50 protein-coding genes and 1 tRNA gene (2 of these 51 only partly in view) are annotated in these 57188 nt (G+C 69.0%); 12 read left to right on the forward strand and 39 right to left on the reverse strand.

Translation table 11 applies throughout. The features are described from left to right. Positions 1-687, forward strand: partial view of a hypothetical protein gene (locus ACFY2X_RS00510; protein ID WP_389930224.1) — the 3' portion only. The gene continues 327 nt to the left of window position 1, outside the view; the window shows 687 of its 1014 coding nt (coding positions 328-1014); its start codon lies off the left edge, out of view; it ends in the stop codon at positions 685-687. Between the two features lie 83 nt (positions 688-770). On the opposite strand, the gene coaE is transcribed toward ACFY2X_RS00510, so the two are convergent. The 5 genes from coaE to polA form a co-directional block, all read right to left on the reverse strand. Continuing rightward, on the reverse strand, positions 771-1370 hold the full coding sequence (gene coaE / locus ACFY2X_RS00515; RefSeq protein ID WP_389930226.1) for a dephospho-CoA kinase: 600 nt from the start codon (positions 1368-1370) through the stop codon (positions 771-773). Positions 1371-1537: 167 nt separating this feature from the next. Continuing rightward, positions 1538-1993, reverse strand: a complete 456-nt coding sequence (locus tag ACFY2X_RS00520; RefSeq protein ID WP_389930228.1) for a GNAT family N-acetyltransferase — start codon at positions 1991-1993, stop codon at positions 1538-1540. Between the two features lie 90 nt (positions 1994-2083). Then, positions 2084-3568: a 30S ribosomal protein S1 gene (rpsA, locus tag ACFY2X_RS00525; RefSeq protein WP_389930230.1), complete on the reverse strand. Its 1485-nt coding sequence runs from the start codon at positions 3566-3568 to the stop codon at positions 2084-2086. A gap of 221 nt (positions 3569-3789) precedes the next feature. Continuing rightward, positions 3790-4881 carry a polysaccharide deacetylase family protein gene (locus tag ACFY2X_RS00530; RefSeq protein ID WP_389930233.1) on the reverse strand — a complete coding sequence of 364 codons (1092 nt, stop codon included), beginning with the start codon at positions 4879-4881 and terminating at the stop codon, positions 3790-3792. A 106-nt stretch (positions 4882-4987) separates the two neighbouring features. Next, positions 4988-7678 (reverse strand): DNA polymerase I, encoded by a 2691-nt coding sequence (gene polA, locus ACFY2X_RS00535; protein ID WP_389930236.1) that lies wholly within the window; start codon positions 7676-7678, stop codon positions 4988-4990. Positions 7679-7776: 98 nt separating this feature from the next. Here polA and ACFY2X_RS00540 point away from each other — a divergent pair, with 98 nt between their 5' ends. Then, positions 7777-8172 carry a PaaI family thioesterase gene (locus tag ACFY2X_RS00540; protein ID WP_389931258.1) on the forward strand — a complete coding sequence of 132 codons (396 nt, stop codon included), beginning with the start codon at positions 7777-7779 and terminating at the stop codon, positions 8170-8172. Positions 8173-8445: 273 nt separating this feature from the next. On the opposite strand, the gene ACFY2X_RS00545 is transcribed toward ACFY2X_RS00540, so the two are convergent. From ACFY2X_RS00545 to ACFY2X_RS00555, 3 genes are read right to left on the reverse strand one after another with little or no spacing between them, the layout of a single operon-like run. Then, positions 8446-9246 (reverse strand): amino acid ABC transporter ATP-binding protein, encoded by an 801-nt coding sequence (locus ACFY2X_RS00545; protein ID WP_389930238.1) that lies wholly within the window; start codon positions 9244-9246, stop codon positions 8446-8448. Further along, positions 9243-10094, reverse strand: a complete 852-nt coding sequence (locus ACFY2X_RS00550; protein ID WP_389930241.1) for an amino acid ABC transporter permease — start codon at positions 10092-10094, stop codon at positions 9243-9245. The genes ACFY2X_RS00545 and ACFY2X_RS00550 overlap by 4 nt, the downstream gene beginning before the upstream one ends. Before the next feature lie 3 nt (positions 10095-10097). After that, positions 10098-10961, reverse strand: coding sequence for an ABC transporter substrate-binding protein (locus ACFY2X_RS00555; protein WP_389930244.1), 864 nt, complete (start codon positions 10959-10961; stop codon positions 10098-10100). Between the two features lie 510 nt (positions 10962-11471). Here ACFY2X_RS00555 and ACFY2X_RS00560 point away from each other — a divergent pair. Then, positions 11472-12026, forward strand: a complete 555-nt coding sequence (locus ACFY2X_RS00560) for a DUF4352 domain-containing protein (protein WP_389930247.1) — start codon at positions 11472-11474, stop codon at positions 12024-12026. Positions 12027-12082: 56 nt separating this feature from the next. Here the strand turns inward: ACFY2X_RS00560 and ACFY2X_RS00565 are convergent, their stop codons facing one another. The 6 genes from ACFY2X_RS00565 to ACFY2X_RS00590 all read right to left on the reverse strand — a co-directional run bounded on the left by ACFY2X_RS00565 (position 12083) and on the right by ACFY2X_RS00590 (position 18012). Further along, positions 12083-12823 (reverse strand): ABC transporter ATP-binding protein, encoded by a 741-nt coding sequence (locus ACFY2X_RS00565; protein WP_389930250.1) that lies wholly within the window; start codon positions 12821-12823, stop codon positions 12083-12085. Beyond that, positions 12813-13628 carry an ABC transporter ATP-binding protein gene (locus ACFY2X_RS00570; protein ID WP_389930253.1) on the reverse strand — a complete coding sequence of 272 codons (816 nt, stop codon included), beginning with the start codon at positions 13626-13628 and terminating at the stop codon, positions 12813-12815. Before ACFY2X_RS00570 ends, ACFY2X_RS00565 begins: the two co-directional genes overlap by 11 nt. Beyond that, positions 13625-14770, reverse strand: a complete 1146-nt coding sequence (locus tag ACFY2X_RS00575; RefSeq protein WP_389930256.1) for a branched-chain amino acid ABC transporter permease — start codon at positions 14768-14770, stop codon at positions 13625-13627. Before ACFY2X_RS00575 ends, ACFY2X_RS00570 begins: the two co-directional genes overlap by 4 nt. Then, complete coding sequence (locus tag ACFY2X_RS00580) at positions 14767-15735, reverse strand: branched-chain amino acid ABC transporter permease (RefSeq protein ID WP_389930259.1); 969 nt, start codon at positions 15733-15735, stop codon at positions 14767-14769. The genes ACFY2X_RS00575 and ACFY2X_RS00580 overlap by 4 nt, the downstream gene beginning before the upstream one ends. Before the next feature lie 163 nt (positions 15736-15898). Then, positions 15899-17065 carry a branched-chain amino acid ABC transporter substrate-binding protein gene (locus ACFY2X_RS00585; RefSeq protein ID WP_389931260.1) on the reverse strand — a complete coding sequence of 389 codons (1167 nt, stop codon included), beginning with the start codon at positions 17063-17065 and terminating at the stop codon, positions 15899-15901. Between the two features lie 365 nt (positions 17066-17430). Next, positions 17431-18012 (reverse strand): ANTAR domain-containing response regulator, encoded by a 582-nt coding sequence (locus tag ACFY2X_RS00590; RefSeq protein ID WP_389930261.1) that lies wholly within the window; start codon positions 18010-18012, stop codon positions 17431-17433. 114 nt (positions 18013-18126) lie between these two features. Here ACFY2X_RS00590 and ACFY2X_RS00595 point away from each other — a divergent pair. From ACFY2X_RS00595 to ACFY2X_RS00610, 4 genes are all read left to right on the forward strand, one after another. Beyond that, a tRNA-Leu gene (locus ACFY2X_RS00595) sits at positions 18127-18199 on the forward strand. 66 nt (positions 18200-18265) lie between these two features. Next, positions 18266-19036, forward strand: a complete 771-nt coding sequence (locus ACFY2X_RS00600) for a transcriptional regulator (protein ID WP_389930264.1) — start codon at positions 18266-18268, stop codon at positions 19034-19036. 545 nt (positions 19037-19581) lie between these two features. Further along, positions 19582-20571, forward strand: a complete 990-nt coding sequence (locus tag ACFY2X_RS00605) for a helix-turn-helix domain-containing protein (RefSeq protein WP_389930267.1) — start codon at positions 19582-19584, stop codon at positions 20569-20571. Positions 20572-20622: 51 nt separating this feature from the next. Further along, complete coding sequence (locus ACFY2X_RS00610; protein ID WP_389930270.1) at positions 20623-21714, forward strand: hypothetical protein; 1092 nt, start codon at positions 20623-20625, stop codon at positions 21712-21714. On the opposite strand, the gene ACFY2X_RS00615 is transcribed toward ACFY2X_RS00610, so the two are convergent. The 3 genes from ACFY2X_RS00615 to ACFY2X_RS00625 form a co-directional block, all read right to left on the reverse strand. Beyond that, positions 21694-22716 (reverse strand): TolB family protein, encoded by a 1023-nt coding sequence (locus ACFY2X_RS00615; protein ID WP_389930273.1) that lies wholly within the window; start codon positions 22714-22716, stop codon positions 21694-21696. The genes ACFY2X_RS00610 and ACFY2X_RS00615 overlap by 21 nt on opposite strands. Then, a complete protein-coding gene (locus ACFY2X_RS00620; RefSeq protein ID WP_389930276.1) occupies positions 22713-23993 on the reverse strand; it encodes an MFS transporter in 1281 nt (426 codons plus the stop codon). The genes ACFY2X_RS00615 and ACFY2X_RS00620 overlap by 4 nt, the downstream gene beginning before the upstream one ends. 468 nt (positions 23994-24461) lie before the next feature. After that, positions 24462-26981: a proprotein convertase P-domain-containing protein gene (locus ACFY2X_RS00625; RefSeq protein WP_389930280.1), complete on the reverse strand. Its 2520-nt coding sequence runs from the start codon at positions 26979-26981 to the stop codon at positions 24462-24464. 428 nt (positions 26982-27409) lie between these two features. On the opposite strand from ACFY2X_RS00625, the gene ACFY2X_RS00630 reads away from it, so the two are divergent. Beyond that, on the forward strand, positions 27410-28960 hold the full coding sequence (locus tag ACFY2X_RS00630) for a S8 family serine peptidase (protein WP_389930283.1): 1551 nt from the start codon (positions 27410-27412) through the stop codon (positions 28958-28960). A gap of 226 nt (positions 28961-29186) precedes the next feature. Here the strand turns inward: ACFY2X_RS00630 and ACFY2X_RS00635 are convergent, their stop codons facing one another. The 5 genes from ACFY2X_RS00635 to ACFY2X_RS00655 all read right to left on the reverse strand — a co-directional run bounded on the left by ACFY2X_RS00635 (position 29187) and on the right by ACFY2X_RS00655 (position 34334). After that, positions 29187-29810: a hemerythrin domain-containing protein gene (locus ACFY2X_RS00635; protein ID WP_389930287.1), complete on the reverse strand. Its 624-nt coding sequence runs from the start codon at positions 29808-29810 to the stop codon at positions 29187-29189. A 130-nt stretch (positions 29811-29940) separates the two neighbouring features. Continuing rightward, positions 29941-31371: a pyruvate kinase gene (pyk, locus tag ACFY2X_RS00640; RefSeq protein ID WP_389930291.1), complete on the reverse strand. Its 1431-nt coding sequence runs from the start codon at positions 31369-31371 to the stop codon at positions 29941-29943. Positions 31372-31449: 78 nt separating this feature from the next. Beyond that, the gene (locus ACFY2X_RS00645; protein WP_389930296.1) at positions 31450-31833 is read right to left on the reverse strand and encodes a DUF2784 domain-containing protein; all 384 of its coding nucleotides are present in this window, start codon (positions 31831-31833) and stop codon (positions 31450-31452) included. 130 nt (positions 31834-31963) lie between these two features. Beyond that, on the reverse strand, positions 31964-33637 hold the full coding sequence (locus ACFY2X_RS00650; RefSeq protein WP_389930301.1) for a S8 family serine peptidase: 1674 nt from the start codon (positions 33635-33637) through the stop codon (positions 31964-31966). A 127-nt stretch (positions 33638-33764) separates the two neighbouring features. Next, complete coding sequence (locus ACFY2X_RS00655; protein ID WP_389930306.1) at positions 33765-34334, reverse strand: ArsR/SmtB family transcription factor; 570 nt, start codon at positions 34332-34334, stop codon at positions 33765-33767. A gap of 209 nt (positions 34335-34543) precedes the next feature. Here ACFY2X_RS00655 and ACFY2X_RS00660 point away from each other — a divergent pair, with 209 nt between their 5' ends. After that, positions 34544-35191, forward strand: a complete 648-nt coding sequence (locus ACFY2X_RS00660; RefSeq protein ID WP_389930311.1) for an O-methyltransferase — start codon at positions 34544-34546, stop codon at positions 35189-35191. Between the two features lie 139 nt (positions 35192-35330). Here the strand turns inward: ACFY2X_RS00660 and ACFY2X_RS00665 are convergent, their stop codons facing one another. Beyond that, positions 35331-36809, reverse strand: coding sequence for a glutamate synthase subunit beta (locus tag ACFY2X_RS00665; RefSeq protein WP_389930316.1), 1479 nt, complete (start codon positions 36807-36809; stop codon positions 35331-35333). Between the two features lie 12 nt (positions 36810-36821). Beyond that, entirely contained in the window at positions 36822-41327 is a 4506-nt protein-coding gene (gltB, locus tag ACFY2X_RS00670) for a glutamate synthase large subunit (protein ID WP_389930320.1), read from the reverse strand. A 200-nt stretch (positions 41328-41527) separates the two neighbouring features. Between gltB and ACFY2X_RS00675 the strand changes: the two genes are divergently transcribed. Then, positions 41528-43090, forward strand: coding sequence for a bis-aminopropyl spermidine synthase family protein (locus ACFY2X_RS00675; RefSeq protein WP_389930325.1), 1563 nt, complete (start codon positions 41528-41530; stop codon positions 43088-43090). Here the strand turns inward: ACFY2X_RS00675 and ACFY2X_RS00680 are convergent. The 15 genes from ACFY2X_RS00680 to ACFY2X_RS00750 all read right to left on the reverse strand — a co-directional run bounded on the left by ACFY2X_RS00680 (position 43056) and on the right by ACFY2X_RS00750 (position 54795). Further along, positions 43056-43679 (reverse strand): hypothetical protein, encoded by a 624-nt coding sequence (locus ACFY2X_RS00680; RefSeq protein ID WP_389930330.1) that lies wholly within the window; start codon positions 43677-43679, stop codon positions 43056-43058. The genes ACFY2X_RS00675 and ACFY2X_RS00680 overlap by 35 nt on opposite strands. A 39-nt stretch (positions 43680-43718) precedes the next feature. After that, entirely contained in the window at positions 43719-44537 is an 819-nt protein-coding gene (locus ACFY2X_RS00685; RefSeq protein WP_389930335.1) for a hypothetical protein, read from the reverse strand. Beyond that, positions 44537-45256, reverse strand: a complete 720-nt coding sequence (locus ACFY2X_RS00690) for a VIT1/CCC1 transporter family protein (protein WP_389930340.1) — start codon at positions 45254-45256, stop codon at positions 44537-44539. The genes ACFY2X_RS00685 and ACFY2X_RS00690 overlap by 1 nt, the downstream gene beginning before the upstream one ends. Next, complete coding sequence (gene lgt, locus ACFY2X_RS00695; RefSeq protein WP_389930345.1) at positions 45253-46374, reverse strand: prolipoprotein diacylglyceryl transferase; 1122 nt, start codon at positions 46372-46374, stop codon at positions 45253-45255. The genes ACFY2X_RS00690 and lgt overlap by 4 nt, the downstream gene beginning before the upstream one ends. Positions 46375-46400: 26 nt before the next feature. After that, positions 46401-47165: a thioredoxin domain-containing protein gene (locus ACFY2X_RS00700; protein ID WP_389930350.1), complete on the reverse strand. Its 765-nt coding sequence runs from the start codon at positions 47163-47165 to the stop codon at positions 46401-46403. 17 nt (positions 47166-47182) lie between these two features. After that, positions 47183-47674: a DoxX family protein gene (locus ACFY2X_RS00705; protein ID WP_389930355.1), complete on the reverse strand. Its 492-nt coding sequence runs from the start codon at positions 47672-47674 to the stop codon at positions 47183-47185. A 638-nt stretch (positions 47675-48312) separates the two neighbouring features. Then, complete coding sequence (trpA, locus tag ACFY2X_RS00710) at positions 48313-49107, reverse strand: tryptophan synthase subunit alpha (protein ID WP_389930360.1); 795 nt, start codon at positions 49105-49107, stop codon at positions 48313-48315. 70 nt (positions 49108-49177) lie between these two features. Then, on the reverse strand, positions 49178-50416 hold the full coding sequence (gene trpB, locus ACFY2X_RS00715; RefSeq protein WP_389930364.1) for a tryptophan synthase subunit beta: 1239 nt from the start codon (positions 50414-50416) through the stop codon (positions 49178-49180). A 3-nt stretch (positions 50417-50419) separates the two neighbouring features. Then, positions 50420-51229, reverse strand: coding sequence for an indole-3-glycerol phosphate synthase TrpC (trpC, locus tag ACFY2X_RS00720; RefSeq protein ID WP_389930369.1), 810 nt, complete (start codon positions 51227-51229; stop codon positions 50420-50422). Positions 51230-51398: 169 nt separating this feature from the next. Beyond that, positions 51399-51830 carry a DUF2752 domain-containing protein gene (locus ACFY2X_RS00725; protein ID WP_389930373.1) on the reverse strand — a complete coding sequence of 144 codons (432 nt, stop codon included), beginning with the start codon at positions 51828-51830 and terminating at the stop codon, positions 51399-51401. Positions 51831-51903: 73 nt separating this feature from the next. Beyond that, a complete protein-coding gene (locus tag ACFY2X_RS00730) occupies positions 51904-52308 on the reverse strand; it encodes a DUF4190 domain-containing protein (protein ID WP_389930377.1) in 405 nt (134 codons plus the stop codon). A 78-nt stretch (positions 52309-52386) separates the two neighbouring features. After that, positions 52387-52983, reverse strand: coding sequence for a Trp biosynthesis-associated membrane protein (locus ACFY2X_RS00735; RefSeq protein ID WP_389930382.1), 597 nt, complete (start codon positions 52981-52983; stop codon positions 52387-52389). Further along, on the reverse strand, positions 52980-53327 hold the full coding sequence (hisI, locus tag ACFY2X_RS00740; protein ID WP_389930387.1) for a phosphoribosyl-AMP cyclohydrolase: 348 nt from the start codon (positions 53325-53327) through the stop codon (positions 52980-52982). Before hisI ends, ACFY2X_RS00735 begins: the two co-directional genes overlap by 4 nt. Continuing rightward, positions 53317-54024 (reverse strand): cache domain-containing protein, encoded by a 708-nt coding sequence (locus ACFY2X_RS00745; protein ID WP_389930392.1) that lies wholly within the window; start codon positions 54022-54024, stop codon positions 53317-53319. Before ACFY2X_RS00745 ends, hisI begins: the two co-directional genes overlap by 11 nt. Positions 54025-54054: 30 nt before the next feature. Beyond that, positions 54055-54795, reverse strand: coding sequence for a FadR/GntR family transcriptional regulator (locus tag ACFY2X_RS00750; protein ID WP_389930397.1), 741 nt, complete (start codon positions 54793-54795; stop codon positions 54055-54057). Between the two features lie 127 nt (positions 54796-54922). Here ACFY2X_RS00750 and ACFY2X_RS00755 point away from each other — a divergent pair, with 127 nt between their 5' ends. Both ACFY2X_RS00755 and ACFY2X_RS00760 read left to right on the forward strand, forming a co-directional pair. Next, positions 54923-55951 (forward strand): ABC transporter ATP-binding protein, encoded by a 1029-nt coding sequence (locus ACFY2X_RS00755; RefSeq protein ID WP_389930402.1) that lies wholly within the window; start codon positions 54923-54925, stop codon positions 55949-55951. Positions 55952-55967: 16 nt separating this feature from the next. Further along, on the forward strand, positions 55968-57188 hold the 5' portion of the coding sequence (locus tag ACFY2X_RS00760) for an ABC transporter substrate-binding protein (protein WP_389930407.1). The gene runs 3 nt beyond the window's last position; only the first 1221 of its 1224 coding nucleotides appear in the window; its start codon is at positions 55968-55970; its stop codon lies off the right edge, out of view.

The following is a 57188-nucleotide window of genomic DNA, read 5'->3' on the forward strand; positions in this document are numbered from 1 at the left end:
CTCGACACCGACCGCTGGCTGTTCAAGGGCGGCACCGGCACCTACACCCGCGCCGTCACCCTTCCCGAGTGCATCGCGACCTCGCTGCACAAGCGCCGGCCTCTGGAGTTCCGGATCGAGATCCTCGATCCCACCGACGACAGGCTGTGCACTCGCTACACGCAGCTGCACCAGGAGCTGGCCCCGCCGGGCGCCGAGGAGAAAGGCTGGACCGCCGAGGGCACCCGCAAGGACCTGTACGCCACGATTCTGGCCGCCTGCTGGTACCGGGAGCGCTGCCAGCAGATTCTCGACCTGGACATCCGGCTCTCGACCACGATGACGCTGTTCCGATGGGACATGTCAGGCAGCCGCCTGATCATCACGCAGCGCGGACCGCGCTTTCCCGCCGTCACGTTCACCCGGGAGAGTCCTCACTACAACCTGTGGCGGACCGAGCTGCGGACCAGCCTCAGCCAGGCTCGCCGGGTGCCGGTCGAGGACGCCACCCCGCTGAGCGACTCCCCGACGGTGGAGGAGGCGAGGCGGCTGTTCACCTCCCTGGGGCTGCCGCTGCCGGGAAAGTACGAGGACGACGACGTCGCGGAGATCGTCATGCAGGCGCTCAACACCGTGGATCCCTATCGGGGGCAGGTGACCGCCGTCTCTCCCGGTGTCCCCGCCCAGGCCGCGGGGGATTCCGCCTGACCCTCCCCGTCTCGGGTCACCGGGGACACCGGTGGCCCGTGCCCGTCCGGGAACGCCCAGGACCCGGCCGGGCTCCGGCCGTCTCAGGCCGTGACGCGGGCGGACAGCTCGGCCCAGATCTGGTCCACCCGCTTCTCCAGATCCTCCAGCGACCCCTCGTTCGGCACCACGAGATCCGCGATCTTCAATCGGTCCTCGCGGCTCGCCTGGGCCGCGATCCGGGCCCTGGCGTCCTGCTCGCTCATACCGCGCAGCCCGACCAGCCGGGCAAGGCGCACCTCGTCGGCCGCGTCCACGACCACCACCACGTCGTACATCGGGGCGAGGTTGTTCTCCGCCAGCAACGGCACGTCGTAGACCACGATCGCGCCCTCGTCCGCCTGGTCCTGCAGCTCGGCGACCCGCGCCCCGACCAGGGGGTGCACGATGCCGTTGAGCGCGGCCAGCTTCTCGGAGTCGGCGAAGACGATCGAGCCGAGCTTCTCCCGGTCGAGTGACGCGTCCTCGCGCAGCACCTCTTTCCCGAACACCGCGACGATCCGCGCCAGTCCCTCGGTCCCCGGCTCGACCACCTCGCGGGCGACCTTGTCGGCGTCGATCACCACGGCGCCCCTGGACGCCAGCCGCCGCGCCACCTCGCTCTTTCCCGACCCGATCCCGCCGGTAAGGCCCACTTTCAGCATGATCCGCAGCATACGTGGTACGGCGCGCACGGCATCCTCCGGTCCGGAGCCTTGCGGAAGTTCCCACAAAGGAGAAACGCCCGGAAATTAATGACTTTTACGATTAGTCGCCCAGGATTTGCCGCAGGTCTTCCCGTCCGGCGCGGCCGCCCGGACCGAGACGGACCCTAGAGCTCCCTGCGCATGTGGATCAAGGTCAGATGATCGCTCATCCGCTCCCTGCTGGTCTCCTGGTAGCCGTGACGGCGGTAGAGCCGCAGGTTCCCCTCCGACAGGTGACCGGTGAACAGGTCGAACGCCGTGGCGGAGACGACCTCCTCATGGAGGGCCGCCAGCAGGGCACCGCCGACCCCCCGGCCCTGCGCGTCCGGCGCGACCACCAGGCGACCGACCAGGCACGTCGTGCCGGACAGCCGCCCCCGGACGGCACCGACGATCCGTTCCCCCTCCCGGGCGACGAGCACGGTTCCGGTTTCGACGGCGACGCGGACCTGCTCGGCCGACTCCACCAACGGCGGGATGAACGGATCGCCGTAGAGCTGGGCCTCGCTCACATAGGCGGCTCGCTGCACGGTCAGGATCTCGCCTGCGTCCTTGGGCTCGGCCCACTCAATCACGGTCACGGCGCAACCCTAACGGGCGCACACGCGAAAGGGCCCCGCCGGAGCGGGGCCCTTCCTTCGGATCCTCAGATCGTCACCGTTTCACCGGCGTCAGCTCTGACCGCCCGCGAGCTTCTCACGCAGAGCCGCGAGAGCCTCGTCGGAGGCGAGAGCACCCGCAGCCGGAGCGGAGGAGCCGCTGGAGCCGGAAGCCGGGGTCTCACCGGAGTAGGACGTGGGAGCAGCCTCGCTCGCCTCGGCCTCGGCCTTGCGGGCCTCCTCGACCTGCTTCTTGTGAGCCTCGAAGCGGGTCTGGGCCTCGGCGTACTGCCGCTCCCACTCCTCGCGCTGCTTGTCGAAGCCCTCGAGCCACTCGCCGGTCTCCGAGTCGAAGCCCTCGGGGTAGATGTAGTTGCCCTGGTCGTCGTAGGTCGCCGCCATGCCGTACAGCGTGGGGTCGAACTCGACGTCGGCGCCCATCGCACCCTCGTTCGCCTGCTTGAGCGACAGCGAGATCCGGCGACGGTCGAGGTCGATGTCGATGATCTTCACGAAGATCTCTTCGCCGACCTGGACGACCTGCTCGGGGATCTCGACGTGGCGCTCGGCCAGCTCGGAGATGTGGACCAGGCCCTCGATGCCCTCCTCGACCCGGACGAACGCACCGAACGGCACCAGCTTGGTGACGCGGCCCGGCACGACCTGGCCGATCTGGTGGGTGCGGGCGAACTGCTGCCAGGGGTCCTCCTGCGTCGCCTTGAGCGACAGGGAGACCCGCTCGCGCTCCATGTCGACGTCGAGAACCTCGACGGTGACCTCCTGGCCGACCTCGACAACCTCGGAGGGGTGGTCGATGTGCTTCCAGGAGAGCTCGGAGACGTGAACCAGACCGTCGACGCCGCCGAGGTCCACGAACGCACCGAAGTTGACGATCGAGGAGACGACGCCCTTGCGGACCTGACCCTTCTGCAGGGTGTTGAGGAACGTCTGGCGAACCTCGGACTGGGTCTGCTCGAGCCAGGCGCGGCGGGAGAGAACCACGTTGTTGCGGTTCTTGTCCAGCTCTATGATCTTCGCCTCGAGCTCGCGGCCCACGTACGGCTGAAGGTCGCGGACGCGGCGCATCTCGACCAGGGAGGCCGGCAGGAAGCCGCGAAGGCCGATGTCGAGGATGAGACCGCCCTTGACGACCTCGATGACGGTGCCGGTGACGATGCCGTCCTCATCCTTGATCTTCTCGATCGTGCCCCAGGCCCGCTCGTACTGAGCGCGCTTCTTGGACAGGATGAGACGCCCCTCCTTGTCCTCCTTCTGGAGAACCAGGGCCTCGACGTGCTCACCAACCTCGACGACGTCCGCCGGGTCGACATCGTGCTTGATCGAGAGCTCGCGCGAGGGGATGACGCCCTCGGTCTTGTAGCCGATGTCGAGCAAAACCTCGTCTCGGTCGACCTTGACGACGGTGCCCTCGACGATGTCGCCGTCATTGAAGTACTTGATGGTCAGGTCGATCGCTGCGAGGAACTCTTCCTCGGAGCCGATGTCGTTGACCGCTACCTGCGGGGTGCTCGAGGTGGCCTCAGTGCTGCTCGTCATGTGTGGAATTGCTCCGAACGCGGACAGATGTCGATGTGGCGAACACGCGGCAGGCCTCTTATCGTTCAGCCGACGGGTTTGGGATCGGCGTGATCGAGCGCGAGCCCACTCCGTCCGAGACACGCGCGAGCCCACAGCGCAGCGATCAGCATATGAGACCAAACGAGCCTGGTCAATCCGGGGCACGACACGCCGGGAGGCCAGGAGGAAGACGGACGCCCTCAGTAGGCGTTGATCCGCTGCTTCCACCGGGGATCGATATTACCGCGAAGTCCTTGTGGGACGGAGATTTGGCCGGGATCTCCATCGGCCGTGTAACGCCGCTCGGGGTGCTTCCCCAGCCACTCCAGCCAGTATTGGGAACACCATTTTCGGCATTCCCCTTTTTTACCGTTGCTTTGAATCCGCTGGATCGCCCGCCAGTCGTAGTCCTTGGCGAAGGGCGACGACGACGGCTGGGCACCGGCCAGGAAGACGCCCTTGAAGGCAAAGCGGTCACCACGCCAGCCGCCGGCCTGCACGGTGGACTTCTTACGCGGCATCGCCCCGAAGGGCAGGGCGAGCGTGTCGGAGGGGCCGCCGCCGAGCTTCTTGAGCAGGCGCTCGACCCGGACGATCTGCTCGGCGACCCGCTTCTTCGACAGGCCCGGCAGGTAGGGGTGGCTCCACGTGTGGTTGGCCACCTCGAACCCGTGCGAGGTCAGCCACTGCACGGCGCGCGCCTGGTCCTGCTCGCCCTGCAGGCCGAAGGGGTGCCGGTTGACCCAGAAGGTGGCGACGGGACGGAAGCCCGGATACTTCCTCGCGACCTCGTAGATGATCCCGACCGCGGTGTCCTTGACCGGCGTGCCGCCGTCGTCCAGCGCGAAGTGGCTCGCGTGCCCGTCGTCGAAGGTCAGCACGACCGGGTGCTTGCCCGCCGGGATGTCGATCTTCCCGGTGACGAACTCCCGTGCGGTGATCGGCACGTATCCGTTCCGCGCCAGCTTCTCCATCTCCTTGCGCACCTGGGAGGGCGTACGGTCGATGGAGGCCAGCCGCTTCTTCATGATCCGGTGGTACATCAGCACCGGAACCGCTCCCACCTCGTTGGCCTTGACCTGCCTGGCGGACTCCGGGGTCGCCGGAACCGGCGGCGGCAGGTCCGCCGAGGGCAGATCGGCCTGCGGCGACGGTGACGGGTTTCCCTCCGGGGCGCCCGTCGCCGTGCTCGTCGCCGCACCGGCCAAGGGGCTGGCCGGCGGGACGACCGCCGTGGGCAACACGGAAAGCGCCACCACCCCGGCGACCACGACGACGATGTTGGCAAGCATGATGATCTGCGCTAGGGGGGTTGAACTGCGCACAAAACTCCCGTACCCGTCGAGGTGTCCGGCTGGATCACCAGCCTAGAACAGACTCGGACAGGCCGGGCAATCGTCAGTGTCCGGCGTCCTCCCAGGTGCGTCCGGAGCCCACGGAGACCTCCAGCGGGACGCGCAGGGAGTATGCCGCGTTCATCCGGTCGACGACCAGCTCGCGCAGGGTCTCCAGCTCTCCCGGCGCCACCTCGAAGACGAGCTCGTCGTGGACCTGGAGCAGCATCCTGGAACCCAGGGACGCCTCTTTGAGGGCGCCCTGCACGTTCAGCATCGCGACCTTGATGATGTCGGCGGCCGAACCCTGGATCGGCGCGTTGAGCGCCATCCGCTCGGCCATCTCGCGGCGCTGCCGGTTGTCGCTGTTCAGGTCGGGCAGGTAGCGGCGGCGGCCCATGATGGTCTCGGTGTAACCGTCCTGCCTGGCCTGCGCGACGATCGCGTTGAGGAAGTCACGGACGCCGCCGAACTCCTGGAAGTATTCCTCCTTGAGCGCCTTGGCCTCGGGCACCGGGATGTTGAGCTGCCCCGACAGCCCGAAGTCCGACAGACCGTAGGCCAGGCCGTAGTTCATCGCCTTGATCTTGGCGCGCATCTCCCCGGTGACCTGCCCGGGCTCGATGTCGAACACCCTCGCGGCGGTGGCCTGGTGGAAGTCGTGGCCGGACTCGAAGGCTGCGATCAGCGACTCGTCCCCGGACAGGTGCGCCATGATCCGCAGCTCGATCTGGCTGTAGTCGGCGGTCAGCAGGGTCTCGAAGCCGGGGCCGACCACGAAGCCCTGCCGGATCCGGCGGCCCTCAAGGGTGCGGATCGGGATGTTCTGCAGGTTGGGCTTCTCGGAGCTGAGCCGCCCAGTGGCGGCCACGATCTGGTTGAACGTGGTGTGGATCCGCCCGTCGTCGGCGATCTCCTTGATCAGGCCCTCGACCGTCACCTTCAGCTTGGCCTGGTCGCGATGCCTGAGCATGATCGTCGGCAGCTCGTGCTCGGTCTGCGTGGCCAGCCAGGCCAGCGCGTCGGCGTCGGTGGTGTAGCCCGTCTTGGTTCTCTTGGTCTTGGGCAGGTTCAGCTTGACGAACAGGATCTCCTGGAGCTGCTTGGGCGAGCCCAGGTTGAACTGCTCCCCGACGGCCGCGTGAGCCGCCTCGACGGCCTGCTTGACCGCGGCCCCGAACTCGGCCTCCAGGCCGCTGAAATAATCTCTGTCGGCGGCGATCCCGGCTCTCTCCAGCTCGGCCAGCACGGTCACCAGCGGCAGCTCCACGTCGCGCATCAGGTGGGTGCCGCCACGCGGCTCCAGGAACGCCTCCAGGGCCTCGGCCAGCTCGCGGACGGCCAGCGCCCGCAGCGCCAGGTCATGGGCGGCGTCGTCGTCCTGGTCGTCGAAGAGGCTGACCTGGCCGCCGGTGTCGGCCTCGCTGCGCAGCTCGCGCTGGAGGTAGGCCCGCACGAGGTCTTCCAGCAGGAAGGTCTTCTGCCCCGGCATGGCCAGGTAGGCCGCGAGCGCCGTGTCGCAGGTCAGGCCGCGCAGGTCCATTCCCTGCGCCCACAGCGCCAGGATGGGGCCCTTGGCGTCGTGCACGGCCTTGGGCCTGGACTCGTCGCAGAGCCAGGCGCGCAGGGCCGCCTCGTCGGCCTCGGTCAGCGTGGTGGGCTCGATGAAGGCGGCGCCGCCGTCCGGCGCGGCGATCGCGAGGCTGTCGATGCGGCCGGTGCCGCTGCCGTAGGCGCACCTGAACGCGAGCCCCGCCCTGCCCTCGGACAGCGCCCCCAGCCACGCGGCCACCTCGCCGGGACCGAGCCTGACGGCCTCGACCTCGAAGCCCTCCTCGGCCCCGGGCTCGGCCGAGCCGAGCGTCTTGAACAGCCGGTCGCGGATCTCGCCCCGGAACTCCAGCGCGTCGAGGATCTTGTTGATCGCGTCGCGGTCCCACTGGCCGATCGTCAGATCGGAGACCTCGCGCTCCAGCGGGGCGTCACGCAGGAGCTCGGTGAGGCGGCGGTTCATCAGCACCTGGTCGAGGTGGGCGCGGAGCTTGTCGCCGACCTTGCCCTTGACCTCGTCGACCCGGTTGACCAGCTCCTCCAGGGAGCCGAACTCGCGGATCCACTTGGCCGCAGTCTTCTCCCCCACGCCCGGGATGCTCAGCAGGTTGTCGCTGCTGTCGCCGCGGATGGCCGCGAAGTCGGGGTATTGCGTGGGGGTGAGGTCGTATTTCTCCTTCACGGCCTCGGGGGTGAACCTGGTCATGTTGCTGATCCCGACCCGGGTCATCAGCACCGTGACGCGGTCGTCGACGAGTTGCAGCGCGTCGCGGTCTCCGGTGACGATCAGCACGTTCATGTCCTGCGCGGCGGCCCGGGTGGCGAGCGTGGCGATCAGGTCGTCGGCCTCGTAGCCCGCCAGCGACAGGTGCGGGACGTGGAGCGCGTCGAGCATCTCGTGGATGAGGCTCATCTGGCTGCGGAAGCTGTCGGGGCTCGCGCTCCGGTTGGCCTTGTAGTCGGCGTATTCCTCATGCCGGAACGTCGGCTCCGACCGGTCGAAGCAGACCGCCACATGGCTGGGCTGCTCATCGCGGAGCACGTTGACCAGCATCGACGTGAATCCGTAGACCGCGTTTGTCGTCTGCCCCGTCGTCGTGGAGAAGTTTTCCTCAGGCAGGGCGTAGAAGGCCCGATAGGCCAGTGAGTGCCCATCCAGCAGCAGGAGACAGGGACGAGTGGGGGTCAGTTCGTTCTTCGGCACAACGGAAGCCTAGTCTCCTGATGCGACAGAAAACCTGACCTCGCACGACAGGAGACAACCCCTTGACCATGACGGACCCCGACGAAGCCACCCGCCACATGTTGGAGGAGGAACTCGGCGCCTCCTACAGGAACACGCTCGTCGAGCGGATGGGCATCGAGATCACGGAGGCCACTCCCGAGCGTGTGGTCGGCCGGATGCCGGTCGAGGGCAACACCCAGCCGTACGGCCTGCTGCACGGCGGCGCCTCATGCGTGCTCGCCGAGACCCTCGGCACGACCGGCGCGGTCTTCCACGCCGGGCCGGGGCGCATCGCCGTGGGCATCGAGATCAGCGCCACCCACCACAGATCGGCCACCTCCGGATACGTCACCGGTGTCGCCACCCGGGTGCACGGAGGCCGGACGCTCGCCACCTACAACATCGAGATCACCGACGAGGAGGGGCGCCTGGTGTGCTCCTCCCGCCTCACCTGCATGCTGCGCGACCGCTGATCCCACCCGTGTTCGTTCACAATCGGACCGCACCTTACTTCACTCTTGCCACATGAGTCGCTACCGTGGGTGACAGCGATGTCCGTGGGGAGACCGAGTAGAAAACGCACAGGGTCGGGGAAGCTCTGTACGGCGCCAAAGGTCTCCCCCGGGCTCGTAAGGCGGCCCCGGAAGCGGGGCGGCGGCCCTCGCCGCCGGGCCGCGCGGCCCGCGTGAACGCAGTACGGCCCGCGCCACAGGGCGCGGGCCGTACGGGGAAGGCAGAACCGGGCCTCAGTCGCCCGCGTGCTCGGCGTCCACGTCGGGGACCCCGCCGACCTCGCTGTGGGTCGGGTCCAGCACACGGCGCAGGAAGGTCTTGGTCCGCTCGTGCTGCGGGTCGCCGATCACCTGGGCGGCCGGGCCGTCCTCGACGATCACGCCGCCGTCCATGAAGACCACACGGTCGGCCACGTCCCGGGCGAACGCCATCTCGTGGGTGACCACGAGCATGGTCATCCCCTCTTCGGCCAGGTTGCGCATGACCGTGAGCACGTCGCCGACAAGTTCCGGGTCGAGCGCCGAGGTGGGCTCGTCGAAGAGCATCAGCGCGGGGTTCATCGCCAGCGCCCTGGCGATGGCCACACGTTGCTGCTGACCTCCGGAGAGCTGCGCCGGATAGGCGTCGCACTTGGCGGCGATGCCGACCTTCTCCAGGTTCTCCCTGGCGATCTTCTCGGCCGCCGCCCTGCCCCGCTTCAGCACCCGCTGCTGGGCGATCATCACATTCTGCAGCGCGGTCATGTGCGGGAACAGGTTGAACTGCTGGAAGACCATGCCGACCCGGCGGCGGGCCGCGTCGAGGTCGACGTCGGGGTCGGTCAGCTCGATGCCCTCCAGGACCACCTTGCCCGAGGTGGGCTGCTCCAGCAGGTTCACGCACCGCAGCAGCGTGGACTTGCCCGACCCCGAGGGGCCGATGACGCAGACGACCTGGCCGGGGTCGACGGAGAAGTCGATCCCCCTGAGCACCTCCAGCTTGCCGAAGTGCTTGTGCAGGTTGCGGATCTCGACCGCGTGGTTCACCGGAGTCACCGTCCCCTCGCCTGACGCTTCTCCAGCCGGGACGCGAGGTACCCCAGCGGGATGGTGACCAGGAGATACGTCACGCCGACGACCAGGATGGGCGTGGCGTTGGCGTAGGTCGAGGCCATGTCGTTGCCGAACTTCGTGAGCTCGACGTAATCACCGGAGACGCCGAGGAACAGCACCAGCGAGGAGTCCTTGAGCAGGGACACGAACTGGTTGGTCGTCGGCGGGATGACGATGCGCACGGCCTGCGGGATGACGATGGTGACCATGGCCCGCGCGTGCGACATGCCCAGCGAGCGCGCCGCCTCCATCTGCCCCTTGGGCACGGCCTGCAGGCCCGCGCGGAGCGTCTCGGCCATGTAGGCGGAGCCGACGATCGTCAGGCCCAGGATGCCCTGGCCGTAGGTGCCGCCGGGCACCTCGAAGCCCTGCAGGGCCAGCGGAAGGAACAGAATGAACAGGAAGATCAGCAGCGCGGGGAGACCGCGGAAGATCTCGATGTAGGCGATCGCGATCCACCGGTACGCCCGCACCGACGACATCCGCATCAGCGCGAACACCAGGCCGAGCAGGAAGGCGAAGGCGAAGCCTCCCACCGAGTAGATGATCGTGTTCTTCAGCGCGATCGTGAACAGGTCCGGCAGCGTCTGCTGCGCCACCTCGGGCTTGGCGAAGTTCTCGCCGAGCTTGACCCACTCGATGCGCAGGAGGAGGAAGGCCGCGACGGCCACCAGCACGACGTACTGGACGGCGCGGCTGATCTGCTGCTTCTTACGGGGGCTGAGCCCGGTCCTGCCGGGGGGAGCCCCGGCGGGACCGGACGGCTCAGCCGTCGTTGACTGGTCGGTCATGGATCAGCCGAGCTCTCCGGGCTTCTTACCGAACCACTTCACGAAGATCTGGTCGTACGTGCCGTCCGACTTCGCCGTCGTGATCGCGTCGTTGATGGTCTTGAGCAGGACCGGGTCGGCGCCCTTCTTCAGGCCGATGCCGTACTGCTCACCGGTGTCCAGGCTGGCGACCAGCTCGAACTTGTCGGCGATCTCCGGCTTCTTCAGCCAGGTCAGGACAACGGGAAGGTCCTGGACGATCACGTCGACCTGGCCGGACTGCAGGCCCAGGAGCTCCTTGGGAGAGTCGGCGAACTCCTTGGGGTTCAGGCCCTTGCCCTTGACGTAGTCGAGACCCGTGGTCGAGGCCTGGGCGCCGAGCCTGAGGTTCTTGGCCTTGATCTCGTCCAGGCTCTTGACGCCGAGGCCCTTCTTGGCCAGCAGCGCCTGGGTGGCGTCGAAGTAGGGAACGGAGAAGTCGATGTTCGCCTTGCGCTCCGGGGTGATGGTCATGCCGGCGGCGGCGACGTCGCACTTGCCGGCGGCCATCGCCGCACCGCTCTTGATGACGGCGAAGTCGATGTCGACGATCTCCTGGGTCAGGCCGAGCTTCTTGGCGGCCAGGTCGACGATGTCGACGTCGAAGCCGACGACCTTGTTGCCCTCCTTGAACTGGAAGGGCTCGTACGGAAGGTTGGTGCACGTGGTCAGCTTGCCGGGGGTGACCAGCTTGGGACCACCGGCGGCTGCGGGCGCGGTTGACGAGGCACCCTCACTCGGGCTCGCGCTCGTGCTGCTACCACCGCCACAGGCCGACAGGCCGAGCGCGCCGGCGACGACCATAGCGCCCACCGCGAGCGCACGGCGGGGAACAAAACTCAGGCCCACAACGGCCTCCTTACGGTCAATGTCGCATCTCGAACAGATACCTCAGTGGTGGTGATGCTGCCCCACCTGCATGGCCATGCAGATCACCGATACGACACAATTCGGACAACAACCATGCTGAGAGTCGACTGATCAATACCCTGTTTACGGCATGGATCTGACGCTCCAGTTCATCGGATGGTCAACGACTCGGCTGCGAGTCGGCTGACACGGACTATAACCGGCCGGATCGAGTGCTGGAATATTGAAAACAGTCTATTCCTGCACGTCAGGGCAGCACGGCAAGGCCAGGCCGACACCGGCGGCCTCTCGGAGGCCCACCGGCACCATACCCCCCGTAATGACATGAGTACTCCAACGCGACCCGGAAACTCAACAAACCCAGCGGATATCGCCTTTCCCGCCCGCCGTACAACGGCAACACCCCCATCCCTCAAGGGTGATCGCGACATCGTCAATGGCACCGCCGACGCATTGAACTCAAAGTCCACCTCGGTTACCTTGATCAATGTGCGCAACCCCCTAATAGTGTTCGCCGGTGCCGCTCTGGCCGGCGCCCTCCTGACCGGTTGCAGCGAAACCGGCCCGGCGGGATCCGCCGCACCATCGGCCACGCCCACCTACGCGCTGACCCCGCGCCCGGTCCGGCCGGGCGAGCGCCCGATCAACGCCCAGTCCGTGACGGACGGTGACACCCGTTTCCAGGTCATAGGCCTGCAGACAGGTCTGAGCAGCTTCATCGGCAGCCACGGCGAATGGCAGGCCAAAGGCCAGTACGTGGTCGTGCGAGTCGTCGTGAGCAACCCCGGACGCACCAACTCCCGTTTCGACGCCAAGCGGCAGAAACTCATCACCGCCGACGGCGCGGCCCACGGCATCGACAGGTTCGCCCAGGCCATCAAACGCCAGCCGGACACGCTCCCGCTCGGCGCCGAGGTCAGGATCGAGATGGACCTGTGGTTCGACATCCCCAAGGAGGCGAAGGTCGTCGCGGTCCAGTTGTTCGGCGACCCGCCGCTCGGCGTCGGCGGCACCACCGACGGAGCCCGGGTTCCCCTGTCCTGAACGCGGGTCCGCCGTGTGCGGCGGACCCGCGTCACGTCACGCGGTACGGCTCACGCCTACCCCTCCGACGCGCCCCCGGGCGCCTCGTGCCCGATGCCGCCGCCCAGGTAGGCGGCCTGCACGTCGGGGTCGTTGAGCAGATCGTGCGCGGGCGCGCTCTTGACCACCTTGCCGGTCTCCAGCACATAGGCCCGGTGAGCCAGCTTCAGCGCCTGCTGGGCGTTCTGCTCCACCAGCAGCACCGTGGTGCCACGGCGGTTGATCTCCTCGATGATGGAGAAGATCTGCTGCACCATCAGCGGCGCCAGACCCATGGACGGCTCATCCAGCAGCAGCACCTTCGGCTTGGCCATCATGGCGCGGCCGATGGCGAGCATCTGCTGCTCGCCGCCGGACATCGTGCCGGCCGCCTGCGTCCTGCGCTCGGCCAGCCGCGGGAACAGCTCGTAGACCTCCGCCAGGTCGGCGCTGAAGTCGCCGGAACGCGAATAGGCACCCATGAGCAGGTTGTCGTGCACCGTCATGCCCGGGAAGACACCCCGGCCCTCGGGCGCCTGCCCCAGACCCGCCACGACCCTCTTGTGACCGGGCATCTTGCTGATGTCCTGGCCGTTGAAGGTGATGCTGCCCGACGACAGGCCGCGCAGACCCGAGATCGTCTTCAGGGTCGTGGTCTTGCCCGCCCCGTTCGCTCCGATGAGCGTGACGATCTCACCCTCGTTCACCTCGACCGAGACGCCCTTGATGGCCTCGATCTTGCCGTAGTGGACGTGAATGTCCTTGACCTCAAGAAGCATCTGCGGGAGCCCCCAAATACGCCTCGACGACCCGGGGGTCGTTCTGCACCTCGTCCGGCAGACCATCGGCGATCTTCTGGCCGAAGTCCAGCACCGCGATGCGGTCGCTGATGCCCATGATGAGGCTCATGTCGTGCTCAATGATCAGAATTGTCCGGCCGGCATCCCGGATGTCCCGGATGAGCTGCTGCAACTCCACCTTCTCCGCCGGGTTCATACCGGCGGCCGGCTCGTCCAGCAGCAGCAGCTTCGGCTGGGTCGCCAGCGCGCGGGCGATCTCCAGCCGGCGCTGGTCACCGTAGGGCAGGTTCTTGGCGTGGTCGTCCGCGCGGTGCGAGATGCCGACGAAGTCGAGCAGCTCCATCGCGAGCTTGCGCCCCTCGCGCTCGGCCTGACGGTGCCAGGGAAGCCCCAGCGCCACGCTGACCATGCCCGCGCGGTGATGCGCGTCCGCGCCCACCATGACGTTCTCGAGGGCCGTCATGTTGTGGAACAGCCGGATGTTCTGGAACGTACGGGCGACGCCACGCTTGGTGATCTTGAAGCGCTTGAGACCGCTGATCTTCTCGCCCTGGAAGCGGACCTGCCCCTCCGTCGGCTGGTAGACACCGGTCACCACGTTGAAGACCGTGGTCTTGCCGGCGCCGTTCGGGCCGATGAGAGCGAAGATCTCACCCTCGTTGATGGTCAGGTTCACATCGCGCAGCGCCGTGACGCCGCCGAACCGCATGACGATGTTCTGCAGCTCCAGCATCGCGCGAGCACTCTGCTTCTGGCCCGCCCCTGCGCTCACCTCGGCGCTCATTTGGAAGCCACCTCCTCGCCACGCGACTCCGGCCCGGGCACCTCGGCACCGAGCGATCCCATTCCGCCTGATCCCTCTTTCAACTCCGCCTTACGCTGACGCGACGGCAGCAGACCCTGCGGACGGAAGATCATCAGTACGACGAGCACCGCGCCGAAGATCAGCATGCGGTACTCCTGCAGGCCACGGAAGCGCTCCGGCAGCCACGCCACCACGAACGCGCCCAGCATGACACCCGGCAGGTTGCCCGCACCGCCCATGACCACCGCGGCCAGGATCGTCGCCGACAGCAGGAACTGGAAGTCGTTCGGGTTGAGCGAGATGACCTTGGAGGCCCACATCACGCCCATCGCGCCACCGATGGAGGCGCCGACGGCGAAGGCGAGCATCTTGAACCGGAACGTCGGCACGCCCATGACCTCGGCCGCGTCCTCGTCCTCGCGGATCGCCGCCCAGGCGCGGCCGACCCGGCTCTTCTCCCAGCGCTTGACCAGGATGATCACGATGACGGCCAGCGCGACCAGCAGGTAGTAGTAGGGCCGCGGGTCCAGCACGCCGTACTTGAAGATCTTCACCCCGAACAGCTCCAGGTCCCCGAAGCTCGGGGGGTGCGGGATGCCGCGGATGCCGTTCGGGCCGCCGATCTCGTCGGTGTTCCGGGCGGTGATACGGATGATCTCACCGAAGCCCAGCGTGACGATCGCCAGATAGTCACCGCGCAACCGCAGCGTCGGACCGCCCAGCGTGATGCCCGACAGGGCGCAGATCCCGATGCCCACCAGCAGGATGAGCCAGAAGTTCCAGCCGAGCCGGGTGCCGAGCAGGGCCATCGAATAGCCGCCCACGGCGTAGAACGCGACGAAACCGAGGTCGAGCAGGCCCGCCTGGCCGACCACCACGTTCAGGCCGATGGCCAGGACCACGTAGGTGCCGATCGGGAAGAACAGGATGCTCGCCCAGTCGGTGTAGGGCGACATGAAACTGCCGATGGTCTCCGACGGCAGCAGCAAGGCCCCGATGATCAGAAGGACGTAGACGATCCATCGCTGCCAGCCGGGAGTGTGCGCCCAGCGGTCGCGCACACTGTCACCGTAGTGGCCGAGCATCCGGCGAAAGTCCATGTTGGAAGTTTTCTGGTTCATGCGCGCGCCTGCTGAAGTGATTCACCGAGGATTCCGGTGGGACGGAACATCAGGACCAAGACGAGAATGGTGAAGGAGATCACGTGCTTCCAGTCGGAGCCGAAGAAGATGGCTCCGTAGTTCTCCACCAGACCGAGCGCGATTCCGCCGACCAGGGCGCCACGCAGGTTACCGATGCCGCCCAGGACTGCCGCGGTGAACGCCTTGATTCCGAAAAGGAATCCAATGTAGTAGTTCGTGTTCTCGTACGAGATCAGGTACAGCGCGCCGGCCACTCCGGCCATGCCGCCACCGATGAGGAACGTCATCCGAACGATCTTGTTGATGTCGACGCCCATCAGAACGGCCGCCTCGGGGTTCTGCGCGGTGGCGCGAATACCACGGCCGATCTTCGTACGGTTCACGAGCGCGTCGAGCGCGACCATCATGGCGATCGCCGCGACGATCACCAGCACCTGGTCGACGCGGACCGAGTGACCGAAGATCGAGAAAAGCTCCGTCCGCTCCATCAACCGGGGCAGACCCATCTGGATGCGGCCCTGCTCCGGGCGGTTGAAGACGTTGGGGATGACCAGGAGCGCGAACAGCTCCTGCAGGAAGATCGAGGCGCCGATCGCCGAGATGAGCGCCGCCAGCCGGGACGCACCACGCTTGCGCAGCGGCTTGTAGGCGATCTGCTCCAACGCGATCGCGGTGCCCGCGGAAGCGAGCATGCCGGCCAGGATCATCGCCAGGATCACACCGACCAGGGCGATACCGGTCAACGCCGAATTGATGCCGAACACGAACGGGACGAACATCGCACCGAAGGTTCCAATCATGAACACTTCGGAATGCGCAAAGTTGATCAGCCTCAGCACGCCGTACACCATCGTGTAACCGAGCGCGATCAGGGCATAGATCGAGCCGAAGGCCAGGCCGTCGATCGTGGCCGGCCAGAACTGATTGATGAAGTCATTGAGCACTAGGGTTTACCACTTCTAGCGGGGGTCGCCTGCACTGCCGGTAGCACACCGCTTCCAGCCGAGCCTCGTGGACCCTCTGGAAGTACGTGCGAAGGGGAGCGGGAACGCACCGCAGCATTCCCGCTCCCCGCCGCGTCAACTACCTACTCTTCTCGAATCCGGACTAGCCCAGCTTGGCCTCGGAAGCCTTGCCCAGCAGCGTGATGGCGCCGTTCTTGACCTGGTAGATGTAAATGTCCTTGGCCTCGACCTCACCGTTGGCCCCGAACTTCACCTGCTTGGAGACACCCGCGATGTCGACCTTGCCGATGAACTCGTTGATCTTCTCCGTGGTGGTGTTACCCGCCTTGACCGCGTCGACGATGACCGTCGCGGCGTCGTAACCCTCAGCCGCGTAGATCGCCGGGTCGGCGCTGTAGGCGCCCTTGTAGGAGTCGGCGAAGCCCTTCACCTTGGCGTCGGTGACGTCCGGCGTGGCGATGTAGCACGGGCAGCCGACCAGGGCACCCTCGGCGTTCGCCGCACCGGCGCCGTCGATCAGGCCCTTGTCCAGCGAACCGTCACCGGAGAAGAACTTCGCGTCCTTCACACCCTTGTCACGCAGCTGCTTGAGCAGGTTGCCGCCCGCGGCGTAGTAGCCACCGAAGAAGATCGCGTCCGGCTTGGTCGCCGCGACCTTGTTCACGACCGAGGAGTAGTCGCTCTCCGCCGGGTCGAGGGAGTCGTTCGTGACCTTGACACCCTTGGAGGTGAGCTGGGCGCGGACCGCGTCGGCCAGCGGCTTGCCGTACTCCGACTTGTCGTCGATCACGAACGCGTTCTTCGAGGCCGCGGCACCCGCGATGAAGTCCGCGATGCCGGGGCCCTGGACACCGTCGTTCGGAAGAATACGGTGCCAGTACTTCCAGCCGTTCTCAGCGAGCTTGGTGTTGGTCGCCGAGGCCGTGATGCTGGGAATCTGCGCCTCCTCCAGCACCGGGCCCACCTGAGCGGACTCACCCGAGAACGCCGGGCCGATCAGACCGACGATCTTGTCGGTCTTGATGGCCTGCTGAGCCAGCGCCACGGCCTTGGAGGCGTCACCCTGGCTGTCGTACTCAACCAGCTCGATCTTCGTGGCCGGGTTGGTCTTGTTGTACTCGTCGATGACGAGCTTCGCACCGTTCTTCGGCGGAATGACAATTCCAGCGTTCGGGCCGGTGAGGTCACCCATGAAGCCAATCTTGATGGTGCCCGGCGCAGCGCCGCCACCTTCCGCCGGCTTGGCCTCCGTGCCACCGTTGCCGCAAGCAGCGAGACCGAGGGTGAGCGCCACGCCGGCAGCGAGCACTCCACCGAGGCGAGCAGTCTTAGGCCGCAAGGTTGCCTTCCTTTCACCCAGTCCCGATTGGGACCGAGTCCACAGATGCCCTCCCTGGCGGAGTGGCCAGGGGGTGTTGTTGTCGGTTAGTACAGCCAGCCCATGTCACGGGTCGATACAGGACGACCCTGCGTTACCATTTCGTTATAGCACCGATCCTTTTCGGCTATCAGGTGCAAAAGCCATGGTCACTGGCAACCTTACGTGCTTCAGGTAGATCACTCCGAGCACACAAAAGCCCGCGCGGCGCCCTCGAACACAGCGCCACACGGGCTTGTCGCACAGAAAAATCTTCCGTCACACAGCGCGACGGAACACCACCCGCCGCCCCGGGATCAGACCTCCCCCTCCCCAGCCGAACCGGCAACCCCCTCAACCACGACCTGCGCCACCTGACGCATGCTCAACCTGCGATCCATCGACGCCTTCTGAATCCACCGGAACGCCTGCGGCTCACTCCACCCGTGCTGCGCCATCAACAACCCCTTGGCACGCTCGACGAGCTTGCGCGTCTCCAACCGCTCCGAAAGCGACCCCACCTCCCGCTCCAGCGCGGCGATCTCCTCATGCCTGCTGACCGCCATCTCGATCGCCGGCACCAGATCCGACTTGGTGAACGGCTTCACCAAATACGCCATCGCCCCGGCGTCCCGAGCCCGCTCGACCAGATCCCGCTGCGAGAAAGCAGTAAGAATCAGACACGGCGCGATCCGCTGCGACACGATCTGCTCGGCGGCCGAGATCCCATCCAGGATGGGCATCTTCACATCCAAGATCACAAGATCCGGCCGATGCTCCGACGCCAGCTTGACCGCGGACTCCCCGTCCGCGGCCTCCGCGACAACGGCATAGCCGTCCTCTTCCAGCATCTCCTTGAGATCGAGACGGATGAGCGCCTCGTCTTCCGCGATCACCACTCGCCGCTGCGTACTCACGAGCAAGAGAGTACCGATGTCCGCTAGATTAGGACCACGCCAAGACACGCGGCGAGATCAATCGTATGATCAGGTTGCTCGGCTCCAATTGAACAAGCCTCGGTACTCCAACGGCAGAGAGGGCGCTCTCAAACAGCGCACAGTGTGGGTTCGAATCCCACCCGGGGCACAAAAAAGCCGCCCGGCTCACAGGAACCAGGCGGCTTTTGTCATACCAGCCTGAGACACTCTCCGCATGCATGACGTCACTGTTCGTAAAAGAGTGCGCCAACTTCTCGAGTCCGGCCAGACAATCAGTTCGGTCAGCCGCCAGACCGGCGTCTCGCGCTCGGCGATCAGGCAATGGCGTGACCACCCCGGCCACGTCTCCCCACTCGTGGCCTCCTGCCCCAGGTGCCTTGTCACCCCGGAGCCCCCTGAGCCGCAGGACGCTTATGCCTACCTCCTCGGCCTCTACCTTGGAGACGGCTGCATCAGTGTCATCGGTGACCCGGCGAAACAGGTCTGGTCGTTGCGAATCATGTGTGCCGACTCCTGGCCAGGACTCCAGGAAGAGTGCGTCGAAGCGATCATCTCCATCAGGCCCGGCAACAAGGTGCGCAGGCTCCCCCGCCAGGGCTGCACGGAAATCAACTCCTTCTCCAAACACTGGCCCCACCTGTTCCCGCAACACGGGCCAGGGAAGAAACACAACCGTCCGATCAGGCTGGAGAACTGGCAACGGCAGATCGTCGAGGCAAACCCCGGTGACTTCGTCCGAGGCCTCATGCATTCCGACGGATGCCGTCTGGTCAACAGGGTTCGGCGCGAACTTCCCAGTGGAACACGCTGGTACGAATATCCGCGATATCTCTTCGTCAACGAGTCCCGGGACATCCTTCAGCTCTGCGGAGAGACGCTCGACCTTCTCGGCGTGGCGTGGCGCTGCTCCAAGCCCAACACCATCTCCGTGGCCAAGCGGGAGGCGGTCGAGCGACTGGATGAGTTCGTGGGGCCGAAATACTGAGGGGTTGGGCGGGTTGATCACTCGCGGCGGATCACGAGGTGATGGTTCCCCCGGCCCGGTTGTGCCATACGGCCCGGCGTGGTGGATGCCGTACGGCCGGGGCGCGGGTCGCCGACAAGCAATTTTTACGAAAAATATCTGATTTGCAGCATTGCACCCCTGGCGGGCGGCGGCCATCCAGGGGCGTGAAGGGCCTTGGCGAGACGTGCCGGGGCGGGTGAGACGTGCCGGGGGGTGAGACGTGCCGGGGCGGGGTGAGACGTGCCGGGGCGGGTGAGACGTGCCGGGGGGTGAGACGTGCCGGGGCGGGGTGAGACGTGCCGGGGCGGGGTGAGACGTGCCGGGGCGGGTGAGACGTGCCGGGGGGTGAGACGTGCCGGGGCGGGGTGGCCGGGGAGAGGCGGTCGCGAGGTCGCGGCCGCCGGCCGGGGGCTGCTCCGCCCATATGCCCTGGTCATGCGGGTGATCAGGTTTTCATCGCTGCTAAACCGCGGTTCATGGCTGTATTTCCTGACATTCCACAATGGATTACTTATAGTGATCGCGTGGAACAGGATGATCTGTACGGTCAGCTGATCCTTCTAGGACTACGGGCCGACGCGGCTCGCATCTATGAGCAGATGCTCCGGGCGGAGCATGCCACGGAGGCGGAGCTTGCCGCCACCCTGGACATCCGCCCCGAGGGGGTGCGGTCCGCACTCAAAGAACTGACCGTCTGGGGTCTGGTGGGCCGGCATGACGCGAGTGACGGGTTTCGCGTGGTGGTGCCCGAGGTCGGGCTCGAGGCACTGACCCGGCGGCGCCAGGCCGATGTGGAGCGCGCCCGGATCGCGGTGAGCCACGTCTTCGAGACGTATCGCAGATCCGCTCACCGGGCCGACATCGGGTCGCCGGTCGAGGTGGTGACGGGTCCGGCGGTCAAACCGCGCATCCGGCAGCTGGTGAACAGTGTCCGGTGTGAGATTCGCAGGCTTGACCGGCCGCCTCATTTTTTCGGTCCGGTCAACCGGGCCGAGATCGAGCAGCTGGCCCGTGGTGTGATCTACCGGGTGGTCTATTCGCGGGAGTCCCTGGAGGAGCCCGGTTATCTCGCCGAGAACGTCACTCCGTGTGTGGAGGCCGGTGAGCAGGCTCGGGCCGCGGCGGACCTGCCGGTGAACATGACCATCCTCGATGAGGATCTGGCGTGGCTGGCCAGGCCGGAGGACGGTGTGGACGCGGCTCTGACCATCGTGTACGCGGGCGGTCTGCTGGAGGCGCTGATCGGTCTGTTCGAGATCTGCTGGGCGGCCGCCGTACCGCTGCATCTGGCCGCGGGTTCGGCCGTTCCGATCAGGACCGAGGATCGTAGGCTCCTGGCCCTGCTCAATGCGGGGGTCAGTGACGGCCGGGCCGCCGAGACGCTGGGGATGAGCCGCCGGACCTTTTATCGCCGCTTGGAGCAGTTGATGGCGCAGACGGGGACGGCGAACAGGTTCCAGCTGGCCGCGCAGGCCGCGCACAGGGGGTGGCTCCCGGCCCCTGCGGAGATGTAGGCCGCCGCGGAGGACCTCGCAGGGATCGGCGCCGGACCACAGGAGGCAGTCATGGGCGCAAACCGCCGTGCGCCAGAGGCATTGCGGGAAGCCCTTGAGGAGGCATTGAGCAGCGGGCCGTTCAGTGTGGCGCTGAGGCTGGCCATCCAGGCCAGTGGTCTCAGCCTTGACCGGCTCCAGCATCGGCTGCGCGAGCAGGGCATCTCCGTGAGCAGGACCGCGCTGAGCTATTGGCAGAGCGGACGCACCCAGCCGGAGAGAGCCGATTCTCTGCGGGCGGTGCATGTGCTGGAAGAGGTGCTCGCCGTGCCGGCCGGGTCGCTGACCGTGTTGCTCGGCCCGCCCCGTCCCCGGGGTCGCTGGCTGAACCAGGCTCCTCATCCGCCGAAACCGGATCAGGTCTGGGCGCGGCCCGAGGGTTTGACGCGGGTTCTGGCTCAGCTGGAGGCGACTCCGGACTGCCTTTCGCATCTGGTCCAGGTGCGTCAGAGCGCGTTGGTCCGGCTTGACGCCCACCGCCAGATCCGCACGATAACCATGCAGGTGGTGGTTCAGGCGCGCCGGCCGGAGGTGAGGCGCGCGCTCATGGTGCGGCGCTATTACATGGCCGGGGCGTCGGCGCCGCTGGTCGAGCACACCCGTGGGTGCCGGCTCGGGCGGGTCAGGAGTGACCCGAAGAGCGGCTTCGAGGTGCACGAGATGATCCTGGACAGGGCGCTGCCGGCGGGTGGGACGACGGTGGCGGAGTACACGCTCGCCTTCCCGCCCGGGCATTTGGATCCCTGCACGGCTCATCGGGTCGAGCCGGGGACCAGGGAGCTCACCGTGCAGGTCGAGTTCGATCAGGCGGCTCTGCCCGCGTACTGCCACGGCTATTTCCGGCAGTCGGTCGCCCATCCGAAAACGGTGTCGGAGGAGTTGTGGATCGGTGGCACGCGTACGGCCGCGCACGTCGTCTTCGACCCCGAGCCCGGCATTCACGGCGTCGGCTGGGAATGGGGGGGACCGGGCTCGGGGAAGTCTGGTTCGGGAGTGCGGCCTGGCGAAGTCCGGTTCAGGAGTACGGCTCGGCGGAACCCCGTTCGGGAAGGCGGTTCGGCTGGGGATGGCGGTTCGGCTGGTTCAGCGGATCACCGCCGGTGAGGTCGCCTCGCGTCGCAGCAGCCGGGGCGATCCTGTTCCGTCGGCCGGCACCGTGAACAGCGCCGGGCGGCCGTCCGCGTCCGGGCGGGCGTAGGCGACGGAGGTGTCGTCGAGCCAGGCCGCCTGGTCGTCCACTTCCGCCCGCTCGGCGAGCGGGGTCTCGCGTCCGCTGCCGAGTTCCAGGACGTGGAGCCGCCATCGCTGGCCGAGCCGTTTCTTGTAGGCGATTCGCAGGCCGTCCGGGGAGAGGGAGGGGCATTCGACGTCGGTTCGCACCGCGGTGAGCCTGCGGGTGGTCAGTTCTCCCCTCAGCAGCCAGATATGCCCGGCCGAACTCATCGTCGCGTAGAAGGTCTGGTCGTCTCCGGCGAAGGTGACGCCCCAGAAGTTCATGTCGGCCTTCTGGTAGGGCTTGCCGTCGACGGTCACCGGGAAGTCTTCGAGCGAGCCGTACAGCCTCTGGGTTTTCGTGTCGTAGATTCCGGTCGTGGTCGCGAACGCGCCGGGCGCGTAGGAGTCTCCCGTGCGGAACACCGTCCAGGCGACGAGGCGGCCGCTGGGAGAGACCCGTGCCCTGCTGGGCGTCCCGTCGATGCGGATCGGTTCCGCGATCTCCCGGCCGTCGCGCAGGACCGCGGCCTCGAAACCGGCGGGAACGGCGACCGGCCGCAGGCAGACGGTGGTGTCGCCGGCCGTGTAGGTGCGCAGACAGCTCAACGGGCGGCGGACCGGTTCGGCGGCCGGGTCTTTCACCGGTACCTGGGCGAGGGTGCGGCCCCGGTCCAGGAACACCAGGGTGCCCGGCCCGGCTGGAGCCGGGGCGAGGCCTGAGGCGGCGGCCGGACGCCCGCTCCGGGTGATCGTCCAGGTCACGTATCCGGTACCCGCGAACAGGATCGCGGCGATCGCGCAGAGACCGGCGATCACGCGGCGGTTGCGGGTGCTCACGGTGCCGCGGGTGTTTGTGAGGTCGGGGGTGCTGGTGGCGCCGCGGGTGCTCATGGCATCGGCTCCTTGCGGGCCGGGTTCTCCTTGACACGGCTCGGCCTGGCGCCGCCCGGTGGAAACGCCAGGGCTGGGAACAGGGCGGTGAGCAGCAGCAGGGCGAAGATCGCGAACGATGCCCGCAGGTCCCATCCTCCGGCGAGTGCGCCGAACCCGATGGTGCCGCCCGTGCGGGCCGCGGCCTGGCCTGTCTGGGCGATGGCGAGCCCGCTGGCGTGGAGGTGCTTGGGCAGGCGCGGGGCGAGGTAGGCCATCAGCACGCCGTCGGTGGCCGCGTAGAACAGGCCGTGCAGCAGCAGGACGCAGAGGGCCGTCACCGGTCCACCGGCCGCTCCGGCGAGCAGTGAGTACGCCGCGGCGAGGAGGATGTGCCCGGTGAGGAACACCTTCCATCCGCCGATCCGGTCGGCCAGTCTGCCCGCCGGGATCGCCGCCGCGAGGAAGACCAGGCAGGTGCCCAGGGGCAGCAGGGGCAGCGCGCCCGGGCCGAGCCCGGCCTGCCGCTGGACCGCCACGAACAGGAACGCGTCTCCGGCCGTGGCCAGGCCCAGCAGGGCGGCGTAGAGCGTCACCCGTCGCAGCGGGCGTGAGGCCAGCAGCCGCCATCCGGCCCGGATGTCGACTCGGGCCGTGGATCCCGGTGTCACCTGTCGTTCCTGGACGAAGAAGACCAGGATCATCAGTCCGATCATGGCCAGGCAGAAACTGGTGACGAAGACCGCGTCGTATGCCTCGCCGATGACGGCCACCAGCGCGAAGGCCGCCACCGGGCCCAGCAGCGCGCCCGTGGTGTCCAGCGCCCGGTGGACGCCGAAGGCCGCTCCCAGCAGGTGGGAGGGGGTCGCGGCGGTGATGAGCGCGTCGCGGGGGGCGGCTCTCAGCCCCTTGCCCGCCCGGTCCACCGCCACCGCCGCCCCGATGCCGCCCAGGGCCCCGCCTACCAGCGGGAACAGTAGTTTGCTCGCGGCCGACAGCCCGTAGCCGGTCATGGCCACCGCCTTCGGCCGCGCCGATCGGTCGGCCAGGTGGCCTCCGGCCAGCCGTAGCAGCGCGCTGGCGCCGGTGTAGAGGCCGTCGAGCAGGCCGAGGTGGAGGTAGCTCGCGCCGAGGCCGTACAGCAGGTACATGGGGAGGAACGCGGCCACCATCTCGGCCGAGACGTCGGTGAAGAGGCTGACCAGGCCCAGCGCGATCACCGTGCCGGGCACGCGCGCCGATCGCGGGCGCCCGGCCGGGCTTGAGGGGGTCGCGGCGCGAACAGTGGACAGATACACGGCTCACCTTCGGAGGACGGAGGTTTGCGGGAACGGAAGTGACCGGCGGTGCGGTGACGTGATCACCGGCTGGACGGGGCCGGGTGTCTCCGGCGAGGTCCGGGGCGCCGGAGGCCGCCGACGGGGCCCGGGGAAGCGGGAAGCCTCCAGCCGAGCCCGGGGACCAGAGGCCACCGGCGGGACCCAGGGACCGGAAATCTCCAGCGGGGCCCGGGAACCGGAGGCCTCCAGCGGGGCTGGGGGCGAGGATCCCCAGCGGGACCCGGGGGAGGCAGGAGGCCTCCGGCAGAACATGGGGAAGGAGAAAGTCTCTGGCGGGGCCGAGGAGGAGGCGGGAGTCCTTCGGCGGGATCCGGGAAGGTGCCGGGTGGGCTGGGAACCCGGAGGGGTGGACGGGTTGGGGCGATCCGGAAGGGCTTCGGAAGAGTGGAGGTGCGGGACGGGGGTCGTCCCGCACCCGGGGTGTCGCTAGAGGGTCAGGCTCCATGCGGTCAGGACTCCGTTGTCCTGTTCGAGGGTGTCCTTCACCCGCAGGCGCCATTGGCCGTTGGCGACCGTGTTCGATCCGTCGACGGTGGCGTCGACGACCAGGTCGGTTCCGTCGTCCTTGCTGCGGGCCGCTCTGACGGGAAGAACGCTCCCGTCGGGCGCGACCAGTTCGACGGCGAGGTCGCCGCGGTAGGGGTGGGAGATCTGCGCGTTGACGTGCATGGCCGAGGGGGCGTTGCCCGGCTTGCCGGACACCGTGACCGGGCTTTCCACGCTGCCCCGGTCGGCGACGGGGAAGTCCGTGTCGTTGCTGAACGTCGTCCCGCCACCGCCGCCCGAGGTGATGGAGAGATCGTCGATGGCGGCTTCGACGAGGCTCGCGGTCCCGTTGTCGGCGGCCTCGATGAGGATCCGGATGTTCTGCCCGGCGAAGGCGGACAGGTTCGCGGTGGCCGTCCTCCAGGCGCCGTCCAGGTCGGTGGAGGCGGTGCCGAGTCTCTCAAGGACGGTAGTGGTGGTGCTGGTGCCGACGATCTTGACGCGCAGGTAGTCGTCGGGTCCTGAGTTGTCCCGGTGGGCGAAGTTGTAGGAGAAGTTCAGCGTCGGGGTCCCGGCGGGCAGGGTGATGGCCGGGGAGCGGACGCTGGTGACGCCGCCGTCGACGTCGGCTGCGCCGGGACCTGATCCGGCCAGCCTGCCGGTGACTAGGGCGTTGACACCGCTGACCGTGGTGCCGAGCTGCTTGACGCCTTCCTCGCTGGTCTCCTCGGGGTCGCCGCGTTCCCACTGGCCGGCGGTGGCGGTGTCGGTGCCGGCGGGGTTGACGCTCCAGCCCCGATCGGACTCGAAGTCGTCGGAGAACGCCCCTCCGCCTCCGCCTCCGATCGTGAGCTGAACGGTGGTGGTGTGGGTGAGTGATCCGGAGGTTCCGGTCACGGTGAGCGGGTGGGTGCCGGAGCTCGTGCCGGCCGCGACCGACACGTTCAGCGTCGCGCTGGCCGTACCGCCGGCCGCCGGGGTCACCGATGACGGGGAGATCGTCGCGGTCACGCCGGTGGGCTGGCCGGTCACGGTGAGCCGGGTGGCGGCGGCGAAGCCGTTGAGGCTGGAGACCCGCACGGTGGAGGTGCCCGTCGCGCCGGGGGCGACGCTCAGCGCGGCGGGGTCGGCGCCGATCCCGAAGTCGGGTGAGGTGGAGGCCTTGTGGCAGGTGGCCGATCCGCTGTCGGTGAAGGTACGGCCGGCGATCGGGACGAAGTCGAACCGGTAGCCGGTGCTGGACAGGGTCAGCTTCAGCGCGCCGTGCGTGTTGTCGTTCTTGACCTGGAGGTTGGTGGCGTTGCCGGAGCCGATGCTGTAGAAGCTCTTGCCTCCGGTGCCGACGAGGATTTCCCTGATGCCGTTCGCGTCGGCTTTTCCGGTGGGGTCCTGAGGCGCCCATCGCTGGTAGTTGTGGTCGTGGCCGGCCAGCAGCAGGTCGGCTTTGTAGTCGTACAGGGCCTGCCACAGCGGTCGTGTGCCGGTGGCCGCGCCGTGGTTGCCGACGTTGAACAGCGGGTGGTGCAGGTAGGCGGCGGTGCAGGGTTTGGTGTTGGCCGCGAGGTCCTGGCGCAGCCACTTCTCCTGGGCCGAGCCCGCGCTCGTGGAGATGTTGCTGTTGAGCGCGATGAAGTGCCAGTCTCCGATGTCCCAGCTGTAGTAGCCCTTCCCGCGCTCACCCGCGCGGGCGCCGTAGTAGTCGAAGTATCCCGAGGCGCCGCTGGTGTTGTACTCGTGGTTGCCCGGTGTCGGGTAGGTCTTGTCGAGGAACACCCCCCAGGTCGGTTTGTAGTTGGCGTTGTACTCGCTGAGTTTTCCGCTGTCGTAGGCGTTGTCGCCGGTGGTGAACACCGCGGCCGGTTTGATGGTGTTGTTGATCAGTTTGGCGGTGTCGGCGCAGGCGCTGCCGCAGATGTCTCCGGCCCCCGCGACCACGACATCGGCCTCGGTCAGGGCCCCGGTGCCCGACTGGAAACCGTCGACGGCGTATTTGCTGGCCGGATCGGTGAAATGCGGTTCGACCCGGACGCATTCGCCCTGCAGGGCGCGGGTGGAGAAGACCCGGTCGCGCCACTTGTCGCCGGTGAAGCGGAAGGTGCCACCGGCGGAACCGGTCACCGTCAGGCTGTCTCGTCCGCGCAGTTCCAGGTCGGTGAAACGCAGCCGTAGCCATGCGGCGCCCGGGTTGCACACGTTGCGGGTGGTGGCCGTCGACGCCGCGCCGGACAGTGCCGCGCTGCCGACGGTGGCGCCGTCTTCGGCCAGTTGCGGCACGACTCCGCCGGCCGGTGCGACCTGCGCCGAGTCCGTGGCCCGCGTCGTGGGGGCTTTCGCCGCGGGCGCGGACGCCGACTGGGCCTGGGCGGTTCCGGCGCCGAGCGTGACCAGCATCGCCAGGACCGCCGTACCGGAGAGTATTCGGTCGCCTCTGGGTCGGTGCCGTTTCTCGTGATGAGTCACGGGAGGGCTCCTCTCGAATGGGTGTTTCACACAGGCACGTCTCCGTGGGCCCACGGCGAACGGAAAACTACTCGCGGTGACGATTCAGTCAATAGCCGCCTGACCGATCACGGCCGTATTCACTGAATGGACGCGGTGTGCCGAAGGTGCTTCCGGCGCGGGAAGGCCCACCTCAGACGGGCGGTTCAGCCGGGGTCGCGGCGGCGCGGACCCGAGGTGCGCGGTTGCCAACTCTTGTTGTTCCGTGATTTGACACCCACAGATAAGGCTTTTTGTCCTGGTTAATGCCTATATGCACCTAACTACGGTGACGCATTGGCACATTAGTGCCGCTGACACTTTCTCTCCCACGGTGGCGGTTTTTAGCGGGATCTTCGCCTGACCCAGCCCGCATGTCCACGGCCCGCAACGGCCGGGAGGAACCCCCCATGAGACGCACCCGCCCCCTGGCCGCCGGTGTCATGATGGCCGCCGCGCTCGCCACACCGACCGGCGTCGCCCTCGCCGAGCCCACGCCGCCCCCGCCCGGGAAGATCCTCAAGGCCGATCCCACCACCGCCATCCCCGGCCGCTACATCGTCGTCCTGAAGAACACCGATGACCTGCGCACACGCGGCGTTGCCCCGGAGGCGAGAACCCTCGCCGAGGAGTACGGCGGCGAGGTGAAGCACACCTACTCCACGGTCGTCAAAGGCTTCGCCGTGAGCCTGCCTCAGGACCAGGCCGAGAAGCTGGCCGCCGATCCGGCGGTGGCCTACGTCGAGCAGGACCAGGAAGTCACCGTGAGCGACACCCAGAACGACCCGCCGAGCTGGGGACTGGACCGGATCGACCAGCGCGATCTGCCGCTGTCGAAGTCCTACACCTACACGGGAACCGCCGACGGGGTGAGGGTCTATGTGATCGACACCGGCATCCGGATCACTCACGGCGACTTCGGCGGCCGGGCCTCCTACGGCCGGGACCTGCTGGACGGCGACAACGACGCCGGCGACTGCAACGGGCACGGCACCCACGTCTCCGGCACCGCCGGCGGCACCCGGTACGGCGTGGCCAAGAAAGCGAGGCTGATCGGCGTCCGGGTGCTGGGCTGCGACGGCACGGGCCCGAACTCCACCACGCTCGCGGGGGTGGAGTGGGTAGCGGCCAACGGGACCGCCCCCGCGGTGGTCAACGTGAGCGTGAAGACCTCCCCCAGCCAGGCGCTGACCGACGCCGTGCGCGCCTCCGTCGCCAAGGGCTTCACCTACGTCGTCGCCGCCGCCAACGACAACGCCGACGCCTGCGACGTCGCTCCGGCCCAGATCCCGGAGGTCATCGCCGTCGGGGCGACCGACAACACCGACAGGCGGCGCAGCACCTCCAACTACGGCCCCTGCCTGGACCTGTTCGCCCCGGGTGGGAACATCACCTCGGCGTGGCACACCGGCGACACCGCGTCCAACACCATCAGCGGGACGTCGATGGCCTCGCCGCACGTGGCCGGGGCCGCCGCCCTCTATCTCGGCGCCCACCCGGGTGCCACGCCCGCGCAGATCACCGACGCGATCCTGGCCGCCGCGACCCCCGGCAAGGTCACCGACCCGGGCCGCGGTTCACCCAACAAGCTGCTCCACATCCCGCCGGCGGCGGCCTGCGGGCCGTTCACCGACGCGCAGGGCGCCGAACTGGCCGACCGGGCGAGCGTCGAGCGCCCGGTCACCGTCAGCGGCTGCCCGGGCTCCGGCTCGGTGGCCGCCAGGGTCACCGTGAACGCCCGGCACACCTACCGCGGCGACCTGGCCGTGGACCTGATCGCGCCCGGCGGCACGGTCCACCCGCTCAAGGCGGCCGACCCCGATGACTCCGCGGCCGACCTCACCGCCGAATACGCCGTCGATCTCACCTCCGAGACCCGCGACGGCGTGTGGCGGCTGCGAGTGCGCGACGCCTACAAAACCGACACGGGCACGATCGTCTCCTGGAGCCTGGCCCCGTGAGAACGTGACGGCCGATCCGGCAGTACGGCCTGCGGGCCCGGCAGTACGGCCTGCCGGCGGCGTCACAGGCGACAGGCCCCGCGCGGTCCTCCACGCGGGGCCTGTCGCCGAAAGGACCTTTCACTGAACGAGTCACTGAACGAGTCACTGAACGAGTCACTGAACGAGCCCGTCACTGGAGGAGCTCCTCACTGAACGAGCCCCTCGCTGGATTCGCCGCCGCCCGCTAAGCCCTGCCGCTCTTCTGCAGCGCCCTGGCGAGCTGTTCCTTGGTCATCGACGAACGGCCGGGGATGTCGGCCTCCTGGGCGCGGTGATAGAGCTCCTCCCTGCTCAGCCCCGCCATGGCCGTGCGCCTGGTTCCCGTTTTCCGCTGTCTGCCCGCCTTCTTGGCGTTACCCATGGGAAGGCCGATCTGGATCTCCTGGGCCTTGCGTTCGCTGAAGGCGCGGCCGAGCGCTTCCAGGCGCTGCCGGGGAAGCGCCTTCGCGAGCGCGGGCAGGATCTCGTTCTCCTCCTCCTGGACGTGGTGGGTGACCGCCTCCACGAACTCACCCAGCACGGTTTCGAACTCGGCCGTATCAGGATTGGTGTCCAGGAGACGAAGCAGGATGCGCTCGGCCTGGTGATGCTCCTCTGCCCCGTGGTGCACCTCTTGCTTCTCCTCCGGCATCGCCTTGGCGATCTCCGGATAGACCAGCTCCTCCTCGCCCCTCGAATGGGCGACGAACTTGGCGGCCAGCTCCGCGAGCAGTGCGGGACGGTTCTCCGGGTCCTGCCGGAGCCGGTCAAAGAGCGATTCCACGTCACGGTGATCCGTGGTGATCATGCTGATGACGTCGAGTGTCATGTCTCCTCCCCTCTGTCCGCCCCGGGTACCCGAGAAGGAGGGTCCTACACTCACCGGCCGCCCAGTCTGTCCCGCGCCGCGAGGCCGCCCGTGCCTTCCGCCGGGCGGCGAACGCGTCTCGGCGAGGAGGTCAGGCCGGGTGGGCGACGGCCGCGCCGATGGTGTGGACGCGCAGCGCGTTGGTGGAACCGGCCGTGCCGGGAGGCGACCCGGCGACGATGACGACCTTGTCGCCCTTCTCCAGTCGGGCGTTGGACAGCAGGGACGCCTCGACCTGGCGGACCATGTCGTCGGTGTGGTGGACGAACGGGACCTCGAAGGTCTCCACGCCCCAGGTCAGCGCGAGCTGGCTGCGGACGTGCGGGGAGGAGGTGAAGGCCAGCAGCGGGATCGGCGAGCGGTAGCGCGCCAGGCGCCGGGCGGTCTCGCCGGACATGGTGAACGCGACCAGGGCCTTCGCGCCGACGATGGCGCCGACCTCCGCCGCGGCGCGCGCGATGGCGCCGCCGGTGGTCTCCGGCAGCCGGTCCAGGCTGTGGGTGGCCTGCAGCGAGGTCTTCTCCGCGGCTCCGGCGATGCGGCTCATGGTCTCGACGGCCTCGATGGGGTAGTTGCCGACCGAGGTCTCGCCGGAGAGCATGACCGCGTCGGCACCGTCCATGACGGCGTAGGCGACGTCGGACGCCTCCGCGCGGGTGGGACGCGGTGAGCTGATCATCGAGTCGAGCATCTGGGTGGCGACGATGACCGGGCGGGCCTTCTCGCGGCAGAGCTCGATGGCGCGCTTCTGCACGATCGGCACGTCTTCGAGGGGCAGCTCCACGCCGAGGTCGCCGCGGGCGACCATGACGCCGTCGAAGGCCTCGATGATCTCGGGCAGCCGCTCCACGGCCTGCGGCTTCTCGATCTTGGCGAGCAGCGGGAGACGGACGGCCTCTTGCTCCATGATGTTGCGCACCACGTCGGCGTCGGAGGGACGGCGGACGAAGGAGAGCGCGATGAGGTCGAAGCCGGTGCGCAGAGCCCAGCGAAGGTCGGTCTCGTCCTTGTCGGTGAGGGCGGGGGCGCTGACGTTGACGCCGGGCAGGTTGAGGCCCTTGTTGTCGGAGATCATGCCGCCGACGATCACGCGGGTGGTGACGCGCGGGCCGTCGATTCTGGTCACCTCAAGGTGGAGGCGGCCGTCGTCGACGAGGATGCTGTCGCCGGGGCGGACGTCCTTGGACAGGCCGAGGTAGGTCGTGGAGACCTGCTCACGGTCGCCGGGGACGTCTTCGGTGGTGATGGTGAAAACGTCGCCGAAGCCGAGACGGACCGGGCCTTCCTCGAACTTGCCCACCCGGATCTTGGGGCCCTGCAGGTCGGCCAGCACGCCTACGCCGCGGCCGAGTTCGGCGGCGGCCTCCCTCACCCTGTCGTAGACCTCCTTGTGCAGCTCGTGGCTGCCATGGCTGAGGTTGAAACGGGCCACGTCCATGCCTGCGGCGATGAGTTCGCGGAGGCGTTCCGGAGAGGAGGTGGCAGGGCCGAGAGTACAGACGATTTTCGCGCGACGAGTCACAGGTCCCACCCTAATTGGTACAGACCACTCGGTCGTTACGTTGGCCATAGCGGGGATGAAAAACTCGGTGACATCACGCTACCGCCGGTAAACGGCAGAGGGCGAATCGACCTTCCTTCGTCTCCCAAAGTAACCGAGCCAGGAGGCGAGCACGAGGAGCAGGACTCCCAGACGCACCAGGTTCGTGTACTTCTCCGGGTAGATCACCCCTTCGATGTAGGTGTCGATGAACCCGCCGGGCGCCAGGCCCGGCTCCCCCGCGCTGCGTCTTCCCCAGTCCTCGACGACGGTCAGCGGGCATTCGACGCCGGTCACGACGGATACGGCCCCCCAGGCGGCGACGGCCAGGTGGGCCCAGATCAGGCGCGGCCACCGCCAGGCGAGGAACCCTCCGGCTGCCATGAAGGCCAGGAAGAGGAAGTGCAGCACCATCGCGGCTTCCCCGATGAGGAGATAGACCATGATTCGACGGTAGGCCCATGTCCCGGCTACCGCCATCTGCGGCCATCCGCGGCCGGCGCCGTGTCGTACGTCGTCGCGACGACCGGCGGCGATCCCGGTCCTCCGGGCCGGGATCACCTGCCGAGGGCGGTTAGCGGCGGTTCCCGTCGGCTTCGTCGGGAGTGATGGTGGCGGCTTTGGCGGCGTCGACGATGCCCCTGCCGTAGAAGCCGTTGCGGGACTCGGAGCCCTCGCAGACCTGGGGGATCTTCTGGTCTCCGACCTGGTAGACGTATTTGCGCGGCGAGGGGCAGGACGTCTTGGCGGCGGTGGCGTAGAGCAGGCGCTCGACGTCGGCGGGGGGCATGACGAGGCCGCCCTTTCCGGGTTTGCCGAAGCGGCTGATCAGGATGGCGGCGACGCCCGTGGCGTGCGGGGCGGCCATGGAGGTGCCCGCGAGGTACTGGTAGTAGGCGCAGGTGCCGTTGTGGCAGTCGCGGACGACGGAGGGGCCCTTCGGCTGCCCGTCTCGGGTGATCAGGCCCTGGGCACGGAGCGCGTTCTCGGGGGCGGCGGCCAGGATGGTCCTGGTGTCGTCGGGTTTGTCGCCGCCGTCGTACTCGTCGCCTCCGGGGGCCGCCAGGTCCGTCTGCTCGACGCCGTAGTCGGAGTAGTAGGCCTTGCGCTTGCTGATGCCGAGCGCCGACACCGAGATGACGCCCCTGGACTCGGCCGGGACGTTGAGGCAGGAGTTGTCGACCTTGCGGACGCGCTGGGCGTTGGCCGGGTAGTCGGGGCTGCTCGTGTCGAACTTGGGTCTGCCGAGGTCGGTGAAGTCGTTGCCGAGGGCGCTGATCAGGGTGACGCCGTGCTTGCGGGCGTAGTCCAGGGCGCGCTGCATGCCGGTGATGACGCCGCGCTGTTCGAGCTGTTCGGCCTTGGAGTCGCTCGGATTGGCCTTGCAGTTGAACAGCCACGGGTCGATGTAGTAGCTCATGTTGACCACGTCGATCCCGGCGTCGGCGGCGTAGGTGAGCGCGTCGAGGCTGGGCTTGAGGAAGAACAGGCCGGAGTCCTGGCCCGCGCGCAGGCTCACCAGGGACACTCCGGGGGCGACGCCCGCGACGCCCAGGCCGTTGATCGGGGAGCCGATCGTGCTGGCCACGTGGGTGCCGTGGCCGTCGTCGTCCCAGTCGGCCGGGTCCTTGCACCCCTTGAACTCGCAGGGCCCGTCAAGGGTCTGTCCCTTGGAGTCCTTGGGCCGGTCGGTCACGAAGTTGCGGCTCAGCGAGCGGTTGAAGTTGGGTGCGATGTCGGGGTGCTTGCCGTCCACACCGGTGTCGATGACGCCGACCAGCACCTTCTTGCTGCCGGGCGCGGCGGCGTAGGAGCCGTCGGCGGTGGCGCCGATCATCTTCATGTCCCACTGCCTGCCGGCCAGCGGTTCCTCGCCGTCGGCCAGGGCGATCGACCGGATGCCGGATGTGTTCGGGCGGGTTCCGGGAACGGCTGCCGCGTAGCCGATCTTACGGTTGGAGGAGACGCCGGCGACGGCATCGTTGCCGGACAGGTTTTCGACGAAGCCCGCGTCGGGACCCTTGGCCACGATGTAGCCGAGCCTGGTCTCGGTGGACACCGCGGTGCCACCGCCCGCCCTGATCGCGGCGAGCGCCCGGTCGTGGGCGCCGTCGGCGTAGAAGACCAGGTAGTCGTGGAACTGGCCGGTGGCGGTGGTTGCCCCGCCCGTCAGGGCTCCTGTCGTCAGGGGGGCCGCCAGGGCGGCCACCGCGGCCACACCCGCCAAAGATCTGCGCCAGCGATTCATCCATCCTCCATGCCTGCCTGGATCAAGGAAATCATCCTTGAGGCATACAACCGGCAAAGCAACCTGAACATCCGTTCCACCGATATTTCCGGCACGGTGGCGTTTGCCTGGCAAGCGCGCGCGACACTCATGCGCCGTCCTCCGGCGGGAGGATGGGAATGTCTGCCGGATACAGGCTGAACAGCAGACCGTAGGGTTCGCGGCCGGCGGCGGCCGGCTGCTGCTCCCGCTCGCCGAACTCTCGCAGCCGGGCGACCAGCGCGTGGGCGTCGGCGGGGGTGAGCCAGAGGTGGTGCAGTGCGGTCAGCTCCGCCTGCCCGGGCCCGCGGGGCAGCATCTCCGCCAGCGCCGCCTTGACGATGAACTCGACCCCCACCGCGGCGTCCTCGTGATGCCTGAGGCTCCGGCTGACCGGCGCGTAATACTGCTCGGTCCCTCCTCGGACCTGGCGGGTCTCCACCAGGCACACCAGCCCGGCCTCCCGCAGGACCTTCACGTGGTATCCCACGGTGCCCTTGGCCGATCCCAGCGCGGCCGCGAGTTGCCCCAGGGTGGCCGGTCTCTGGTGCAGGACGTTCAGCAGCCGGTGCCGCAGGGGGTGGCCGAGCGCCTTGAACTGGTCCGGCGAGCGCAGCACCAGGGGGGCGCCCCCCTCGCTCTCCGGCGCCTGCTCCCTGACCGGGCTTTGATCCTCCACCAGCCCAAGGGTCCAGGCACATCGCCACTTTGGCAAGCGGGGAGACCCTCCTGACCAGGTACGTCCCATATGGCTTGCGGAAGCGTCGAAAATATTAGACGCTTAACGGCGTCGGACCGGCGTTCACCAGCACCCGGGCTCCGCCGCATGACAAGCTCGACACCGGCTGGGCGACCCCCGCCTTTCGATAGGACACCCAGGGAGACTCCATGGATATCATCAACCCCGCCGTCAGCGACTACCTGCTCTCCCACTGCACGCCCGCCGATGACGTGCTGCGCGACCTGGCCGCCGAGACCCACCAGGCCCTTCCCGACTCGGCCGGTATGCAGATCTCCCACGACGAGGGCGAATTCCTCACCATGCTGGTCCGGCTGGTGGGTGCGCGGCAGGCCGTCGAGGTGGGAGTGTTCACCGGATACTCCTCGATCTGCATCGCCCGGGGCCTGCCCGAGGACGGCCGTCTTCTCGCCTGCGACGTCAGCGAGGAGTGGACCTCGATGGCCCAGCGCTACTGGGAGCGGGCCGGCGTGGCCGAGCGGATCGACCTGCGGATCGCCCCGGCACTCGAAACGCTGCGGGCGCTCCCGCATGAGCCGGCCATCGACTTCGCGTTCATCGACGCGGACAAGGTCAGCTACCCCCTCTACTACGAGGAGCTGGTCGTACGGCTGCGCCCCGGCGGCCTGATCGTCCTCGACAACGTGCTGCGCGCCGGCCGCGTGCTCGACTCCTCCTTCCAGGGGGAGGCCGACGTGGCCATGCGGCAGATGAACGAGATCGTCGTCGGAGACGATCGCGTCGACTCCGTGATGCTGCCCGTGCGCGACGGCGTCACGCTCGCCCGCAAGCGCTGACAGTCCGAGCGCTGACCGTCCGAGCGCTGACCTCCCGGAGGAAGCCGGCCTCCCGGAGGGAACGGCCGGGCGGAAACGGCCGAGCCGCACGCCCGTGGCGGGCGTGCGGCTCGGCGTGCCGGGGACCCCGGCGACGTGGTCAGACCAGCGGCCGGGCGGTCGGCGGGATCGCCACCGGGAGAGCCGTCTGGCCGGTGAGGTAGCGGTCGGCGGCCGACGCGGCCGAACGGCCCTCGGCGATCGCCCAGACGATCAGCGACTGGCCGCGGCCCATGTCGCCGGCGACGAACACCCCGTCCACGGATGACATGTAGGACCTGTCCCGGGCGACGTTGCCCCGGGCGTCGAAGAACTCTCCTTCGGTGACCGAGGCGAGTTCCTCCAGCAGGCCGCCCTTCTCCGGGCCGACGAAGCCCATCGACAGGGTGACCAGGTCGGCCGGGATCTCCCTCTCGGTGCCGGGGATCGGCTTGAAACCGGCCGCCGGGCCCTCGACCTCGACCAGGCGCAGCGCCCGGACGTTGCCGTCGGCGTCCCCGACGAACTCGGTGGTGGAGACCGCGTAGACCCGGTCGCCGCCGCCGTCGGCCAGTTCCTCGTGGGCGCTCTCCATCTTGAACAGGATGGGGAAGGTGGGCCACGGCTGGTTGCCCGGGCGCGTCGCCGGAGGCTGGGGCATGATCTCCAGCTGGGTCACCGACGCGGCGCCCTGGCGGATCGCGGTGCCGATGCAGTCGGCGCCCGTGTCGCCGCCGCCGATCACGACGACGTGCTTGCCCTCGGCGTTGACCGGCGAGACCGGGTAGTCGCCCTCCTGGACCTTGTTGGCCGGGGGGAGATACTCCATCGCCTGGTAGACGCCCTTCAGGTCACGCCCGGCGACGGGCAGGTCCCGCCACTGGGTCGCGCCGCCCGCCAGGACGATCGCGTCGTATTCCTCACGGAGCCGGGCCGCGGTGATGTCGACGCCGACGTTGACGCCGGTGCGGAACTCGGTGCCCTCGGCCCGCATCTGCGCGAGCCTCCGGTCGATGTGCCGCTTCTCCATCTTGAACTCGGGGATGCCGTAGCGGAGCAGGCCGCCGATCCGGTCGGCGCGCTCGAACACCACCACGTCGTGCCCGGCCCGGGTGAGCTGCTGGGCGGCGGCCAGGCCCGCGGGGCCCGAGCCGACGACCGCGACCCGCTTGCCGGTCTTCGAGGCCGGCGGCTGGGGGGTGACCCAGCCCTCCTCGAAGGCGCGGTCGATGATCTCGACCTCGACCCGCTTGATCGCGACCGGGTCGGAGTTGATGCCCAGCACGCACGCCGCCTCGCACGGCGCCGGGCACAGGCGGCCGGTGAACTCCGGGAAGTTGTTGGTGGCGTGCAGGCGCTCGATGGCCTCCCGCCAGTCGTCCCGGTAGACCAGGTCGTTCCATTCGGGGATGAGGTTCCCCAGCGGGCAGCCGTTGTGGCAGAACGGGATGCCGCAGTCCATGCAGCGCGCGGCCTGCTTGGTCAGCGCGGGCCTGGGGAAGTCCTGGTAGACCTCCCGCCAGTCGCGGATGCGCACGTCCACCGGGCGGCGGGCCGGCAGCTCGCGTCCGTGAGTCAGAAAACCCTTCGGGTCAGCCATCGGTGTCCCCCCTTATCCCTGGACAGCGGCGGCCATGACCGCCTCGTCGATGTCGCGTCCTTCGAGCCGGGCGGCCTCGGCGGCCTCCAGGACCCGCTTGTAGTCCGTCGGCATGATCTTGCTGAAGCGGGCCGTGTCCCAGTCCGCGATGAGCGCCTTCGCGACCGTGGAGCCGGTCTCCGCCAGGTGCGCCTCGACGATCTCCCGCAGCGCCTCGGAGTCGGCCTCGGTCAGCGTCTCGATCTCCACCATCTCGCGGTTGACCCGCGCGGTGTCGAGGTCGAGCACGTAGGCGACGCCGCCGGACATGCCCGCCGCGAAGTTGCGGCCGGTCGGTCCGAGGACGACCACCGTGCCGCCCGTCATGTATTCGCAGCCGTGGTCGCCGACGCCCTCGACGACCGCGGTCGCGCCGGAGTTGCGGACGCAGAACCGCTCGCCCATGACGCCGCGGACGAACACCTCACCGGAGGTCGCGCCGTACAGGCCGACGTTTCCGGCGATGATGTGGCCCTCGAGCGGGGCCTCGTCGTGCGGCTGGACCGTGATCCGCCCGCCCGACAGTCCCTTGCCGAGATAGTCGTTGGCGTCGCCGGTCAGCCGCAGCGTGATGCCCCTGGGCACGAAGGCGCCGAAGGAGTTGCCGGCCGAGCCGGTGAACCGGACGTCGATGGTGTTGTCCGGGAGACCTGCTCCGCCGTACCGCTTGGTCACCTCGTGGCCGAGCATGGTGCCGACCGTGCGGTTGACGTTGCGGATGGGCAGGTCGAGGGTGACCCGCTGGCCCTGCTTCAGCGCGCCCTCGGCGAGCTGGATCAGGGTGTGGTCCAGGGCCGCCTCCAGCCCGTGGTCCTGCTCCTGCGTACGGCGGAGCGGGGTGCCCTCGGGCAGCTCCGGCTGGTGCAGGATCGGCGCCAGGTCCAGGCCCGCGGCCTTCCAGTGATGCTCGGCCGAGGTGGTGTCCAGCAGCTCGGCGTGGCCGATGGCCTCGTCCAGGCTGCGGAAACCCAGCGCGGCGAGGTGTTCGCGGATCTCCTCGGCGATGAACTCGAAGAAGTTGACCACGAACTCGGGCTTGCCGGTGAACCGCTTGCGCAGCTCGGGATTCTGGGTGGCGACGCCGACCGGGCAGGTGTCCAGATGGCAGACGCGCATCATCACGCAGCCCGAGACGACCAGCGGGGCGGTGGCGAAGCCGTACTCCTCTGCGCCGAGCAGCGCGGCGACGACCACGTCGCGGCCGGTCTTGAGCTGGCCGTCCACCTGCACGACGATCCGGTCGCGCAGGCCGTTGAGCAGCAGGGTCTGCTGGGTCTCGGCCAGGCCGAGCTCCCAGGGGGCGCCCGCGTGCTTGAGCGAGGTCAGCGGGGAGGCCCCGGTGCCGCCGTCGTGGCCGGAGATGAGCACGACGTCCGCGTGGGCCTTGGACACGCCCGCCGCGACCGTGCCGACGCCGACCTCGGCCACGAGCTTGACGTGCACGCGGGCGGCCGGGTTGGAGTTCTTCAGGTCGTGGATGAGCTGGGCGAGGTCCTCGATGGAGTAGATGTCGTGGTGCGGCGGCGGCGAGATGAGGCCGACGCCCGGGGTGGAGTGCCGGGTCTTGGCGATCCACGGGTAGACCTTGTGGCCGGGCAGCTGGCCGCCCTCGCCGGGCTTGGCGCCCTGCGCCATCTTGATCTGCAGGTCGTCGGCGTTGACCAGGTACTCCGACGTCACGCCGAACCTGCCCGAGGCCACCTGCTTGATGGCCGAGCGGCGGACGGGGTCGTAGAGCCGCTCGGGGTCCTCACCGCCCTCGCCGGTGTTGGACTTGCCGCCCAGCTGGTTCATCGCGACGGCGATGGTCTCGTGCGCCTCCATGGAGATGGAGCCGTAGGACATCGCGCCGGTGGAGAACCGCTTGACGATCTCGGAGACCGGCTCGACCTCGTCGATCGGGACCGGCTCGCGGACGCCCTCCCTGAACTTGAACAGCCCGCGCAGCGTCATGAGCTTCTCGGCCTGGGAGTCCACCAGGCCGGTGTACTCCTTGAAGATCTCGTAGCGGCGCGTGCGGGTGGCGTGCTGCAGCTTGAAGACGGTCTCGGGGTTGAACAGGTGCGGCTCGCCCTCGCGGCGCCACTGGTACTCCCCGCCGACCTCCAGGCGGCGGTGGGCGTTCTCGGCCCGCGGGTAGGCCCGCCGGTGGCGGAGCGCGACCTCCTTGGCGAGGACGTCGAAGCCGATGCCGCCCAGGCGGGAGGTCGTCCCGGCGAAGCAGGTGTCGATGACCTCCTCACCGAGACCGAGCGCCTCGAAGATCTGCGCGCCGGTGTAGGAGGCCACGGTGGACACGCCCATCTTGGACATGACCTTCAGCACGCCCTTGCCGTACGCCTTGATGAGGTTGCGCACGGCCTTGTGCCCGTCGATCGCGAGGGCGCCTGAGGCGACCATGTCCTCGACGGTCTCGATGGCGAGGTAGGGGTTGACCGCGCCCGCGCCGTAGCCGATGAGCAGCGCCATGTGGTGCGCCTCGCGGGCCTCGCCGGTCTCGATGACCAGGCCCACCCGGGTGCGGGTCTTCTCGGCGATCAGGTGGTGGTGGACCGCGCCGGTGAGCATCAGCGACGGGATCGGCGCCAGGACGTCGGAGGAGCCGCGGTCGGTGAGCACGATGACGCGCGCGCCGCCCTCGATCGCCTGGGAGACCTCGGCGCGGATCTCCTCAAGACGGTGGAGCAGCGCCTCGCCGCCGCCCCGGACCTCGTACAGGCCGGAGACGATGTGCGGGCGGAAGCCCGGCAGCGCGCCCTCGTCGTTGATGTGGATGATCTTCGCGAGCTCGTCGTTGTCGATCACCGGGTACGGCAGCACGAGCTGGCGGCAGGAGGCCGGGCCCGGGTCGAGCAGGTTGCCCTCGGGGCCGAGCGTGCTGGCCAGGGAGGTGACGAGCTCCTCGCGGATGGCGTCCAGCGGCGGGTTGGTGACCTGCGCGAACAGCTGGCTGAAGTAGTCGAACAGCAGCCGGGGCTTCTCGCTGAGCACCGCGACCGGGGTGTCGGTGCCCATCGAGCCGATCGGCTCGGCGCCCGCCTTGGCCATCGGCGCCAGGATGATCCGCAGCTCTTCCTCGGTGTAGCCGAAGGTCTGCTGCCGCTTGATCAGCGCCTCGTGGGTGGGGATCTCGCGCGAGCGGGCGGGCAGCTCCTCGAAGCGGACCAGCCCGGCGTGCAGCCAGTCGGCGTAGGGCAGTTCGGCGGCGAGCTCCGCCTTGATCTCGTCGTCCTCGATGATCTTGCCGCGCTCGGTGTCGATCAGGAACATCCTGCCCGGCTGCAGGCGGCCCTTGCGGATCACGTCCTGCGGCGGGATGTCGAGCACGCCGGCCTCGGAGGCCAGCACGACCAGGCCGTCGGCGGTGACCCAGAACCGGCCGGGGCGCAGGCCGTTGCGGTCGAGGACCGCGCCGACCAGGGTGCCGTCGGAGAAGGTGATCGAAGCCGGGCCGTCCCAGGCCTCCATCAGCGCGGAGTGGAACTCGTAGAACGCCCGCCGCGCGGGGTCCATCTCGGTGTGGTTCTCCCACGCCTCGGGGATCATCATCAGCACCGCGTGCGGCAGCTTGCGCCCGGCGAGGTGGAGCAGCTCCAGCGTCTCGTCGAAGGAGGCGGTGTCGGAGCCGTCGGGGTCGCAGATCGGGAAGAGCCGCGACAGGTCGCCCGGGATGGCGGCGGTCTTCAGCATGGCCTCGCGGGCCCGCATCCAGTTGCGGTTGCCCTTGACCGTGTTGATCTCACCGTTGTGGGCGATGTAGCGGTAGGGGTGCGCCAGGGGCCACGACGGGAAGGTGTTGGTGGAGAAGCGCGAGTGGACCAGCGAGATCGCGGTCTCGTAGCGCTCGTCGCTCAGGTCGGGGAAGAACGGCTCGACCTGCGAGGGGGTGAGCATGCCCTTGTAGACGATCGTCCGCGAGCTCAGCGAGGGGAAGTAGACGTCCACCTCGTGCTCGGCCCGCTTGCGCAGGCAGAAGGCCAGCCGGTCCAGCTCCAGCCCGGTCTCCCCGGTCGGGGAGGACACGAACAGCTGCCGGAAGAACGGCATCACCGCGCGGGCGCTCGGCCCGGGGAGCGACGGGTCGGTCGGCACGTCGCGCCAGCCGAGGACCGTCAGGCCCTCCTCTGCCGCGATCTCCTCGATCATCCGCACGCCGATCTCGCGGGCCTCGGCGTCGCTGGCCAGGAAGGCCGTGCCGACGGCGTAGGCACCCGCCTCGGGCAGCGGGAAGCCGGTGACCGCGCGAAGGAAGGCGTCGGGGATCTGCGTGAGGATTCCGGCTCCGTCGCCGGTGTCCGGTTCGCTACCCTGGGCTCCTCGGTGGTCGAGGTTGCACAGCGCCGTCAAGGCCTTCGCGACGATGTCGTGGCTTCGGCGCCCCGCCACGTCCGCGACCATGGCGACGCCGCAGGCGTCGTGCTCGTGCGAGGGGTGGTAAAGGCCCTGGGGCTCGGGGAAGCCAAGGTGGGCAGCAGGCATTGAATCCCTCCCGTCGTCTTGCTTCGTAGGAACAAGCAAGGGACGACGTTGGCCCTGCTGCGTGGTGCGTAGACATTACCGTACCCTGTCGGAAACGTGCCTACCCCGTCCACATCGCGAACATTTAGTGCTACTTTGCCCGCTTCGTTCAACAGTGCAGCGAGGCAAGAAATTCCAGGTACGGGCTCTAGGGTGGCCCCATGGAAGCGTTTGAAGGGCTCATCGCACGAGCGGGTGTGGACGGCAGGCGGCTGCGGGCGGTGCTGGCGTCGCTGGGCGACGGCCGGTGGTGGACGCTGGCTGATCTGGTCCGGGAGACCGCGACGTCGCGGCGGACCGTCGAGTCCCTGCTGCGCGAGGCCGACCTGGAGCGCTCCGGTGACCGGTTCCGGCTCCGGAAGCCCATGCCCGCCCTCGCCGGAAGCGACATCGCGCCGGCCGACCCGGTGGCGCACCTGCTCCCCGGCCACACCGGCCTGGTCGCGCGGATGGACGAGCTGATCGCCAAGGCGCCCCGCGGCCGCCAGGCGCTGGACCACGTGGCCGCGACCGCCGACACCGTGGTCCGGCGGGCGCTGCTGCTGGACGCCCGGTTCTGGCTGGACGGGGCCCGGCTGCTGTGCGTCGGCGACCACGACCTGACCTCACTGGCCACCGCGATGCTGCATCCGGGCGTCGAGGTGACCGTCGTGGACATCGACGAGCGCATCCTCGCCTACATCGCCGAGCAGGCCGGGCTGCTCGGCCTGAACGTGCGGACCCGCTGGGCCGACCTGCGTCTGGGCCTGCCCCCGTCCGCGCAGGCCTGGGCGGACCTGGCGATCACCGACCCGCCCTACACCCCCGAGGGCATCGGGCTGTTCACCGCCCGCGCCGCGGAGGGGCTCCGCGACCGCGAGCAGGGCCGCATCCTGCTGGCCTACGGCGCGAGCGAGCGCACACCGGCTCTCGCCCTGAAGGTGCAGAACGCCCTCTCCCAGCTCAACCTCCTCAGCGAGGCGATCTATCCGGACTTCAACCGCTACTTCGGCGCCGAGGCCATCGGCTCCGCCGCCGACCTCTACATCCTCCGCCCCACCACCAAGACCTGGCCCGCCGTGGCCGCCCGCGTCGACGGCTTCAGCGCCGCCATCTACACGCATGGCCCCCAGTCCATCGAGGCCGGCTCCCCCGCCCCGGCTGACTCCCCCGCCCTTGCACCGGCCACCGGCCGGACGCCGGAGGTGCTGGTGGGCGAGTGGCCGAAAGACCTGCTGGCGAAGACCCCCCGGGCCCGCCTGACGACCTGGCTGGCCAAGCCCTATGCCAGCGATCCCGCCCAGGTGGCGATAGCCGTGCCCGCCGGTCTGGAGGCCGCGCTCCCCCGTCTCCTGCTGGCCACCCGCGCCCGCCGGGTCCAGGTCACGCTGGCCGAACCGCCGAAGAACCTCCCCGCCGACCTGCTCTCACCGGTCTACGAGCTGACCGCCGAGGGCTCGACGGTTCACGCCGTACGGCTGCCGCCCCCCGAGACGGCCGAAGGACGGATCCTGCGCCGCATCCTCGACAACGCCCACGGCAAGCTCGCCAACACCTGGCGCGAAGCCCTCATCCGAGCCCGGGGCGACCTGACCAAGAAGCAGGCCAGAGCGGTCATCACCGGTGTCGCCCCCTGGGCCGACGACGTCACCGTCCTCGAACTGCCCGCTCACCGCCTCCGGGAGCTCCCGGCCGCGGTGGCGAGCTCTCTCACCGCACCAAGCGACGCTGGATCGCCAGGCTGAGGTTGTCCACCGCGAGTTGCGGGTAGGTCAGGTCCACCCGGCCCGCGCCTCCCACGGGGGCGACCCAGCTCACCGTGACGTAGTGCCCGAGGGCCCGGGCCTGGGCCCAGCTCCGGGAGCCGTCGAAGCCTTCGGGGGTGCCGGGGGCCGGCCGTACGAACGCACCGGACTTGAACGCCGTCACGAGCCTGTCGGCGGCGGCGGAGTCGGCCAGGTTGAAGACGAGGAACTGCCCGGAGATCCGGCCGTCCGGAGTGGCGTAGCGGGCCCGCAGCACCTGGGTGCATCCGGCGACCGCGGTCTCGGCCGCGCTCCCCCACACGGCCGGGACGCAGTCGGTGAGCGTCTCGGTCCCCTTGCTCGCGAGCGTGACCCCGCCCGCGGTCACCGACCCGGCGGGGAACATCTCGGCGGCGCTCAGCGGGTCGGGGTCGGCCGCGCGGGTGGCGATCGGCGCGTAGTGGGCCGTGGTCAGCTCGCTGCGGAAGGTGGCCGGGCGCGGGGCGTCCTCGCCGCCGCGCAGCCACAGGAAGGCCGCCGTCCCGGCGACGGCGAGCAGCACGGCGGCGACGGCGATCCACTTACGCATGACGAATGAGCCTACTGGTGCCGCGGGCGTCGTGCGGGCTCAAGGAGCCGGAGCGGCGCCGGGGCCGGCCGCGACGACGCGGCGGAAGACGGCCTTCTCCGCGCCGCGGACCGTCAGGGACAGGGAGACGAAGTCGTCTTTGGGTCCCGGCTCGGCACCGTCGGCGCGGCCGATCCAGACCAGGCCCGCGTAGTGACCCATGGCGTGGCCGCTGGCCTCGGTGTGCCCACCCGCCGGGAAGCGCGCCGTGTCCGACTCCAGCGCCTGAGCCCAGCCGCCCCGGTGCATCGCGGTCAGCGACTGGACGAGCCCGTCGGCGGAGGCGGTGTCACGCAGGTTGAGCAGGGTGTACTGGGCGACGTAGCGGCCGTCGGCGCTGGTGTAGACGCCCCGGACGGCCTGGGTGCATCCGGCCTGGACCAGCTGGTCTGCCAGCCCCTGCCCCCAGACCGCGGCCGAGCAGTCGGCGTCCAGTTTGGTGGCCGCCAGCTTCAGCGTGACCCCGCCCTCTTTGAGGGTCTTCTCGGCGAAGACCTCCTTCGGCGTCAGCGGAGCGGGGTCGGCCTTGCTCTGCGCGATCGGCGCGAACAGCTTCGGCGAGATCCAACCCTTGTAGACATCGGGCCGAGGCCGGCTGGAGATGGCCGCGGCGGTGGCCCGCTCGGGCACGAAGTCATTGCCCAGCGACGCGACGATGAAGGTGATGACGGCCGCGGCGGCCAGCACGCCGCCCACCGATCCGATGATCACCAGCAGCCGCTGCTGGGTCCGGTTCAGACCCCACTCCTCCAGCTGGGAGCTGCCCCAGGTCTGCGTCTTGGCGGGGGTACGGCGACGCTTGCGCGTGGGGGTGGTCATCACAGTCCGGTTCCTCCCAGGAGGTTGCCCAGGGCGAAGGTCAGGCCGGCCGCGATCGTGCCGACGAAGAGCTGGCGCAGCCCGCTGTACCACCAGCTGCGTGCGGTCACCCTGGAGACGAGCGCGCCCGCGCCGAACAGCGCCAGGCAGGAGACCACCGCCGAGCTCACCAGGCTGGTGACCCCCAGCAGGTACGGCAGGAGCGGCAGGATCGCGCCCACGCTGAAGGACAGGAACGAAGAGACCGCGGCGGTCTTGGGCGAGGGCAGATCGTCCGGGGTGACCCCGAGCTCGGCCTCGGTGTGCACCTCCAGCGCCTTGTCGGGGTCTCGGGAGATCTGCCTGGCCACCTCGGCCGCCACGGCCGGCTCGACGCCGCGTGACTCGTAGAGCTGGGCGAGCTCCTTCTGCTCGGCCTCGGGGTGGCGTTCGAGCTCGCGCCGCTCGACATCGATCTCGGCCATGGCGAGTTCTCGCTGGCTGGCCACCGAGACGTATTCGCCGCCGGCCATGGAGAACGCGCCCGCCGCCAGCCCGGCCACTCCGGCCAGCACGATGACCTTGGTGCTGGCCGTACCGCCCGCGACACCCGCGATCAGGGCGAAGTTCGAGACGAGCCCGTCCATCGCGCCGAACACCGAAGGCCGCAGCCATCCGCCGTTGACGTCTCGGTGCGCGTGATGGATCTCAGCGCGCCCGCCGGGCTCGCCTGCGCTCATCGTTTCTCTTTCTCCCCCTTGGATACGGCTTGCGCCGCGCCCTCCTCCTCGGAGGCGCCGGACTCCTCCGGCTCGCCGTCCTTCTCATCCTCGTCGGCCTGGTCCGACGGGTGCGCCGGGTCCGGGGCCGGGTCAGCTGTCACGCCGATCGGGCCGTCTTCCTTTCCGGCCTCGTCTCCGGCTGTGTCCACGGCCTCATCGCCATTGTCGACCTGGCCGGTCTCCCCGGCGTCGGCGCCCTGGTCGGACGGGTTCGCCGCGTCGGCGGATCCCTCCGCGTCCGGGGCGGGCTCAGGCGTCACACCGAGCGACTCCTCACCGGTCTTCTTCCCGGCGTACCAGAAGTAGGCCATCGCCGCGACGAACAGGATGATCGAGGTCCACTGGTTGAGCCGCAGGCCGAGGATGTGGTGGGCGGTGTCCACCCGCAGGCCCTCGATCCAGAAGCGGCCCACGGTGTAGCCCGCGACGTAGAGCGCGAACACCCGGCCGTGCCGCAGCGCCAGCTTACGGCCCACCCAGATCAGGGAGAACGCCAGGCCCAGGTCCCAGATCGACTCATACAGGAACGCGGGGTGGTAGGTGGCTTCGCCCGGCACCGTGCCCGGCCGGTCGGGGTCGATCTCCAGGCCCCACGGCAGGTCGGTGGGGCTGCCGAACAGCTCCTGGTTGAAGTAGTTTCCCCAGCGGCCGATGGCCTGGGCCACCGCGATGCCGGGGGCGACGGTGTCGGCCACCGCCGACAGGGAGATCCCCCTGTTGCGGCAGCCGAACCACACGCCCAGGGCACCGAGCGCGACGGCCCCCCAGATGCCCAGCCCACCCTTCCAGATGAACAGCGCCTCGATCGGCTCGTTGGGCGCGTCCGGCCCGAAGTAAAGCTGCCAGTCGGTGATGACGTGGTAGAGACGTCCGCCGACCAGGCCGAACGGCACGGCCCAGACGGCGAGGTCCACGATCGTTCCCGGCGCGCCGCCGCGGGCGCGCCAGCGGCGCTCACCGATGATGACGGCGACGATGACGCCGAGCACGATGCACAGTGCGTAGGCCCGGATGGGGATCACTCCGAAGAGGTACCAGACCCCTTGGGACGGGCTGGGAATCGAGGCGAGGGGCATGTCAGGTGACGTTACCGTGTCGCGGGCTACTTGGCGGCATCAAGAATCGCCTGGCGCAGTTCGGCCGGCCTGAACACCACCTGGTTGGCCACCTCGGTGCCGTTGAGGTGCAGCGTCGGAGTGCCCTTGATCTTGACCTCGGCCATCGTCTTGGTGCTGTACGCGGCGTGCGCGGCCGACTTCTCCTGGCTGGTCACGCACTTGTCGAAGGCGGGGTCGGTGACCCCGGCGTCCTTGCCCCAGGCGACCAGGTCCTCGATCTTGAAGCCCTCGACGGTCTCCGAAGGCTGCTTGGCGAACAGGGTGTCGTGATATTTGATCCACGGGGCACCGCCCGCCACGCAACGAACCGCCGCTCCGGCACGCAGGGAGTTGGCGCGGGTGATGCCCTTGTTCATCTCCCTCGGGAAGATCGTGATGGGGTGGTAGACCACCTTGACCTTGCCCTCGGCGGCCAGGTTCTTGATCGTGGCGCCGCTGGTCTCCTCCAGGAGCCTGCACGCGGGGCACTGGAAGTCCTCGTAGACGTCCAGCACCGGCTTTTCCACGCCCTCCCGAGCCATCACGAAAGAACCGTCGGCGGCGGCGGTCACCGGCGCCAGCGCCGTGGTCGCCTCCTCCGATCTGCTGCCCTGGACGGCGAACCACCAGCCGGCCCCGACGGCGCCGAGCGCGACGACCGCCACGGTCGTGATCGTCGCGATGCGCCTGAGCCGCTCTTTCTTCCGCTCCTCCTCGCGCAACGCCTTGATCCGGTCACGCGCCGACTGATCCCGCGCGGCCTTGCCCATCAGTGCTTCTCCTTTGCCTAAGGCTTCTCCTCCTCGCCCTCGACGCCGTCGTACGGCTCTCGCACGGAGGTCAGGCCCAGCGCCGAGTCCAGCGCGAGCCGTCCCGGCCCGAACCAGGCGACGACCGCGCCGAGCGCGAAGAGACCGAAGTCACGCAGGATGGTGACGAGGTAGTCGGGCTCCTCCCCTGCCGCGAGCTGACCGTCGCCGCCGAAGCAGCCGCAGTCGATGCGCAGCCCACGCGCCCACGCCAAGGCGATGCCGATGACGAAGGCCAGCATGAGCAGCGCGGAGACGATGCCCGCGACACGCGTGAGTAGCCCGGCAACCAGCAACACCCCTACGACGATCTCCAGAATGGGCAGGCCGTAGCCGACCACCGTGGCGAGCGAGTCTGGAAGCAGTTCGTATGCCTTGACCGCCTGGACGGACAGCACCGGCGCGCCGATCTTCTGCCAACCTGCGACGATCAGCACGCCCGCGAGCACCAGCCGAGAGGTGGTCGTCACCCAGAGTAGCGCCGAACTCACTGGGCGCGATCGCAAGGAGGTGGGCTTGTCGGAAGTCACGAGCATAATCGTCTCCTATTTCGGGCCCCCGTAATGGCCTGACTTCCACGGATATAAGTGCTATCCCAGGAAAGTCGCATCACGGCCGCGTCGCCCTGTCCATGGCCTCCCACCTGCGGGATCGGCCGGCCGAGCCGCTATGAACCGGGAAATCGTAACCGAAACTCCGGGCCACGGTGCCTTGTCTGCGAGCAGAGACGCGGGTGCGGATCCGGATCGGCTGGAACCTCCGGATTCGTCCATAAGAGCATGTCAAGTACCACTTCAGGGTACGCGTACGGCGGCCGGACCCGCCTTCATGCCGCGCGCGACGAGGCCGGACCGGGCGAATCCCACTGGAAGGCCTCTCCGCGGTGTTGTAGGGCGTGGACACGCCCCGGCGCTCGCCGTTCCTTGGATAAGTCCACCGCGGATCGCCGGACCCTCTGACGGCCTCCTGGCGTCGCCCGGACGGCGGCTCCCGGTCCTGACTGACGACAGATCACGAACTCGGGGCGTCAGGCGGATGAACGATCATGATCGTCGGTGCGGCCGTTCACCAGGACGGCCGCACCGCGGAGAATCTCGGGAGGCGGCGGTCAGCCGCGGACGCCCGCCGCCAGCTCGGCGCCCAGCTCCCGCACCGCCGCCAGGCCGGAGGCCTCGTCGGGGGCGTCCAGGAGACGGCGGATGAAGGCGGAGCCGACGATGACGCCGTCGGCGTAGCGGGCCACCTCGGCGGCCTGCTTGCCGGTGCCGACCCCCAGGCCGACGCAGACCGGCAGGTCGGTGTGGAGGCGGGTCCGCTCGACGAGACCCTGGGCGGCCGAGCTGACCGACTCGCGGGCGCCGGTGACGCCCATCAGCGAGGCCGCGTAGACGAAACCGGTGCAGCAGTCGACGACGGCCCGGATGCGGGACTCGGGAGAACTCGGGGCGACGAGGAAGACGGTGTCGATCCCGGCGTCGGCGCTGGCCTCGCGCCAGGGCCCGGACTCCTCCGGAGTCAGGTCGGGGGTGATGGTGCCCACCCCGCCCGCGTTCGCCAGGTCACGGGCGAACCGCTCGACGCCGTAGCGGTCGATCGGATTCCAGTAGGTCATGACCAGCGTGGCGGCGCCCGTCGCGGCCACGCCCTCGACCGTGCGCAGCACGTCGGCGATGCGGGTGCCGTTGGTCAGCGCCCTGTGCACGGCGTCCTGGATCGTCGGGCCGTCCATGAGCGGATCGGAGTACGGCAGGCCGATCTCGATCACGTCGCAGCCCGCCTCCACCATGGCGGCGGCGGCCCGGATCGCGCCGTCCTTCGTGGGAAAGCCGGCGGGCAGGTATCCGACGAGGGCGGCGCGATCGTCTGCCTTCGCCTTGGCGAACACCGTCTGAAGAGTCGTCATCGTTGAGTTCCGTTGCGGTTCGTGGCCTCCGTCCCCTCCGGCCGTGACCGGAGGGGAAGCAAGTCGGTCGTCAGAGGTTGAAGTACTTCATGGCGGTGCCCATGTCCTTGTCACCGCGGCCCGAGAGGTTGACCAGGATGGTCGCCTCGGGGCCCATCTCGCGACCGAGCTTGAGGGCTCCGGCGAGCGCGTGCGAGGACTCGATCGCCGGGATGATGCCCTCGGTGCGTGCGAGCAGCGCGAACGCGTCCATCGCCTCGGCGTCGGTGATGCCGTGGTAGGAGGCACGGCCGGTGTCCTTGAGCCAGGCGTGCTCGGGGCCGACGCCCGGGTAGTCGAGACCGGCGGAGATCGAGTGGGACTCGATCGTCTGTCCCTCTTCGTCCTGAAGGACGTAGGTGCGCGAGCCGTGCAGGACCCCGATGGAGCCCGCGGTGAGCGTGAGGGCGTGCTCGCCGGTCTCCAGACCGCGGCCGCCGGCCTCGTAGCCGTGCAGCCGGACGCCCTCGTCGCCGAGGAAGGCGTGGAAGATGCCGATCGCGTTGGAACCGCCGCCGACCGCGGCGGCCACCGCGTCCGGCAGCCTGCCGGTCAGCTCCAGCATCTGGCGGCGGGCCTCGACGCCGATGATGCGGGCGAAGTCGCGGACGATCTCCGGGAACGGGTGCGGACCGGCGATCGTGCCGAACAGGTAGTGGGTGTGGTCGACGTTGGCGACCCAGTCGCGGAAGGCCTCGTTGATGGCGTCCTTGAGGGTCTGGCTGCCGTTGGTGACCGGGATGACGGTGGCGCCGAGCAGCTTCATGCGGGCGACGTTGAGCGCCTGGCGCTCGCAGTCGACGGCCCCCATGTAGATCACGCACTCAAGGCCCATCAGGGCGGCGGCGGTCGCGGTGGCGACGCCGTGCTGGCCCGCGCCGGTTTCGGCGATCACCCGGGTCTTGCCCAGGCGCTTGGTCAGCAGAGCCTGGCCCAGCACATTGTTGATCTTGTGCGCGCCGGTGTGGGTCAGGTCCTCACGCTTCAGGATGATGCGGGCCCCGCCCGCCTGCTCGGCGAAGCGCGGCACCTCCGTGAGGGTGGTCGGCCGCCCGGCGTAGGTGCGCAGCAGATGGTCGAACTCGCGGATGAACGCGATGTCGTTCTTGGCCTTCTCGTATTCGGCCGCCACCTCGTCCAGCGCGGGGATGAGCGCCTCGGGCACGTAGCGCCCGCCGAAGATGCCGAACTTGCCGTGAACGTCCGGGTCGTTGCCGTAGGCGCCGTTTCCGGCGAGGTCGGCAGGAGTGAGAAGGGTTCCGTCTGTCACTGCTTACTGCCCCTCAGGTCGGGATGCGGGGTGGGCTCCGGCGGTGACCAGATCGACCACGGCGGCCCGAGGGTCCTTACCGGTGACCAGGCTCTCGCCCACCAGGACGGCGTCGGCTCCGGCTCTGGCGTAGGCGAGCAGGTCGTGGGGCCCCCGCACGCCGGACTCGGCGATCTTGATGATGCCCTCGGGGATCTTCGAGACCAGCTTGGCGAACACCTCGCGGTCGACCTCAAGGGTCTTGAGGTTGCGCGCGTTGATACCGATGATCTTCGCTCCGGCGTCGAGCGCCCGGTCGAGCTCCTCCTCGGTGTGCACCTCGACCAGCGGGGTCAGGCCGATCGACTCGGCCCGCTCGATAAGCGAGACCAGCGCGTTCTGCTCCAGCGCGGCCACGATCAGCAGCACCAGGTCGGCGCCGTAGGCCCGAGCCTCCCAGAGCTGGTAGGAGGTGAGGATGAAGTCTTTGCGCAGCACGGGGATGTCGACCACGGCGCGCACGGCGGCCAGGTCCTCCAGGCTGCCGCCGAAGCGGCGCCTCTCGGTCAGCACGCTGATGACGTGGGCGCCGCCCGACTCGTAGTCACCGGCGAGTGCGGCGGGGTCGGCGATCGCCGCCAGCGCGCCCTTGGACGGGCTGGAGCGTTTCACCTCGGCGATGACGGCCACCTGGTCGCCCCCCAGCGCCGCGTAGGCGTCCCGGGGCGCGGGGGCCCGCTCGGCCCGCCTCTTCAGCTCCTCCAGCGACACGGCCTCCTGGCGGCCGGCCAGGTCCTCACGGACGCCTTCGAGGATTTCCTCCAGCACGCTCACTTGCCCTCCTCGCGAAACTCGGAGGTCAAGTTCGCGAACGCTGACATACCCACGGTTCGCTCGCTCCACTCGCTCACGAGTAAGGCCCCTCCCGATCGATTGCCTTTGTCCAGCCGATGCTATCGGCCTTGCCGAGGTCACCCCGCCGGGGGGTGACACCACAGGTGACTTATGGGGCTAGAAATTCCCCAAAAGGCGTATTTCTCGCTATCCAGAAAACGATCATTAAAACGAGAAATAGCCATACATAGGCCGGATGTACGGCTTTCCCGTTGAACGGCCTGCCCTGCCAGGAACGCAGCGCCCAGCGCCCCCACAGGAAGGCCAGGACCGGGACCATGACCACGACGAACGGGTTGAATCCCAGGGCCGCGACAAGGTCACCGTGGGCGAGCGCGTGCACGGCCCGCAGGCCGCCGCACCCCGGGCAGTAGAACCCGGTGAGCGTGAGGAACGGGCAGACGGGGTAGTGCCCGGGCTCGTTCGGATCCACGACGCCCACGAACGCCGCCGCGGCGCCGGCCGCCACGGCGGCGCCGAGGGGCGCCAGCACGGCCCGTGCCCGCGCCCCCCGCAAACCTGCGGCCTTCCCCGTCAGCATCGGCCCGCCCGAACCCCTCCGCCGGTGACGATCTGTCACCGGCCACGATACCCAAGACGGGCCCGGATGCCCGTCAGTAACCCGACAGCGAGGCGGAACCGGCGATGGCTCCGATCGCGATCAGCCAGAACACCAGCACGATCAGGTAGCCGGCGATGCCGAGGTAGGACAGGATCAGGCCGGCGAGCCCCATGCCGCGGCCCTCCTCACCCGTCCGCTTGATCTGGCCCAGCGAGATGTGGCCGAGGATGATGCCCACGATCGAGGTGATGCCGCACGTGAACAGCCCGACGATGCCCAGGATCAGCGAGGCGATGGCCATGCCGTTGTTGCCCCGCGGCGGCTGCGCGCCATAGCCATAGGGATCGTGGCCACCGCCGGGCGGGGGGCCGTACCCGCCGGGGGAGCCATAACCGCCGGAGCCGTAGCCGCCGCCGGGCGGCGGCCCGTAGCCACCTGGCTGATTCCCATAGCTCATGAATGACTCCCCTTTATCCGAGTTGCGGGCGAAATCCTAGCGAAATCAGGGCTTTCAGAAGACGCGTACTCGCGACCGTCACCGTTCTCTGTCGTCCGGGTCGACCGTCGGATCGGTGCCGAGGTCGATCGCGTCCCACAGCGCCCGCTCGGTCGGAGCGCTCCCGGCGGTGGTACGGCTCTCGCCGCCGGACCCCGGTCCGGGGCGGTCGTACCGGTCGGACATGCCAGGCCAGCCACCCCCTCTGAGGGCGGCCACGACTCCCCCGGCCAGCAGGAACAGCCCCCCGGCCACGGCGGTCACCGGCCAGGCGACGGCGGAGGCCGCGTGCAGGCCGCCGGGATCGGCCATCGGGATCCGCTCGGCCGCGACGCGCAGCGCCGCGCTCGCGCCGCCGCCCTGCCACGCCCCGATGATCACTCCGGCGCCGCAGAGCGCCATCACGCCGCCGATGACCCTGCGCCACACTCCCCTGGTGGCGAGCACGGCGACCACCGCGGCGAGTCCCGCCCAGGCCGCCGGGCCGAGCGCGGGCGCCAGGTCCGCGGCCGGAACCGGGACCGTGCGCGCGCCGTACGTGACGGTGAACCAGTCGCGCCCGGCCGCCAGCAGCACGAGCGCGGAGCCCGCCGCGCACACGGCCACCCAGACCCACAGCGCCCTTCTGGGGGTCACTCCGGGGTCACCGCCAGCCGGTCGGCGTCGAAGCAGGTCCGGTCGCCGGTGTGGCAGGCGGCACCCACCTGGTCGACCTTGAGCAGGATCGTGTCGCCGTCGCAGTCGAGGGCGGCGGACTTGACGTGCTGAACGTGGCCGGAGGTGTCGCCCTTCACCCAGTAGGCTCCCCGGCTGCGCGACCAGTAGGTGGCACGGCCGGTGGTGAGCGTGCGATGCAGCGCCTCGTCGTCCATCCAGGCGAGCATGAGCACCTCGCCGGTGTCGTATTGCTGGACGATCGCGGGCACCAGCCCGTCGCCGGTGCGCTTCAGCCGTGCCGCGATGGCGGGGTCAAGGGACATGCGGCAATTGTGCCGCAAGCAGGGAGAGGGGTAGCCCCCGGCACGGGTGGGCGACCAGGCCGGGGGCTCCCCGGAAGACCGATCCGGCCAGCCACTTGGCGGTGGTGGAGGCCACCACCCGACCGTGCGCGTTGACCAGGAAGGCGGGCCCCTGGATCCCGCGGAGCACCGGCGAGACCGCGACCTCGAAGCGGCGCACGAGCACGTCGGCCGCCGCCACCCCGATGAACTCCCCGTCTCTCCGCACGGGCACGGACAGGGTGAGGGAGTATTCGTCGGTGCACAGGAAGTCCACGTAGGGCCCGGTGAGCGTGTGCTCGGCGCCGGAGCGCGGTCCGGCGAACCAGTCCCAGTGCGTGTAGTCGTAGAACGCGCTGCTCGCGGGGTTCATGTCCCGCAGCAGCCGCACGGGCTCCCCCGAGGCGCTCTCCTGCCACCACTCCAGGTGCCACGGCGCGTCGGCGAGCAGGCCGGGCTCGGCGATGAAGCCGATGCCGGAGATCAGGCCGCCCAGCCGGGGGAAGAGCAGCGGGCGCAGCGCGGCCAGGTCGGCGCTCACCGGTGCCGGGCCCACGATGCGGGCCGCGGCGTCGCGCACGTGACGGAGCTCGGTGAAGACACCCTCCACGAGCTCGCCCACGGCGTCGGCCACCTCGGCCGCGGTGCCGGGGGCCAGCAGCGCACGGTGCTCACTCACGTCGATCCACCACCCTAGACACACTGACGATCACGGCTGCCGCAGGCGCAGTTCGATGAGGTGCTCCACCGCGTCGAGGACGTGCCGCTCCGCCAGGGACCTGGCGTGGTCGTCGTCGCCGCGACGGATCGCCTCGGCGATGGCGTGATGGCGAGCCGACGGCCCATCCTCTCCCACGTGGGCGAGCCAGAGCAACGGTCCGATGTCAGCCTGTAACCGGATCTCTTCCTGAGTGAGTCGCGCCGACTGCGAGACGGCCGCCACCTCGATGTGGAAGCGGCCGTGCAGCCTGCGCAGATGTGCCTCGTCCCGGGCGTCGGACATCTCCTGGAGTGTGCGCCGCAGCGGCACGACGTCCTCCGGCAGCGCCCGCTGGGCGGCCAGCCTGGCCGCGGCCCCGGCGATGGCCGCGTAGTGGTCGCCCAGGTCGCGCAGCTCCTCCACGGTGAAGGCGCGCAGCCGGTCGGTCGGCTGCGGGGCCTCCGCCGGCACCCGCACGAAGCTGCCGCCGCCCCGTCCCCGCCGCGTCTCGACCAGGCCCCGCTGCCGCAGGGCCATGAGCGCCTCCCGCAGCGTGACCGTGGAGACGCCCAGCTGGGCGGCGAGCTCGGCCTCGCTCGGCAACTGCTCGCCGTCGACCAGCAGGCCCAGGGCGATGGCGTCGGTGAGCCGCCTGACCACGGCATCCACCCGTGCGGTGTTGTCCACCGGCGCGAACGCGGCCAGCCGGGCGCCACCGGAGATGTCGGCCACGGTCGTGCGCCCCCTCACCCTTCGACGGTCCCCGGTGCTCACCGGCCCGCAGATACTGCCCCAAAGACCTCATTTCCTGAGGCTCGCACCAGTGATACCGGATTGAGCCTTGCAGGAAAACATTTAACCCCATATGTTTTCGGCCATGTCAGATCCAGCTGTGAGGCTGAGCGGCCTCCGCAAGAGCTTCGGCGCCGTGGAAGCGGTCACCGGTGTCGACCTCGACATCGCCGACGGCGAGTTCTTCGCCATGCTCGGGCCCTCAGGTTCAGGCAAGACGACCGTGCTGCGGATGATCGCCGGCTTCGAGACCCCCACCTCGGGCAGGATCGAGCTCGGCGGCGTGGACGTCACCCGCCTCGCCCCCTTCGAGCGCGACGTGAACACCGTCTTCCAGGACTACGCACTGTTCCCGCACATGAGCGTGGTGGACAACGTCGAGTACGGCCTCCGCGTGAAGCGGGTCCCCAGGGCCGAGCGGCGCGAGCGGGCCCTGGCCGCGCTGGCCTCGGTCCGGCTGGAGGGCATGGAACGGCGCAGGCCGAGCCAGCTCTCCGGCGGCCAGCGCCAGCGGGTCGCCCTGGCCCGCGCCCTGGTCAACCGCCCTCGCGTGCTGCTGCTGGACGAGCCGCTGGGCGCGCTGGACCTCAAGCTCCGCGAGGAGATGCAGGTCGAGCTCAAGTCGATCCAGCGCGAGGTCGGCATCACCTTCCTGTTCGTCACCCACGACCAGGAGGAGGCGCTGACCATGAGCGACCGGGTGGCGGTGTTCGACCGGGGCCGCATCGAGCAGGTCGGCACCCCGGCCGAAATCTACGAGCAGCCCGCCAGCACGTTCGTCGCGGGGTTCGTCGGCACCTCCAATCTGATCTCCGGCGAGGCGGCGCGCATTGTCCTCGGCAAAGAGGGCACCTTCAGCGTGCGGCCCGAGAAGCTGCGCGTCACCGAGATCGACGACGCCGTCGGCGACGCCGAACACAGCGCGACGGGCACCGTCGGGGAGGTCGTCTACGCCGGGCCTGCCACCCGCTTCGTGGTCGACCTCGACGCCGGCGGGCGCCTCATCGCGCTCCAGCAGAATCTGCAGGTCTCGTCCATGGATGTGATGGGCCTGCGCGGCACAAGGGTCCGGCTCGTCTGGAACCGCAGACACGAGTTCGCGATCGTCTCGTAAGAAAGGTCGTCATCATATGCGTCCCCGGATTCTCGTCAGGCACGGCGCGGTCGCCCTGTCCGCGCTCGCCCTCGCCACCGCCACCGCCTGCGGCGGCTCCTCCTCACCGGAGCCCGGCAAGGCCTCCGCCCCGGGCCAGGCCGGGTTCACCCCACCCAAGATCGAGGCGCTGAAGACCCTCGGCCCCGGCGAGGGCCAGGTCAACCTGGTCAACTGGGCCGGGTACGCCGAGGACGGCACCAACGACCCCAAGGTCGACTGGGTCACCCCGTTCGAGAAGGCCACCGGATGCCAGGTCAACTCCAAGACCGCCGGCACCTCCGACGAGATGGTCAACCTGATGAAGACCGGCGAATACGACGTGGTCTCCGCCTCGGGCGACGCCTCGCTGCGCCTGATCGCCGCCGGAACCGTCGCGCCGGTCAACACCTCGCTGATCCCGAACTACGCCAAGGTGTTCGAGGGCCTGAAGAACAAGGCGTGGAACTCGGTCAACGGAGTCCCCTACGGCGTGCCGCACGGCCGCGGGGCGAACCTGCTCATGTGGCGCACCGACGCGGTCAAGCCCGCGCCCGACTCCTGGGGCGTGGTGTTCGACCCCGCCTCGCCGTACACGGGGAAGGTCACCGCCTACGACTCGCCCATCTACATCGCCGACGCGGCGGTGTATCTGATGGCGACCAAGCCCGAGCTCGGCATCAAGAACCCCTACGCGCTGGACGACAAGCAGTTCCAGGCCGCGGTGGACCTGCTCAAGCAGCAGAGGAAGATCGTCGGCGAATACTGGTCGGACTACACCAAGGAGGTCCAGGCCTTCAAGAGCGGTGACTCCGTGGTCGGCACCACCTGGCAGGTCATCGCCAACGTGGCCCAGGCCGACAAGGCCCCGGTCGCGGTGACCCTGCCCAAGGAGGGAGCGACCGGCTGGTCGGACACCTGGATGGTCGCCGCCTCGGCCAAGCACCCCAACTGCGCCTACAAGTGGCTTGACTGGATCATCTCCCCCAAGGCCAACGCCCAGGTCGCCGAATACTTCGGCGAGGCTCCCGCCAACTCCGAGTCCTGCTCGCTGACCGCCGATCCAAAGCACTGCGAGATCTTCCACGCGACCGACGAGAACTACTTCTCCAAGGTCTGGTACTGGACCACGCCGATCACCCAGTGCCTGGACGGCCGCACGGACGTCAAGTGCAAGGACTACTCCGCGTGGACCCGGGCCTGGACCGAGATCAAGGGC

Origin of the sequence: Streptosporangium sp. NPDC000396 (assembly GCF_042898655.1) — a bacterium.
GTDB lineage: Bacteria > Actinomycetota > Actinomycetes > Streptosporangiales > Streptosporangiaceae > Streptosporangium.

What these genes read in the sequence shown, in the direction of transcription:
- coaE (WP_389930226.1), bottom strand. Translation starts at nt 1,370, where the DNA reads ATGCTGAAAGTGGGCCTTACCGGCGGGATCGGGTCGGGAAAGAGCGAG.
- rpsA (WP_389930230.1), bottom strand. Translation starts at nt 3,568, where the DNA reads ATGACGAGCAGCACTGAGGCCACCTCGAGCACCCCGCAGGTAGCGGTC.
- ACFY2X_RS00530 (WP_389930233.1), bottom strand. Translation starts at nt 4,881, where the DNA reads ATGCTTGCCAACATCGTCGTCGTGGTCGCCGGGGTGGTGGCGCTTTCC.
- ACFY2X_RS00540 (WP_389931258.1), top strand. Translation starts at nt 7,777, where the DNA reads ATGTTGGAGGAGGAACTCGGCGCCTCCTACAGGAACACGCTCGTCGAG.
- ACFY2X_RS00550 (WP_389930241.1), bottom strand. Translation starts at nt 10,094, where the DNA reads ATGACCGACCAGTCAACGACGGCTGAGCCGTCCGGTCCCGCCGGGGCT.
- ACFY2X_RS00565 (WP_389930250.1), bottom strand. Translation starts at nt 12,823, where the DNA reads ATGCTTCTTGAGGTCAAGGACATTCACGTCCACTACGGCAAGATCGAG.
- ACFY2X_RS00570 (WP_389930253.1), bottom strand. Translation starts at nt 13,628, where the DNA reads ATGAGCGCCGAGGTGAGCGCAGGGGCGGGCCAGAAGCAGAGTGCTCGC.
- ACFY2X_RS00575 (WP_389930256.1), bottom strand. Translation starts at nt 14,770, where the DNA reads ATGAACCAGAAAACTTCCAACATGGACTTTCGCCGGATGCTCGGCCAC.
- ACFY2X_RS00600 (WP_389930264.1), top strand. Translation starts at nt 18,266, where the DNA reads ATGCATGACGTCACTGTTCGTAAAAGAGTGCGCCAACTTCTCGAGTCC.
- ACFY2X_RS00610 (WP_389930270.1), top strand. Translation starts at nt 20,623, where the DNA reads ATGGGCGCAAACCGCCGTGCGCCAGAGGCATTGCGGGAAGCCCTTGAG.
- ACFY2X_RS00615 (WP_389930273.1), bottom strand. Translation starts at nt 22,716, where the DNA reads ATGAGCACCCGCGGCGCCACCAGCACCCCCGACCTCACAAACACCCGC.
- ACFY2X_RS00630 (WP_389930283.1), top strand. Translation starts at nt 27,410, where the DNA reads ATGAGACGCACCCGCCCCCTGGCCGCCGGTGTCATGATGGCCGCCGCG.
- ACFY2X_RS00635 (WP_389930287.1), bottom strand. Translation starts at nt 29,810, where the DNA reads ATGACACTCGACGTCATCAGCATGATCACCACGGATCACCGTGACGTG.
- ACFY2X_RS00645 (WP_389930296.1), bottom strand. Translation starts at nt 31,833, where the DNA reads ATGGTCTATCTCCTCATCGGGGAAGCCGCGATGGTGCTGCACTTCCTC.
- ACFY2X_RS00650 (WP_389930301.1), bottom strand. Translation starts at nt 33,637, where the DNA reads ATGAATCGCTGGCGCAGATCTTTGGCGGGTGTGGCCGCGGTGGCCGCC.
- ACFY2X_RS00660 (WP_389930311.1), top strand. Translation starts at nt 34,544, where the DNA reads ATGGATATCATCAACCCCGCCGTCAGCGACTACCTGCTCTCCCACTGC.
- ACFY2X_RS00665 (WP_389930316.1), bottom strand. Translation starts at nt 36,809, where the DNA reads ATGGCTGACCCGAAGGGTTTTCTGACTCACGGACGCGAGCTGCCGGCC.
- gltB (WP_389930320.1), bottom strand. Translation starts at nt 41,327, where the DNA reads ATGCCTGCTGCCCACCTTGGCTTCCCCGAGCCCCAGGGCCTTTACCAC.
- ACFY2X_RS00675 (WP_389930325.1), top strand. Translation starts at nt 41,528, where the DNA reads ATGGAAGCGTTTGAAGGGCTCATCGCACGAGCGGGTGTGGACGGCAGG.
- ACFY2X_RS00680 (WP_389930330.1), bottom strand. Translation starts at nt 43,679, where the DNA reads ATGCGTAAGTGGATCGCCGTCGCCGCCGTGCTGCTCGCCGTCGCCGGG.
- ACFY2X_RS00685 (WP_389930335.1), bottom strand. Translation starts at nt 44,537, where the DNA reads ATGACCACCCCCACGCGCAAGCGTCGCCGTACCCCCGCCAAGACGCAG.
- ACFY2X_RS00690 (WP_389930340.1), bottom strand. Translation starts at nt 45,256, where the DNA reads ATGAGCGCAGGCGAGCCCGGCGGGCGCGCTGAGATCCATCACGCGCAC.
- lgt (WP_389930345.1), bottom strand. Translation starts at nt 46,374, where the DNA reads ATGCCCCTCGCCTCGATTCCCAGCCCGTCCCAAGGGGTCTGGTACCTC.
- ACFY2X_RS00700 (WP_389930350.1), bottom strand. Translation starts at nt 47,165, where the DNA reads ATGGGCAAGGCCGCGCGGGATCAGTCGGCGCGTGACCGGATCAAGGCG.
- trpA (WP_389930360.1), bottom strand. Translation starts at nt 49,107, where the DNA reads ATGACGACTCTTCAGACGGTGTTCGCCAAGGCGAAGGCAGACGATCGC.
- ACFY2X_RS00725 (WP_389930373.1), bottom strand. Translation starts at nt 51,830, where the DNA reads ATGCTGACGGGGAAGGCCGCAGGTTTGCGGGGGGCGCGGGCACGGGCC.
- ACFY2X_RS00730 (WP_389930377.1), bottom strand. Translation starts at nt 52,308, where the DNA reads ATGAGCTATGGGAATCAGCCAGGTGGCTACGGGCCGCCGCCCGGCGGC.
- hisI (WP_389930387.1), bottom strand. Translation starts at nt 53,327, where the DNA reads ATGTCCCTTGACCCCGCCATCGCGGCACGGCTGAAGCGCACCGGCGAC.
- ACFY2X_RS00755 (WP_389930402.1), top strand. Translation starts at nt 54,923, where the DNA reads ATGTCAGATCCAGCTGTGAGGCTGAGCGGCCTCCGCAAGAGCTTCGGC.